The sequence below is a fragment of the Pseudazoarcus sp. NS36 genome (assembly GCF_059703705.1).
This window is the reverse complement of the sequence record NZ_BAAKJA010000005.1, coordinates 1-57,671: the sequence shown is the minus strand read 5'-3', so window position 1 is coordinate 57,671 and position 57,671 is coordinate 1. Positions and strand designations below refer to the sequence as shown.

At 64.4% G+C, this 57,671-nt stretch carries 51 protein-coding genes (1 of these 51 running past the window's edge); 24 read left to right on the top strand and 27 right to left on the bottom strand.

The genetic code is table 11. The features are described from left to right. Nucleotides 1-156 carry the 5' end (the start) of a trigger factor gene (gene tig / locus AC6H0R_RS08985; protein WP_497581029.1) on the bottom strand. The gene continues 1,152 nt to the left of window position 1, outside the view, so the window shows 156 of its 1,308 coding nt (coding positions 1-156); the start codon lies at nt 154-156; the stop codon falls past the left edge of the window. A 213-nt stretch (nt 157-369) separates the two neighbouring features. On the opposite strand from tig, the gene AC6H0R_RS08980 reads away from it, so the two are divergent. The 5 genes from AC6H0R_RS08980 to AC6H0R_RS08960 all read left to right on the top strand — a co-directional run bounded on the left by AC6H0R_RS08980 (nt 370) and on the right by AC6H0R_RS08960 (nt 5,256). Continuing rightward, a complete protein-coding gene (locus tag AC6H0R_RS08980; protein WP_497581028.1) occupies nt 370-1,887 on the top strand; it encodes an NAD(P)H-hydrate dehydratase in 1,518 nt (505 codons plus the stop codon). A gap of 26 nt (nt 1,888-1,913) precedes the next feature. Beyond that, nucleotides 1,914-2,762 (top strand): carboxylating nicotinate-nucleotide diphosphorylase, encoded by an 849-nt coding sequence (nadC, locus tag AC6H0R_RS08975; RefSeq protein ID WP_497581027.1) that lies wholly within the window; start codon nt 1,914-1,916, stop codon nt 2,760-2,762. 352 nt (nt 2,763-3,114) lie between these two features. Further along, nucleotides 3,115-3,417 (top strand): ArsR/SmtB family transcription factor, encoded by a 303-nt coding sequence (locus AC6H0R_RS08970; RefSeq protein ID WP_497581026.1) that lies wholly within the window; start codon nt 3,115-3,117, stop codon nt 3,415-3,417. 132 nt (nt 3,418-3,549) lie between these two features. After that, nucleotides 3,550-4,566, top strand: coding sequence for a zinc-dependent alcohol dehydrogenase family protein (locus AC6H0R_RS08965; RefSeq protein ID WP_497581025.1), 1,017 nt, complete (start codon nt 3,550-3,552; stop codon nt 4,564-4,566). Between the two features lie 345 nt (nt 4,567-4,911). Beyond that, nucleotides 4,912-5,256 carry a nuclear transport factor 2 family protein gene (locus AC6H0R_RS08960; RefSeq protein WP_497581024.1) on the top strand — a complete coding sequence of 115 codons (345 nt, stop codon included), beginning with the start codon at nt 4,912-4,914 and terminating at the stop codon, nt 5,254-5,256. A gap of 182 nt (nt 5,257-5,438) precedes the next feature. Here AC6H0R_RS08960 and thrC read toward each other — a convergent pair whose 3' ends face one another. The 6 genes from thrC to AC6H0R_RS08930 all read right to left on the bottom strand — a co-directional run bounded on the left by thrC (nt 5,439) and on the right by AC6H0R_RS08930 (nt 14,561). Then, nucleotides 5,439-6,872: a threonine synthase gene (gene thrC, locus AC6H0R_RS08955; protein WP_497581023.1), complete on the bottom strand. Its 1,434-nt coding sequence runs from the start codon at nt 6,870-6,872 to the stop codon at nt 5,439-5,441. An 83-nt stretch (nt 6,873-6,955) separates the two neighbouring features. Then, nucleotides 6,956-8,017: a DUF3080 domain-containing protein gene (locus AC6H0R_RS08950; protein ID WP_497581022.1), complete on the bottom strand. Its 1,062-nt coding sequence runs from the start codon at nt 8,015-8,017 to the stop codon at nt 6,956-6,958. A 74-nt stretch (nt 8,018-8,091) separates the two neighbouring features. Then, complete coding sequence (locus tag AC6H0R_RS08945) at nt 8,092-10,695, bottom strand: putative bifunctional diguanylate cyclase/phosphodiesterase (protein WP_497581021.1); 2,604 nt, start codon at nt 10,693-10,695, stop codon at nt 8,092-8,094. A 275-nt stretch (nt 10,696-10,970) separates the two neighbouring features. Continuing rightward, nucleotides 10,971-12,281, bottom strand: coding sequence for a homoserine dehydrogenase (locus AC6H0R_RS08940; RefSeq protein WP_497581020.1), 1,311 nt, complete (start codon nt 12,279-12,281; stop codon nt 10,971-10,973). 45 nt (nt 12,282-12,326) lie between these two features. After that, nucleotides 12,327-13,628 carry a pyridoxal phosphate-dependent aminotransferase gene (locus AC6H0R_RS08935; RefSeq protein ID WP_497581019.1) on the bottom strand — a complete coding sequence of 434 codons (1,302 nt, stop codon included), beginning with the start codon at nt 13,626-13,628 and terminating at the stop codon, nt 12,327-12,329. A 138-nt stretch (nt 13,629-13,766) separates the two neighbouring features. Beyond that, a complete protein-coding gene (locus AC6H0R_RS08930) occupies nt 13,767-14,561 on the bottom strand; it encodes an undecaprenyl-diphosphate phosphatase (protein WP_497581018.1) in 795 nt (264 codons plus the stop codon). 146 nt (nt 14,562-14,707) lie between these two features. Between AC6H0R_RS08930 and AC6H0R_RS08925 the strand changes: the two genes are divergently transcribed. The 5 genes from AC6H0R_RS08925 to AC6H0R_RS08905 all read left to right on the top strand — a co-directional run bounded on the left by AC6H0R_RS08925 (nt 14,708) and on the right by AC6H0R_RS08905 (nt 21,805). Then, nucleotides 14,708-15,166: a peroxiredoxin gene (locus AC6H0R_RS08925; RefSeq protein ID WP_497581017.1), complete on the top strand. Its 459-nt coding sequence runs from the start codon at nt 14,708-14,710 to the stop codon at nt 15,164-15,166. 38 nt (nt 15,167-15,204) lie between these two features. Continuing rightward, nucleotides 15,205-16,617 carry a PhoH family protein gene (locus AC6H0R_RS08920; RefSeq protein ID WP_497581016.1) on the top strand — a complete coding sequence of 471 codons (1,413 nt, stop codon included), beginning with the start codon at nt 15,205-15,207 and terminating at the stop codon, nt 16,615-16,617. Between the two features lie 27 nt (nt 16,618-16,644). Then, nucleotides 16,645-18,540 carry a DUF294 nucleotidyltransferase-like domain-containing protein gene (locus AC6H0R_RS08915; protein WP_497581015.1) on the top strand — a complete coding sequence of 632 codons (1,896 nt, stop codon included), beginning with the start codon at nt 16,645-16,647 and terminating at the stop codon, nt 18,538-18,540. Beyond that, entirely contained in the window at nt 18,537-19,178 is a 642-nt protein-coding gene (locus AC6H0R_RS08910; protein ID WP_497581014.1) for a 3'-5' exonuclease, read from the top strand. Before AC6H0R_RS08915 ends, AC6H0R_RS08910 begins: the two co-directional genes overlap by 4 nt. A gap of 98 nt (nt 19,179-19,276) precedes the next feature. Continuing rightward, a complete protein-coding gene (locus AC6H0R_RS08905; RefSeq protein ID WP_497581013.1) occupies nt 19,277-21,805 on the top strand; it encodes a DUF2339 domain-containing protein in 2,529 nt (842 codons plus the stop codon). 5 nt (nt 21,806-21,810) lie between these two features. On the opposite strand, the gene AC6H0R_RS08900 is transcribed toward AC6H0R_RS08905, so the two are convergent. Next, on the bottom strand, nt 21,811-22,143 hold the full coding sequence (locus AC6H0R_RS08900) for a DUF2325 domain-containing protein (RefSeq protein WP_497581012.1): 333 nt from the start codon (nt 22,141-22,143) through the stop codon (nt 21,811-21,813). Nucleotides 22,144-22,265: 122 nt separating this feature from the next. Here AC6H0R_RS08900 and AC6H0R_RS08895 point away from each other — a divergent pair, with 122 nt between their 5' ends. Further along, on the top strand, nt 22,266-23,285 hold the full coding sequence (locus AC6H0R_RS08895) for a Fe(3+) ABC transporter substrate-binding protein (RefSeq protein ID WP_497581011.1): 1,020 nt from the start codon (nt 22,266-22,268) through the stop codon (nt 23,283-23,285). 86 nt (nt 23,286-23,371) lie between these two features. Here AC6H0R_RS08895 and ylqF read toward each other — a convergent pair whose 3' ends face one another. Next, on the bottom strand, nt 23,372-24,274 hold the full coding sequence (gene ylqF, locus AC6H0R_RS08890) for a ribosome biogenesis GTPase YlqF (RefSeq protein WP_497581010.1): 903 nt from the start codon (nt 24,272-24,274) through the stop codon (nt 23,372-23,374). Nucleotides 24,275-24,360: 86 nt separating this feature from the next. Between ylqF and AC6H0R_RS08885 the strand changes: the two genes are divergently transcribed. Genes AC6H0R_RS08885 through AC6H0R_RS08870 form a run of 4 tightly spaced genes read left to right on the top strand, consistent with a single transcriptional unit; the run spans nt 24,361 to nt 27,719 of the window. Continuing rightward, a complete protein-coding gene (locus tag AC6H0R_RS08885; protein ID WP_497581009.1) occupies nt 24,361-24,930 on the top strand; it encodes a DUF1415 domain-containing protein in 570 nt (189 codons plus the stop codon). After that, nucleotides 24,927-25,778, top strand: a complete 852-nt coding sequence (locus tag AC6H0R_RS08880; RefSeq protein WP_497581008.1) for a class I SAM-dependent methyltransferase — start codon at nt 24,927-24,929, stop codon at nt 25,776-25,778. Before AC6H0R_RS08885 ends, AC6H0R_RS08880 begins: the two co-directional genes overlap by 4 nt. Before the next feature lie 7 nt (nt 25,779-25,785). Beyond that, nucleotides 25,786-26,382 carry a DUF938 domain-containing protein gene (locus tag AC6H0R_RS08875; protein ID WP_497581007.1) on the top strand — a complete coding sequence of 199 codons (597 nt, stop codon included), beginning with the start codon at nt 25,786-25,788 and terminating at the stop codon, nt 26,380-26,382. After that, nucleotides 26,379-27,719, top strand: a complete 1,341-nt coding sequence (locus AC6H0R_RS08870) for a cyclic 2,3-diphosphoglycerate synthase (protein ID WP_497581006.1) — start codon at nt 26,379-26,381, stop codon at nt 27,717-27,719. The genes AC6H0R_RS08875 and AC6H0R_RS08870 overlap by 4 nt, the downstream gene beginning before the upstream one ends. Here the strand turns inward: AC6H0R_RS08870 and paeA are convergent, their stop codons facing one another. From paeA to AC6H0R_RS08855, 3 genes are read right to left on the bottom strand one after another with little or no spacing between them, the layout of a single operon-like run. Next, nucleotides 27,720-29,003 carry a polyamine export protein PaeA gene (gene paeA, locus AC6H0R_RS08865; protein ID WP_497581269.1) on the bottom strand — a complete coding sequence of 428 codons (1,284 nt, stop codon included), beginning with the start codon at nt 29,001-29,003 and terminating at the stop codon, nt 27,720-27,722. It lies immediately after the preceding gene. Nucleotides 29,004-29,057: 54 nt separating this feature from the next. Then, entirely contained in the window at nt 29,058-29,603 is a 546-nt protein-coding gene (locus tag AC6H0R_RS08860) for a YaeQ family protein (RefSeq protein WP_497581005.1), read from the bottom strand. An 8-nt stretch (nt 29,604-29,611) separates the two neighbouring features. Next, nucleotides 29,612-30,379, bottom strand: a complete 768-nt coding sequence (locus tag AC6H0R_RS08855) for a hypothetical protein (protein WP_497581004.1) — start codon at nt 30,377-30,379, stop codon at nt 29,612-29,614. Nucleotides 30,380-30,522: 143 nt separating this feature from the next. Here AC6H0R_RS08855 and AC6H0R_RS08850 point away from each other — a divergent pair, with 143 nt between their 5' ends. Both AC6H0R_RS08850 and folE read left to right on the top strand, forming a co-directional pair. Next, entirely contained in the window at nt 30,523-31,524 is a 1,002-nt protein-coding gene (locus AC6H0R_RS08850) for a serine/threonine protein kinase (protein WP_497581003.1), read from the top strand. 31 nt (nt 31,525-31,555) lie between these two features. Then, on the top strand, nt 31,556-32,182 hold the full coding sequence (gene folE / locus AC6H0R_RS08845; RefSeq protein ID WP_497581002.1) for a GTP cyclohydrolase I FolE: 627 nt from the start codon (nt 31,556-31,558) through the stop codon (nt 32,180-32,182). Nucleotides 32,183-32,184: 2 nt separating this feature from the next. Here the strand turns inward: folE and AC6H0R_RS08840 are convergent, their stop codons facing one another. The 4 genes from AC6H0R_RS08840 to AC6H0R_RS08825 form a co-directional block, all read right to left on the bottom strand. Beyond that, nucleotides 32,185-32,514 carry a DUF3301 domain-containing protein gene (locus AC6H0R_RS08840; protein WP_497581001.1) on the bottom strand — a complete coding sequence of 110 codons (330 nt, stop codon included), beginning with the start codon at nt 32,512-32,514 and terminating at the stop codon, nt 32,185-32,187. A 36-nt stretch (nt 32,515-32,550) separates the two neighbouring features. Next, complete coding sequence (locus AC6H0R_RS08835; protein WP_497581000.1) at nt 32,551-34,131, bottom strand: inorganic phosphate transporter; 1,581 nt, start codon at nt 34,129-34,131, stop codon at nt 32,551-32,553. A gap of 73 nt (nt 34,132-34,204) precedes the next feature. Then, nucleotides 34,205-34,558, bottom strand: a complete 354-nt coding sequence (locus AC6H0R_RS08830; protein WP_497580999.1) for a nucleotide pyrophosphohydrolase — start codon at nt 34,556-34,558, stop codon at nt 34,205-34,207. After that, nucleotides 34,555-35,403: a 23S rRNA (adenine(2030)-N(6))-methyltransferase RlmJ gene (locus tag AC6H0R_RS08825; RefSeq protein WP_497580998.1), complete on the bottom strand. Its 849-nt coding sequence runs from the start codon at nt 35,401-35,403 to the stop codon at nt 34,555-34,557. Before AC6H0R_RS08825 ends, AC6H0R_RS08830 begins: the two co-directional genes overlap by 4 nt. A 145-nt stretch (nt 35,404-35,548) precedes the next feature. On the opposite strand from AC6H0R_RS08825, the gene AC6H0R_RS08820 reads away from it, so the two are divergent. The 4 genes from AC6H0R_RS08820 (at nt 35,549) to dtd (ending at nt 37,666) form a co-directional block, all read left to right on the top strand. Next, on the top strand, nt 35,549-36,091 hold the full coding sequence (locus AC6H0R_RS08820) for a gamma carbonic anhydrase family protein (RefSeq protein ID WP_497580997.1): 543 nt from the start codon (nt 35,549-35,551) through the stop codon (nt 36,089-36,091). Nucleotides 36,092-36,202: 111 nt separating this feature from the next. Next, nucleotides 36,203-36,895: an SIMPL domain-containing protein gene (locus AC6H0R_RS08815; protein ID WP_497580996.1), complete on the top strand. Its 693-nt coding sequence runs from the start codon at nt 36,203-36,205 to the stop codon at nt 36,893-36,895. A 13-nt stretch (nt 36,896-36,908) separates the two neighbouring features. After that, nucleotides 36,909-37,232 carry a hypothetical protein gene (locus tag AC6H0R_RS08810; RefSeq protein WP_497580995.1) on the top strand — a complete coding sequence of 108 codons (324 nt, stop codon included), beginning with the start codon at nt 36,909-36,911 and terminating at the stop codon, nt 37,230-37,232. Continuing rightward, a complete protein-coding gene (gene dtd, locus AC6H0R_RS08805) occupies nt 37,229-37,666 on the top strand; it encodes a D-aminoacyl-tRNA deacylase (protein ID WP_497580994.1) in 438 nt (145 codons plus the stop codon). The genes AC6H0R_RS08810 and dtd overlap by 4 nt, the downstream gene beginning before the upstream one ends. A gap of 13 nt (nt 37,667-37,679) precedes the next feature. Here dtd and ftsB read toward each other — a convergent pair whose 3' ends face one another. The 4 genes from ftsB to pyrG all read right to left on the bottom strand — a co-directional run bounded on the left by ftsB (nt 37,680) and on the right by pyrG (nt 41,899). Further along, nucleotides 37,680-37,955, bottom strand: a complete 276-nt coding sequence (gene ftsB / locus AC6H0R_RS08800) for a cell division protein FtsB (RefSeq protein WP_497581268.1) — start codon at nt 37,953-37,955, stop codon at nt 37,680-37,682. Nucleotides 37,956-38,042: 87 nt separating this feature from the next. After that, nucleotides 38,043-39,332, bottom strand: a complete 1,290-nt coding sequence (gene eno / locus AC6H0R_RS08795) for a phosphopyruvate hydratase (RefSeq protein WP_497580993.1) — start codon at nt 39,330-39,332, stop codon at nt 38,043-38,045. Nucleotides 39,333-39,419: 87 nt separating this feature from the next. Continuing rightward, nucleotides 39,420-40,262: a 3-deoxy-8-phosphooctulonate synthase gene (gene kdsA / locus AC6H0R_RS08790; protein ID WP_497580992.1), complete on the bottom strand. Its 843-nt coding sequence runs from the start codon at nt 40,260-40,262 to the stop codon at nt 39,420-39,422. Further along, nucleotides 40,262-41,899, bottom strand: a complete 1,638-nt coding sequence (pyrG, locus tag AC6H0R_RS08785) for a CTP synthase (RefSeq protein ID WP_497580991.1) — start codon at nt 41,897-41,899, stop codon at nt 40,262-40,264. Before pyrG ends, kdsA begins: the two co-directional genes overlap by 1 nt. Before the next feature lie 144 nt (nt 41,900-42,043). Here pyrG and AC6H0R_RS08780 point away from each other — a divergent pair, with 144 nt between their 5' ends. Continuing rightward, nucleotides 42,044-42,832 carry a hypothetical protein gene (locus AC6H0R_RS08780; RefSeq protein WP_497580990.1) on the top strand — a complete coding sequence of 263 codons (789 nt, stop codon included), beginning with the start codon at nt 42,044-42,046 and terminating at the stop codon, nt 42,830-42,832. On the opposite strand, the gene AC6H0R_RS08775 is transcribed toward AC6H0R_RS08780, so the two are convergent. Continuing rightward, nucleotides 42,829-43,386, bottom strand: coding sequence for an isochorismatase family protein (locus tag AC6H0R_RS08775; protein WP_497580989.1), 558 nt, complete (start codon nt 43,384-43,386; stop codon nt 42,829-42,831). The genes AC6H0R_RS08780 and AC6H0R_RS08775 overlap by 4 nt on opposite strands. 2 nt (nt 43,387-43,388) lie before the next feature. Next, on the bottom strand, nt 43,389-45,350 hold the full coding sequence (locus AC6H0R_RS08770) for an acetoacetate--CoA ligase (RefSeq protein WP_497580988.1): 1,962 nt from the start codon (nt 45,348-45,350) through the stop codon (nt 43,389-43,391). A 98-nt stretch (nt 45,351-45,448) separates the two neighbouring features. Between AC6H0R_RS08770 and AC6H0R_RS08765 the strand changes: the two genes are divergently transcribed. Then, nucleotides 45,449-47,083 (top strand): electron transfer flavoprotein-ubiquinone oxidoreductase, encoded by a 1,635-nt coding sequence (locus AC6H0R_RS08765; protein WP_497580987.1) that lies wholly within the window; start codon nt 45,449-45,451, stop codon nt 47,081-47,083. 35 nt (nt 47,084-47,118) lie between these two features. Continuing rightward, entirely contained in the window at nt 47,119-47,748 is a 630-nt protein-coding gene (locus tag AC6H0R_RS08760) for a YbhB/YbcL family Raf kinase inhibitor-like protein (RefSeq protein ID WP_497580986.1), read from the top strand. On the opposite strand, the gene ggt is transcribed toward AC6H0R_RS08760, so the two are convergent. From ggt to AC6H0R_RS08735, 5 genes are all read right to left on the bottom strand, one after another. Further along, on the bottom strand, nt 47,726-49,495 hold the full coding sequence (ggt, locus tag AC6H0R_RS08755) for a gamma-glutamyltransferase (protein ID WP_497580985.1): 1,770 nt from the start codon (nt 49,493-49,495) through the stop codon (nt 47,726-47,728). The genes AC6H0R_RS08760 and ggt overlap by 23 nt on opposite strands. Continuing rightward, the gene (locus AC6H0R_RS08750; RefSeq protein WP_497580984.1) at nt 49,473-53,294 is read right to left on the bottom strand and encodes an EAL domain-containing protein; all 3,822 of its coding nucleotides are present in this window, start codon (nt 53,292-53,294) and stop codon (nt 49,473-49,475) included. Before AC6H0R_RS08750 ends, ggt begins: the two co-directional genes overlap by 23 nt. 7 nt (nt 53,295-53,301) lie before the next feature. After that, on the bottom strand, nt 53,302-53,733 hold the full coding sequence (locus AC6H0R_RS08745) for a response regulator (protein WP_497580983.1): 432 nt from the start codon (nt 53,731-53,733) through the stop codon (nt 53,302-53,304). Next, nucleotides 53,730-54,710 (bottom strand): sensor histidine kinase, encoded by a 981-nt coding sequence (locus AC6H0R_RS08740; RefSeq protein WP_497580982.1) that lies wholly within the window; start codon nt 54,708-54,710, stop codon nt 53,730-53,732. Before AC6H0R_RS08740 ends, AC6H0R_RS08745 begins: the two co-directional genes overlap by 4 nt. A 196-nt stretch (nt 54,711-54,906) precedes the next feature. Further along, on the bottom strand, nt 54,907-56,541 hold the full coding sequence (locus AC6H0R_RS08735) for a methyl-accepting chemotaxis protein (RefSeq protein WP_497580981.1): 1,635 nt from the start codon (nt 56,539-56,541) through the stop codon (nt 54,907-54,909). Between the last annotated feature and the right edge of the window lie 1,130 nt (nt 56,542-57,671).

Sequence of the window (57,671 nt, the reverse complement as noted above, 5' to 3'; positions counted from 1 at the left end):
CTTCATCGGAACCTTGCCCGGGCGGAAGCCGGCCATCTTCACCGTGCGGGACATGCGCTTGAGGCGGGCCTCGACATCCTTCTCGATATCGGCAACCGCCACGGTCATGTCAATGCGGCGCTCCAGCGCGCTCGAAGTTTCCTGGTTGTTTTCCATCAATTGCTTCCCGACAAGGTCAAAGTTACAGGCGCCGGCCACCGCAACGCGGGGGAAAAAGCCACCCGATTCGGGCGCTTGGGCCGAGACACCCAGGTTTTCGCTAACCGCTGATTCTAGCACACCGCCACGGCCTTCCGGCTTGCGCAGACTTGACGCAGACGCCACCGGACACGCGCTTTACAATTCGCCAACCACAGCCCCGGAGACACCATGTTCGCCCCCCCCGAGCCGATCTATAACGTCGCCGGCATCCGCAACATCGAAGCCCGCGCAAAAGCCAGCGCAGAGCCCTCGCTGATGGAGCGCGCGGGCCGCATCGCCGCCGAGGAGGCGGTGCGCCTGACCATGGATCGCCCCGGCACCATCCTGATTGCCTGCGGCCCCGGCAACAACGGGGGCGACGGCTTCGTCATGGCGCGACGGCTGCTGCAGGCACGCCGCCCGGTGGTCGTGGCTTTTGCGGGGAAGGCCGAGCAGCTCCCGCAGGACGCCCACGCTGCCTATGTAGCCTGGCATGACGCAGGCGGTGAAACGCTTGGCGATCTTCCCGCACCTCCCGCCGAAGGCTGGGCGCTGGTGGTTGATGCACTGTTCGGCATCGGGCTCAAGCGTGCCGTCGACGGGCACTACGCCTACTGGATCGCCCGCCTCAACGCCCTGCCTGGACCGCGCCTGGCCATCGACATCCCGAGCGGCCTGGACGCCGATACCGGACGCGTGCATGGCTACGCCTTCCGCGCCACGCACACCTTGAGCTATCTCGCGCTGAAACCCGGCCTTCTGACGCTGGACGGACCCGACCATGCCGGCGCGGTCACGGTGAACCGGCTCGACATCGACCCCGAAGCCCATCTCCCTGCGGGCGGACTTCGCGTGCGCCCGTCGCTGTTTCGTGAGCACCTGATGCCGCGCCCGTTCAATACCCACAAGGGCAGCTTTGGAGATGCCGGCATCCTCGGTGGCGCTAGCGGCATGAACGGCGCCGCGCTGCTGGCCGGGCGCGCAGCGCTGAAGCTGGGCGCCGGACGCATCTTCGTCGGCATGATGGATCGCGACGCGCCCAGCGTAGACCCCATGCAGCCCGAACTGATGCTGCGCGCACCGGCCGTAGTGCTTGAGCAGGCCGGCGTCTGTGCCGTGGGTACCGGCCTGGGCATCTCCGACGAGGCGCGTCGCGTCGTCGACCGAGCCCTGCCCTTGCCGATCCCGCTGATTCTCGATGCCGACGCGCTCAATCTGATCGCCGAGGACTATCGCTTCGAACAGATCTGCGCCGGACGACACGCGCCGACCATCCTCACGCCCCACCCGGCCGAAGCCGGCCGTCTGCTCGGCAGTAGCTCCGCGACCGTCCAGAAGGATCGCATCGGCTCAGCACTGGAATTGGCCAAGCGATTCAACGCGCTGGTGGCCCTCAAAGGCTGCGGCACGATCATCGCCCTGCCCGACGGTCGCTGGCTGATCAACTGCACCGGCAACCCGGGCATGGCTACGGCCGGCATGGGAGACGTTCTGACCGGTATGATCACCGCACTGATCGCGCAGCATTGGCCGCCCGAAGCCGCCCTGATTGCCGCCGTGCACCTGCACGGCGCGGCTGCCGACAGGCTGGCCGCCGCCGGTGTCGGCCCCATCGGACTGACCGCCGGCGAAGCCATTGATGCAGCCCGCGCCACCTTCAACGCGTGGATCACCGAAGCCAACGCCCCTGCGCCCGAAGCGCTCTGATTCACGCCAACACGGACACCCACCCCATGCTCAACGCCCTTCAGCTCCGCATCGAGATCCAGCGCAGCGTGTCTGCCGCACTGGCCGAGGATGTCGGCACCGGCGACCTCACCGCACGCCTGATCCCGCTCGAAACCGACGCACGTGGCCGCGTCATCACGCGCGAAGCCGCAGTGATGTGCGGGGCTGCCTGGTTCGACGCAACCTTTGCCGCACTCGACCCCACCGCAACCGTGCTGTGGGACGCCAAGGACGGCGACATGCTGGAACCGGGCCAGGCACTGTGCGACATCGTCGCCAACGCGCGCGTGCTGCTCACCGCCGAACGTACCGCACTGAACTTCGTGCAGCTCTTGTCCGGCACGGCCACTGTCACGCGTCGCTATGTGGACGCCATTGCCGGCACCCGTGCAAAGATCGTCGACACCCGCAAGACCCTGCCCGGGCTGCGCCTGGCCCAGAAATATGCGGTTGCCACCGGCGGCGGCTGCAATCACCGTGTCGGCCTGTACGACGGCATCCTGATCAAGGAAAACCACATCATCGCGGCCGGCGGCATCGAAGCGGCCGTGGCGCGGGCGCGTGAACTGGCCGCGCCGGACGTGTTTATCGAGGTCGAGGTCGAGACCCTCGCCCAGCTCGAAACTGCACTTGCTGCAGGCGTGAAGATGATCCTGCTCGACAACATGGAGCTCGACACCATGCGCCGCGCCGTCGAGATCACCGACGACCGCGCAGAACTCGAAGCATCGGGCGGCGTGAATCTCGATCGCGTGCGCGCCATCGCCGACACCGGCGTACACCGCATCTCCATCGGCGGGCTGACCAAGGACGTGCGCGCCATTGATCTGTCGCTGCGGCACGTCGAAGAGTAAGTGCACCCGCCCGGCCGTCGGTCGCTTGAAAGGCGCACCGATTGCCGGTCGACACAGCATCTGCCTGGCCGGCGCTACGGCTCACGCTTGCACTCCCTCGCCAGCGCTACCTGCAACTGAAATCGCACGTGTCGTGCTTCAGCCTTGCGGGCGGAACATTCCGGGCGGTCACAGCACGCTGAGCAAAGTGAGCCCGACAGGCTGGGAGCATCGCCGCGCGAGCAACGGCCGATATATACCGCAGCAATGCATGTCCGCAGATGGGTGCGGCGTGCACCGAGAGAATCAGCGTCCGGTGCAGCCACTAAAAAACAGGTATTGACATATCGAAAAATATCGATATAGTTGCGCCATGGACCTGCTTACCGTCTTCAAAGCCCTATCGAACCGCACCCGTCTTGAAATCCTCAAGGGTTTGAAAGATCCGGTGAACAGCTTCCCGCCGCAGGACGAAGGGGACGTTTTCACCGTTGGGGTGTGCGTCAGCAGCATCCAGGAAGGCGTTGGACTGTCGCAGTCCACGGTGTCCGATTATCTCGCGACGCTTCATCGAGCGGGTTTGGTTGAAGTGAGGCGCATCGGTCAATGGACGTACTACAAGCGGAATGAAGCAACGATCCGAGCGATCGCCAAGGCCATAGGAGAAGATCTGTAGTTTTTTTTGTCTTTGTATATCGTTATTTCCCGATATCCCTTTTTTTAGAAACAAGAAAAGCATTCAAGAAACGGCGGTTCAAGCAGTTCGCCGCTCAAAGTCGTTCAAACGCCCTAACGAACGCAAAACAGGATGGAGCACCTGCTCGATCCCAACCATTTGATAAGAGGTAGTGAAATGAAAGCGATGATTCTCAAGAAGTTTGGCGGTCACGACAGCTTCGAGCTGCAAGATGTGGCCATTCCGGCAGTAGATAACGATGAGCTGTTGGTGCGTGTGATTGCCACTGCCATCAACCCCCTCGACTACCAGATTCGCCGAGGTGACTATCCCGAATATGTTCCCCTGCCCGCCATCACCGGCCATGACGTTTCCGGGGTGGTCGAGAAGGTCGGGCCCGGCGTGAGGGACTTCAAAGTGGGCGACGAGGTGTTTTACACGCCCAAGATCTTCGGCCCCAAAGGGGGCTCGTACGCGGAGTACAACGTCGTGCCGGAAGCATTGGTGACGCACAAGCCAGTGAATCTGTCGCACGAAGAAGCTGCTTCCATGACCCTCGTGGGAGGAACGGCGTGGGAAGCCCTTGTCACGCGGGCGAAGTTGAGTCCTGCTGAGTCAGTCCTGATTCATGGTGGCGCCGGGGGTGTCGGCTCCATCGCAATTCAACTGGCCAAAGCAATGAGCGCCATCGTCTATACAACGGCCCGAGGCAATGATCTGGAATTTGTTCGCCAACTGGGGGCAGATCACGCCATTGACTTCACCAGCACAAACTACATCGACGAGATTGCCCGCTTGACGGATGGCAAAGGAGTGAATGTGGTGCTGGACACGATCGGGGGCCTGACGCTGAGCCAGTCCCCTCACGTCCTCGGTGACGGCGGCCGAGTCGTTACTTTGGTCGATCTGGCGACGCCACAGAACCTTGTCGCGGCATGGGGCGTGAACGCCGAGTACCACTTCGTCTTCACGCGTCAGAACCGAGGCAAGTTGCAGGCTCTCAAGACGCTGCTTGAGACTGGCCGCATCCGCCCTGTGGTTGGTGCCCGGTTCACGCTGGCCCAGATCCCGGAGGCTCACGCCGCGTTGGAGAAAGGTGAGGTGGGTGGCAAGCGGCTGCGCGGGAAAGTGGTGATTTCGGTTGCTTGATCGAGAGGCACCCTGGCGGGACACCCCGCCAGGGTCATGGAGTCATACCGACTCCATCGCCAGGAACACTTTTCAAAGCGCGCCGCTTTCTTCCTTGCCTTCGAGAAAGATGACCTCACGCCGGTATGCAGGCAGCACCGGAGACGCCCCCAGGACGTGCGTTTGAACTGGAAGCTCCAAAGACAAACCGCTGAGAACCAGCGCCGTCGAGGACGTGACTCGGCTCCGGATTCGAGCGCCCACGCCTGCGGACATTTCTTGGTGGAACTTTGATTTCAACGCGGGTGGCGGACATTTCGCTCATCGGGCAACCTGCCGTCCGCCAAGCGATTACCGGAGACAATCATGCCTACTACTGAACAAGTCCTCGCCAGCCATGAAGCCGCTCTCGGCGAACAAGACGCTGACAAGGTTTCCACCCACTATGCGAGGGACGCCGTGCTCATCGTCAATGGCAGTACCTACGTCGGCCCGCAAGAAATCGCGTCGATGTACGCAGAGCTCTTCAAGGCGCTGCCCGATGCGACATGGAGTACGGACGCGGCGGTGATACACGAAGACTTGGCTTACGTGGAATGGGCATGCAAATCTGCCACATCAAAAGTCGAATTCGGAACCGATACATTTGTCGTATCCGATGGACTGGTCACGCGGCAAACCGCGAGCTTCACGATCATTGCTGAAGGGTGACGAAGTGCTGAGCGAGCGGGGTCGAACACCTTGTCCCTGATCGGCACGCTTGCGTGCGTGCGGCGCTCTCGATCCGACGTACGTTGAGGCGGATCGGCGGCGAGAAAGCCGGATGGGGTTTTGGAAATCATCGGCCCAGAATAAAAAAGAGCCACCTCGCGGTGGCTCTTTCTGCACTTCTGTCAGTTGAGGTGCTTCAAGATGAACGCTTTGACTGCGGCCACATCCGGCGCCATCACCTCGACGTGCTGCGGCAGGTCTTCCATGCCCTCGAAGCCATCCGGGCGGATCGGCTCCCGGCCCAGGGCCTCGCGAATGGTTTCGGCAAACTTCACCGGCTGGGCGGTTTCGAGCACCACCATCGGCATGTCGTCGGAGAGGTTCTCCAGCGCAACCTTTACGCCGTCGGCAGTGTGGGTGTCGATCATCACGCCGTATTCCTCCCACACCTTGCGGATGGTCGCGAGACGGTCGGCATGCGAACTGCTGCCCGACGTAAACGCAAAATCCGGCATGCGCTTGATGTAGGGCGTCTCGTTGAGGTCAAAGGCGCCACCGGCATCCACCTCGCGCCACAGCTCGGCCACCACTTTCGGGTCGCGCCCGACCAGATCGAACACGAAGCGCTCGAAGTTGGAAGCCTTGGAGATGTCCATCGACGGGCTCGACGTAACGTGTGTCTCGGCCGTTGCACGCGGGCGATAGACGCCGGTGCGGAAGAATTCGTCGAGCACGTTGTTCTCGTTGGTGGCGAGGATCAGGCGTCCGATCGGCAAGCCCATCTGGCGCGCGATGTGGCCTGCGCAGATGTTGCCGAAGTTGCCCGACGGCACGCAGAAGGCGACTTGTTCATCGTTGCTCTGCGTCGCCGCGAAATAGCCCTTGAAGTAGTACACCACCTGCGCCGCGACGCGCGCCCAGTTGATCGAGTTCACCGCGCCGATGCGGTTTTTCGCCTTGAACGCGGCATCGTTCGACACCGCTTTGACGATGTCCTGCGCGTCGTCGAACATGCCGGTGACAGCGATATTGAAGATATTGGGGTCCGTCAGCGAATACATCTGCGCCCGCTGGAAGGCACTCATGCGCCCGTGCGGCGACAGCATGAACACACGCACGCCGCGTTTGCCGCGCATCGCATACTCGGCTGCCGAGCCGGTGTCGCCAGAGGTCGCGCCGAGGATGTTGATCTCCTCGCCACGCTTGGCCAGCACGTATTCAAACAGGTTGCCAAGCAGCTGCATGGCCATATCCTTGAAAGCCAGCGTCGGGCCGTTGGACAGTTCCAGCAGGGCCAGACGACCAGGCTCCAGCCACGCGACCGGCGTGATGTCGCGCGCATCGGCGCCATCGCGCACATGGCGGTAAACGTCCGCGGTGTAGGTCTTGTCGCAGATGGCCTTCAGGTCAGCCGGCGGAATGTCGGTGATGAATTTCGACAGCACCGCAAAGGCCAGCTCCGCATACGAGAGCGTGCGCCAGGCGTCGAGCTCGGCACGCGTCACCTGCGAATAGGATTCGGGCAGGTACAGGCCGCCGTCCGGGGCAAGCCCGCCAAGCAGGATGTCGCAGAATTCGGGGCCGGCGGGCTGGCCGCGTGTCGAGAGGTATTTCACGGGAGTTTCCTGAAAAGCCGACGAAAAGACAGCCGCGGATTATCCCGCCCACTGCCGCCGCTGTCCAATGCACGGGCCAGCATTCATCCGGTTTCCTGGCCTGGCCGCATACCGCACTGCCCGAGCAGATCCTGCCAGGCGCGGGTATGGCGTGCCACGGCAAGATCGAAACGCCGCCACAGACTCTGCTCATCCTCGTCCCCAAGCGTCGTGCGAGCGTAGGCGACAACCGCCTCGCGACGCCCCCCGCCAATCGCCGCGAGCGCGCGCAGCGGCGGCATCAGCTCGCGCCGCACGCGCTGCAGATCGGCCAGATAGGGTTGTACGCGACCCACGTACACGCTCATGAACATGCCACGCATGTTCTCCGCCGCGCGCGGCTGTACGTCCGGCCTGGCGCACATCGGGCGATCCCCGAGCCGCGCCTCGATCAGGCGTGACGCATCATCCAGCCGCGTCGTCGCCAACACCGCGCCACGCAAGACCTGCCCGGCCATCGGCCGCGCGTGCCAGCGCTGGTAGACGCCGTCGAGCGCCTTCACATCCACCGTCACATCGCCCCCCTGCACGCGCCCGACCACATCGACCAGCGCACGCAGGTCTGCCGCCAGGGTGCTGGCCATGTCGCGGTCCGGTTCCACGGCCAGCGCGCCGCGCGAGCGCGTCAGAAAATCCTCGATTTCGCTCGTTCCCCACACGGCATTCCACGCCGCATCCGGAATCTGCGCGCGTTTGGCCTCGATGATCTCGCCAATGCGCGCCGCCAGCGCTTCGCTCTCGACCTGCTCCACACACTCCGCGGCTGCGCGCAGAAAGCGCACTTCGTAGTCGAGCACCGTGGCCGGATGCATGACCCGCCCCATGATCGAATTACGCTCACCGACGACATGCTGCAGCTCGCAGCCATACAAGCCGAGAAAGTCCAGCATGCTCACGTCAAGCGCCGGAATGTCACTCACGCGCTCACGTCTGCGCGGCAACTGGGCGACGGTAGGGACGGGACTGAGCTCGGCTTCGCCGTCGAGCACCCGTGCGCTGCGCTCGACGTACTCGTCGAACATGCCCTCGGGAGACGCAAACGGATCGCACCCGGCTAGCATCCAGGCCGCGAGGAACAGCACGAACAATCTGCGGGGAGCGGGCATGACGGTTGACAGGAAACGGGGCTCAGTCGGGTTGACCGCCGCCAACCGCTAGCGGTTCGGCGGACAACATCCGCTCACACCGGAAAGGGATTCGCAGACAGCGGCGAGCCATGAACGGTGCGCCGCAACTGCACGGCCATGTCGGCCACGAAGCGCACGTCGAGTGCCTGCAGATCGACCAGACAACGTCCTGCCCGTTCGGTCTCGCCCGCCAGCACGTGTGCTACCAGGGCGCCGGCCACGTCGTGCATCTGCCGGTGCAGCGCGGCCACCTCGCCGACTTCCCGGCCCGCGCCAGCCCCCCACAGCTCGACCCCCTCGCAACAGCGACAGTTCTGCAGCCCGGTTTCCGGCACCGCGCCCTCCCCGTGCTCGAACCAGCTTTGCAGGCGCGACAGCCAGGCACGCTGCTCGACCCCGGATCGCAACAAGGCAAGACCGTTGGCATCCAGCGCCCGTGCCTCGGTCCACGCCACATCGGGTCGCCAGTTCAGCCGCCACTGCGCGATCTCGCCTCCGGGCATCGGGCGTGCAATGCCGTAGCCCTGTGCCAGCTCACACCCCAGGTGCAGCAGCAGCAGACCGTGCTCCAGGGTTTCCACCCCTTCGGCAATGACTTCCCGGCGAAACGCGCGGGCCAGACCGAGAACGCCTTCGAGAATCGACAGATCATCCGGGTCGTGCAGCATGTCGCGCACAAAGCCCTGGTCGATCTTGAGCACATCGGCCGGCAGTCGCTTGAGATAGGCCAGCGAGGAGTAGCCGGTGCCGAAATCGTCGAGCGCCACCCGCACACCCAAGCGGGTGCACGCTTCGATGACCGACGAAGCGCGCGACACGTCCGACAGCGCACTGCTCTCCAGCACCTCCAGCTCCAGCCAGCCAGCCGGCAATGCGGGATGACGCGCAAGCGCGGCCTCCAGCCGCTGCATAAAGGCCGGGTGCTGCAGAAAGTGCGCAGACACGTTGACGCTGACCGGCAGGCCCATCCCCTCTGCCTGCCACTTCTCGCCCTGCTTGAGTGCGGCCTCGATCACCCATTCGCCAACGTCGATCTCCAGCTGGTGCTGTTCGATCACCGGCAGGAACTGTGCGGGTGACAACAGCCCCTCGCCGGGATGCTGCCAGCGCAGCAAGGCCTCCACGCCCACGACCTCGCCGCTGCGCATGTTTACTTTGGGCTGGTAATGCAGCACGAACTCCTCGCGCTTGAGCGCCAGGGCAATGCGCTTGAGCTGCTCGTGCTGACCACGCAGCAACTGATGCTGCTCCAGGTCGAACACGTGGAAACGATTGCGACCGGCCAGCTTGGCCTGATACATGGCCTGATCGGCCTGACGCAGCAACTGCTCGGCCTCGACCGGCTCGCGCTGCGGATAGAAGGTGATGCCGACACTGCTCGTCACATGCAGATTCAGCCCGCCGACCTCGGCTGGCCGGTCGATGGCTGCAATCAGCCGCCGCACCAGACTCATGCAGATTGCCGGCGTACGCACGTCGGAGAGCACCACGACAAACTCGTCGCCCCCGACGCGCGCCACCGTGTCGCCCTCGCGCAAGCACGTCTTCATGCGTCGCGAGACTTCCACCAGCAGCTTGTCGCCAACGCCGTGACCGTGCCGGTCGTTGATCTCCTTGAAACCGTCCAGATCGAGATAGGCCAGCGCGAGCTGTCGCTCACCGCGCTCTGCCCGATACATGGCCTGCCCGAGACGGTCTGCCAGCAGTACCCGGTTGGGGAGATTGGTCAGTGCATCAAAGTGGGCGATATGCAGCAATGCCCGGTCATCGCGCTTGAGCCGCACAATGGCGTAGCCGAAAGCGCCGAGCATGATCAAGGCCACCGCGCCGACTGCCCGCACTTCATTCCACCACGCAGCCAGATAATGCGACTCGGCGAACGCCACCTGCACGTAGAACGGATAGCGCTCCATGACCCGAAAGCTGCCGATGCGCTCCATGCCGTCGGTACTGGCCGTGTAGCGCAGCGTACCGGCGCGCTCCCCGGATTCGACACGCTGACGGATGGGATTTTCGGGTGGCAGTGGCTGATTGAAGTCGCTCTCGTTCAGCGGCGGCTGTCGCTGCAGCAAGGTCAGATCATCGCTTCGGCGCAGCAACACGACCCCGCCCTTGCCGACGTCAATGCTGCGGAACAGCTCGCCGATAGCGTCGATGTCCATCACGGCCCCGACAATCCCGCGAAAGCGTCCGTAGGCATCACGCATCGGGTAGGCCATCGCAATTGAGCGGCGTCCGGTGGTTCCCGCCACCCGTACTACGGAAAACGCCACGCGGGCTGCAGGGTCGTCACGCAGCCCGCGAAAATGGACCAGATCACCGATCTCGACCGCGCCCTCGACGGGCCGCGAAGAGGCCACCAGTCGGCCATCGGCATCAAAAACATTGAGCGCTGCGATCTTTTCGAAGCTGCCCTCAAGGCGCTGCAGCAAAAACTGGACATCACGGACTTCTTCACGCCCGGCGTCCCGCAGCTGGCGTTGCGAGGCAATTTCACGCTCGATAAAGGCCAGCAGCCCTTCGATACGCTCGAAGTCGTTGGAGAGGCTGGACTCAATGACCTGCACCAGATTGCTGGTCGTCAGCGTAGCGGTTTGAACCGCCTGACGATGCGCCGCCAACAGAAACGCCCCCAGCACCCCGAGCAGAAGCAACAAGGCGCCCGACAGCCATATGACTGCGGACGCCGGCCGTACAGAAACCGGCTTATCCGGCATTGTGGCGCGCACGCGGGTTCTGCTTCGGCTTGGGTTCATCAAACAGGCTGTTTGTGGGGAGGCAACGCGACGATACGACACCTGTCGGCAACGTGCACCAAAACCATTCTGCCAGTGTCGATATCCCGCAACGCAGCTGTGGTACTGGAACGACGCAGCAAAGAAAAAAGCCGCGGGCGTGGCCGCGGCTTTCCGGGGATGTACGCCGGAAGGGCTTACTGCAGGCTCTCCATGCGCAAACGGCGAATCTGGCCGCGCACCACGTTGAGTGCCTCGATCTGACGGATCGCGGCATTGGCGTTCCGCTCCACCGTGCGGTGCGTGAGCATGATGATGTCGGTGCGCGATTCGCCCTCTTCGGCCTGCTTCTGGATCATGGCCTCAATGGAGATCCCGCTGTCGGCCAGGATGCGCGTGATGTCGGCGAGCACGCCGGGCTTGTCGTCGACGCGCATGCGCAGGTAGTAGGACGTGATGACGTCCTCGATCGGCAGCACCTTGACGTCGTGCACCTGATCGGCCTGGAAAGCCAGGTGCGGCACGCGGTGCTCGGGGTCGGCGGTGTGGAGCCGCGTGACATCAACGAGGTCGGCAATAACCGCACTGGCGGTCGGTTCGGCACCGGCGCCCTTGCCGTAATACAGCGTGGGGCCGACGGCGTCGCCGTGCACCAGCACCGCGTTCATCGGGCCTTCGACATTGGCGATGAGGCGGTCTTTCGGCACCAGCGTGGGATGCACGCGCAATTCAACACCTTCCGGGCGCATCTTGGCGATGCCCAGCAGCTTGATGCGGTAGCCGAGCTGGCCGGCATAGGCGATATCGACGCTTTCCAGGTCGGAGATGCCTTCCACATGGGCGGCGCCGAACTGCATCGGCACGCCGAAGGCGATGGCGCTCATGATCGAGGCCTTATGCGCCGCGTCTACGCCCTCAATATCGAAGGTCGGATCCGCTTCGGCGTAACCCAGGGCTTGAGCTTCCTTCAGCACCTCATCAAAGGGCAGGCCCTTGTCGCGCATTTCCGACAGGATGAAATTGGTGGTGCCGTTGATGATGCCGGCGAACCATTCGATGCGGTTGGCCGACAGGCCTTCGCGCAGCGCCTTGATGATGGGGATGCCGCCGGCCACGGCCGCTTCGAACGCAATCATCACGCCCTTGCGCTGCGCGGCTTCGAAGATCTCGTTGCCGTGCATGGCCAGCAACGCCTTGTTGGCGGTGACCACATGCTTGCCGTTGGCAATCGCGTTCATGACCAGCTCGCGCGCGATGCCGTAGCCGCCGATCAGCTCGACGACGATATCCACTTCCGGATCGGCCACCACCGAGAAGGCGTCATCGGTGATGCGCACGCCCTCACCGGCCACACGACGGGCGTGTTCGAGGTTCTTGTCGGCAATCACGCTGATGCGGATCGGACGGCCGGCGCGGCGGGAGATTTCTTCCTCGTTGCGCTTGAGTACGTTGAAAGTGCCACCGCCGACGGTGCCGATGCCGAGAAGACCTACGTTGATTGGTTTCATGTTCTGCCGGAAAAGGATTGGAAATGCAGCGCCGCTCAAGCGCGCTCAGGTGCCGTGACGTTTGCGGTAGCTTTCGAGGAAACGGGCGATGCGGCCGATGGCGTCGTGCAGGTCGTCTTCATGCGGCAGGAACACGACCCGGAAGTGGTCCGGACTCGGCCAGTTGAAGCCGGTGCCCTGCACCAGCAGCACACGCTCTTCCTCGAGCAATTCGGCGATGAAGGCCTGATCGTCCTCGATCGGGTACACCTTGGGATCGAGCCGCGGAAACATGTACAACGTGGCCTTGGGCTTGACGCAAGTAACGCCGGGGATAGCCGTGATCAGTTCATAGGCCAGATCGCGCTGGCGCCGCATGCGTCCGCCTTCGGCCACCAGGTCGTCGATGCTCTGGTAACCGCCGAGCGCAGTCTGGATGGCGTACTGGCCCGGCACGTTGGCGCACAGGCGCATCGAGGCCAGCATGTTCAGGCCTTCGATGTAGTCACCCGCGCGACGCTTGTCGCCACACACCACCATCCAGCCGGCGCGGTAACCGCAGGAGCGGTAGTTCTTCGACAGGCCGTTGAAGACAATCGTCAGCACGTCCTCCGACAGCGCCGCCAGCGAGGTATGCACCGCGCCGTCGTACAGCACCTTGTCGTAGACCTCGTCGGCGTACAGGATCAGATCGAACTCTCGGGCCAGCGCGATGATGTCCTTGAGCACCGCGTCGGGGTACAGCGCGCCGGTCGGGTTGTTGGGGTTGATGACCACGATGGCGCGGGTGTTGGCGGTGATCTTCGCGCGCATGTCGGCGATGTCGGGCAGCCAGCCGTTGCCCTCGTCGCACAGGTAATGCACCGGGCGCCCGCCCGAGAGGCTCACCGCGGCGGTCCACAGCGGGTAATCCGGCGCCGGCACCAAGACTTCGTCCCCGGCGTTGAGCAGCGCGTTCATGGCCATCACGATCAGCTCGGACACGCCGTTGCCGAGATAGATGTCCTCGATGTCCACACCCTTGATGTTCTTCTGCTGGGTGTAGTGCATCACTGCCTTGCGCGCAGAGAAGATGCCCTTGGAGTCCGAATAGCCCGAGGAATTGGGCAGATTGCGGATCATGTCCATCTGGATTTCTTCGGGCGCGTCAAAACCGAACGAGGCCAGATTGCCGATGTTCAGCTTGATGATGCGATGCCCCTCGTCCTCCATCTGGCGGGCGCGTTCGAGCACCGGGCCACGGATGTCGTAACAGACATCGGCGAGCTTCAAAGACTTGCGGATCGCACGCCCCTCGGGGCCGGCGCCGACCAGCCCGGCCTCGGCGGGCGAAACCGGTGCAAGCGAAAGTTTGCTGGTCACAGTCATGGTGCCCGTCCTATGGGAATGAGGTCGCGCTAAAGGTCTGCTGGACTGCCCGGGCGCGAAAGGCCGGATCCGTCGTGCGGAAAAGGCTTCAATGGTACCGAAGCCGCGGGTTTCCGGCAATTTGCGGCTGTTCGGGCTTCACCAGAACAATGCCAGCAGTACCACACCCAGTACCACCCGATAGATCACATAGGGCAGCATCCCGGTGCGTGACAGGAGCCGGATGAAGAGACCGATGCAGAGATAGGCCGACACGCCCGCGACCAGCGCGCCAAGAGTCAGCGTACCCCACGCCACCGGCGCATCCGAGGCCAGCAGATCGCGCCCGACCAACACGTTGGAGGCAAGCAGGGTCGGCACCGACAGGAGGAAGGAGAAGCGCGCGGCGGCCTCGCGCGTGAGGCCCAGCATCAGCCCGGCGGTGATCGTGATGCCTGAACGTGAAGTACCCGGAATCAGCGCCAGCGCCTGCGCCAGACCGACAAAGACGGCCTCGCGCCAGCCGATGGTGAATTCGTCGCGCCGACGCTTGCCGGTCGCATCGGCCCACCACAGCACCAGGCCAAACAGGATTGCAGTGACACCGATGACCACCGGACCACGCAACGCCGTCTCGATGAAGGACTTGCCGACCAGCCCGAAGAACACGACCGGCAGCGTACCCAGCACGACCGCCCAGGCGAGCTTCGCGTCCGGCGTCCAGCGCCCGGCCAACGAGCCGAAGCCGGCAGTCGTCATGCGCACCAGCTCGTGGCGGAAATACACCACCACCGCCGCCAGTGTGCCCAGATGTACGGCCACGTCGAAAGCCAGCCCCTGATCAGGCCAGCCGGTAAGCACCGGCACCAGGATCAGATGCGCCGAGCTGGAAATCGGCAAAAACTCGGTGACCCCCTGGATCAGCGCAAGAATGACGGTCTGAAAGGTGTCCACCGGGGCTCCGCAAACAGGATCAGCCGAGCATGATAGCCCATGCTGCCGGCGCTCGCGGCAGCCGGCACAAGGCCAAATGCAACGATTGTCAATGTCGTGGAATGTCCGCTACGCTGGTGCCACACACAACAAGAAACGGAGCCGCAATGAGCGACACCAGCCCTGCCCCCGACTTCAGCCTCCCCGCCACCGGTGGACACAGCGTCAGCCTCTCGGCGCTGCGCGGCAGCAAGGTCGTGCTGTACTTCTACCCCAAGGACAGCACGCCCGGCTGCACCAACGAGAGCAAGGATTTCCGGGATCTCCATGGCGACTTCGCCGCAGCCGGCTGCAAGGTATTCGGCGTCAGCCGTGACAGCATCAAGTCGCACGAGAACTTCAAGGCCAAGCTGGAACTGTCCTTCGAGCTCATTTCCGATCCCGAGGAAGTCGCCTGCGAGGCCTTCGGCGTGATGAAGCTGAAGAACATGTACGGCAAGCAGGTGCGCGGCATCGAGCGCTCCACCTTCCTGATCGACGCACAGGGCAACATCGCGCAGGCGTGGCGCGGTGTGAAGGTCCCCGGCCATGCGGCCGAGGTTCTTGCTGCCGTGCAGGCCCTGTAACCCTTTCGCCCACAAGGCACTCCCGAGAGACCACTCGAATGACCAAGCGCGCCGCCCGCAAGTCTGCCTCCAAGTCCAAGCTGTTCGTCCTCGACACCAACGTGCTGATGCACGACCCGACCAGCCTCTTCCGCTTCGAGGAGCACGACATCTACGTGCCCATGATGACGCTCGAAGAGCTGGATTCGAACAAGAAGGGCATGTCCGAAGTTGCACGCAATGCCCGTCAGGCCAGTCGGACCATGGACGAGATCGTGTCGTCCTCGGAAGACGGCATCCGTGAGGGCATCGCACTCGAGGAACCCTCGCACGGTCTGGCCAGCGGCAAGCTGTTCCTGCAGGCCGAAGCCATCAACTTCCAGTTGCCCGAGGCTCTGCCGACGGTCAAGGGCGACAACCAGATCCTCGCGGTGGTGATGCATCTGGCCGAAACCCACCCGGGCCGGCCGGTGATCCTGGTGTCGAAAGACATCAACATGCGCATCAAGGCCCGCGCGCTGGGCATCGAAGCGCAGGACTACTTCAACGACAAGGTGCTCGAAGACAGCGACCTGCTGTACACCGGTTCGCGCGAGTTGCCCGCCGACTTCTGGGACGCCCACGCCAAAGGCATGGAGTCATGGAAGGAAGAGAGCCATACCCGCTACCGGCTGCGTGGTCCCCTGGCGGCTGACCTGCTGCTCAACGAGTTTCTCTATCAGGACGGCGACAGCCCGCTGCAGGCCTGGGTGCGCGAGAAGCGCGGGAACACGGTCGAGATCGAGTCTCTGACCGACTACAGCCACAGCAAGAACAGCGTGTGGGGCATCACCGCCCGCAACCGCGAGCAGAACTTCGCGCTGAACCTGCTGATGGACCCGGAGATCGATTTCGTCACCCTGCTCGGTCAGGCCGGCACCGGCAAGACCCTGCTCACGCTGGCCGCGGCCCTCACGCAGGTGCTGGAGACCAAGCGCTTCTCCGAAATCATCATGACCCGCGTCACCGTGCCGGTCGGCGAGGACATCGGCTTCCTGCCCGGCACCGAGGAAGAGAAGATGGCGCCGTGGATGGGCGCACTGGAGGACAACCTCGACGTGCTCAACGGGACCACCGGCGAGGGCGGCGAATGGGGCCGCGCGGCCACGCGCGACCTGATTCGCAGCCGCATCAAGATCAAGAGTCTGAACTTCATGCGCGGGCGCACCTTCATCAACAAGTTCCTGATCATCGACGAGGCGCAGAACCTCACGCCCAAGCAGATGAAGACGTTGATCACGCGCGCCGGCCCCGGCACCAAGGTGGTATGCCTGGGCAACATCGCGCAGATCGACACGCCCTACCTGACCGAAGGCAGCTCGGGTCTGACCTTCGTGGTCGACCGCTTCAAGGGCTGGACACACTCGGGCCACATCACGCTACAACGTGGTGAGCGCTCGCGACTGGCGGATCACGCGGCCGAGGTCTTGTAGCCGCAACCCGCACACCGGAGGAATCCGATGGAACAGACCGCTCCACAGATGCTGGCCAGTGCCAACCTCGAATTCCTCCGGCGCTATACGCCGTTCGACACCCTGCAGCCGGAAGCGCTGCAGTTTCTGGCAGAGCGCGTACAGCTCAGCCACCACCCCGCCGGCAGCGAGATCCTGACCCCCGAAATGGGTCCGCCGCGGCACTTCTTCATCATTGAACGCGGCAGCGTTCAGGCGCTACAACACGGTTCCTTGGCCGGCAGCGACTACGAGACCCTCACGCTGGGCGCCGGCGAATGCTTCCCGATCGGTGCCCTCTCGGCACAGCGCCCGACCACCAACACCTACACCGCCATCGAGGACAGCTACCTCTACGAGCTGCCCGCCGCCGACTTTCTGGCGCTGATGCAGATGAGCCCCGAGTTCCATCTGTTCTGCACACGCTTCATCGCCAGCCTGCTGGGCCAGTCACGTCAGCAGCTGCAGGTGACCTTCACGCAGCGCGCCGCCGAACAGCAGACCATGACGACCTCACTCGGACGCCTGCTCGCGCACGAACTGATCAGCGTCCCGCCCGATACGCCGACGCGTACCGTGCTTGAGCAGATGGCCGAGAAGCACATCGGCTGCATGGTGGTGGTCGACCCCGAGCGCCGCCCGGTAGGCATCCTGACGCAGAGCGACATCATCCCGCGCGTGGTGCTCGCCGAGGCCGATCTGGCCGCGCCGATCGAATCGCTGATGACCAAACAGCCATTCACGGTGCCGACTACCGCCACGGCTTACGACGCCGCGCTGGAGATGGCCACGCACGGCATCCAGCATCTGGTTGTGGTGGATAGCCAGGGGCACGCCGCCGGCGTGGTGTCCGAGCGAGACCTGTTCTCGCTGCAGCGCATCAGCCTGCGTCAGATCCGCGCCAGCATCGATGGCGCGTCCGACATCGATGCCCTAGAACGTGCCGCGCGCGACATCCGGCAGCTCGCGCTCAATCTGATTGCCCAGGGCATCGCCGCGGAACAGCTCACGCAGTTCATCTCTGCACTGAACGACGCGCTCACCCGCCGCATCATTGACATCGAACTCCAACGCCACGGTCTGCAGGACGTCGATTACGCCTGGTTTGCCTTCGGCTCCGAAGGTCGCCACGAGCAGACGCTATCGACCGACCAAGACAACGGCCTGCTGTTCAGCGCCCCTGACGCGCAGATCGATGCCTTGCGCAAGAAATTGTTGGCCTTTGCCGGGGACGTGAACCAGCATCTTGCCGCCTGCGGTTTTCCGCTGTGCAAGGGCAACATCATGGCCAGCAACCCCGAGCTGTGCCTGACCCTGGATGAATGGCAGACACGCTTCGCCAAGTGGATTCGCACGCCCGAGCCGCAGGCGCTGCTAAACGCCTCGATCTATTTCGACTTCCGCGTACTGGCCGGCAACGAACGCCACGGCGAGGCCTTGCGCGACTGGCTCGGTGAAGCTGCGCGCAAGAACCAGACCTTCCTGCGACTGATGGCCGAGAACGCGCTCAAGGTCACGCCGCCGCTGGGGCGCTTCCGTGACTTTGTGGTCGACGGAGACGGCCTGATCGACCTCAAGAAGTCCGGCGCCCGGCTGTTCGTCGATGCCGCACGCATTTTCGCCCTGCGTTCCGAGGTCGGCGCCAGCAGTACCGCCCAGCGCCTGCGCCAGGCCGGCGCCAAGATGGGCATTCGCAGCGAGGAGATCTCGGCCATCATTGATGGCTTCCACTTCATCCAGCTGCTGCGTCTGCGCTCCCAGCATCTGGACACCGAGCACGACGCCCCCGGTGACAACTGCGTGCGGCCTGAAGACCTCAACGAGCTGGACCGCCGCATCCTCAAGGAAGCCTTCCGGCAGGCTCGCAAGCTGCAACTGCAGCTCAAGCTCGATTACCAGCTATGAAATGGCTCAGCCGACTCCTGCCGGGCCGCCGCAAGGAATCCGCACTACCGGCAGATCTGCGCGAAGCGCTGGCGCACTGGAGCAGCCTGCCGCCGGCCAGTCTCGACCGCACCCACAGCGAAACCCGCTATGTCGTCCTCAACACCCGCGCCAGTGGCGTCAGCGCAGACCGCGACACCCTGCAGTCGGTCGCTGCAATCGCCATTGAGGGCGGGCGCATCGACCCCGCGCACAGCCTTCATGCCGTGCTTGATGACGCGGCCGAGACGCATCTCACCGAACTGATCAGCTTCGTCGGTTCCGGGCCGGTCGTGGTGTTCAACGCCGAACTCAACCGTGCCCTGCTTGAACGCGCCTTCCGGCAACATCTGGGCATCACACCAGAATGGCTGTGGCTTGATTTGTACTGGCTGCTGCCGGCGCTGTTTGGCGAAGCACACGCCAAGCCCGTGCGGCTGGCGCAATGGATGGACAGCCTGGGCTTGGGCACCTTCCAGCGCTACCACGCACTCGGTGACGCCTGGGTGCTCGCCCGCCTGTTGCTGGCGCTGCAGTCGCGTGCGCTGGCCGAAGGGCGCAGATCCCCGCATGCACTGGCCGACCTCGAAGCCTCGCTACGGGCCGTCGTCACCCGTTGAGAAAATAACGACATTCGCATGCATTGCGGCTTGGCCGTATCATCCCGACTGCGCAGCGAAAGCCGTCCATCGGACGGTATCCGTCGGGAGGGCGAGCGATGTGGGTGATGTGGCTGTTGTTCACCGTCGGATCGGTGCTCGGCATTCGGGCCTACCTGCGAGTGCGCAAACTCGAAGCGCAGCTCGAAGAACTCCGGCAGCAGCTCACACCCGCAGCGCCTGAAACCAGCACGGCTGCACCCTCGCCTGCCGTAACCCACCCCACCGAAGAACTCCTCGACCTGCCGATCGAACGTCTGTTCGGTGAAGCGCCCCCGCCTGCCCCACCCCCTGCGCCTGATCGCGTAAAGCCGAGGCGCAGCGCCCTGCCGCAGATCAACTGGATGATCTGGCTGGGCGGCGCCTGCGTGGCTCTCGGCGGTCTCTTCATGGTCCGCTACAGCATCGAGCACGGCCTGCTCGGGCCGACCGCGCGGGTTGCGCTCGGGCTGGCCACCGGCCTCGGTCTGCATGCGCTGGCCGAATGGCTGCTGCGGCGCGCCGGCCCGCACCCGGCGTTTGCGGCACTGGCAGGCGGCGCAACGATCACGCTGTTCGGCGCCGTGCTGGCCGCCCTGCATCTCTACAAACTGATTCCGCCCGGCCTGGCTTTCGGACTGCTGGCGCTGGTGTCGGTCGGCACCATGCTGCTGTCGCTGCGTCAGGGGCCGATGCTCGCCGCGCTGGGGTTGATCGGCAGCTTCTGCGTGCCGCTTCTGGTGTCGACCGGCAGCGGCAACATCGTTGCGGCCATGATCTACGCGTTGATCGTCGGCTTCGGTGGGCTCTTGTTGCTGCGTTATGTCTGGCGGCTGTGGCTGTGGTGGGGCGTGCTGGCCGGCCTGATAGGCTGGTGGATGCTGTCCATGCTCGCTACCGGTGCCGATGACTTTCGCGGCATCTACCTCGCCATTGCAGCCTACCTGCTGGCAGCCGTACCGGGCCGCGACTGGCTGATGCAGGCGCGTACCACAGAGAATGATGAAACGATTCCAGCCCGCCCCGACGCTCTGCAGATCGGCTTGATCGCGGTTTCGCTGGCCTGGGGCATGTCGATCTGGGAAGCCGGCCCCGACCACCTGCAGGCCTGGCAATGGGCGCCGCTGGTAGCCGTGCTGGCCTTGTCGGCGCGGCATCAGCCTTCACTGCGCCTGTTGCCGTGGGGCAGCCTGCTGGTCGTTTTTGCGGCCGTGCTCGGCATGCACATGGACATGCTGCTGCACGATTTCCGGCTCGTCCTCAGCTTCCCGCCCGAGGCGGTCCCGGCGCTGCAGCGTTTCGGCATGTGGATGGCCCTGGTGTATGTAGTTGCCGGCATGGCGATGCTGCGTCTGGCCGGCAGTGCTCACGCCTGGGCATCGCTTGCCGCACTGTCACCGGTTTTGTGGCTGGGCCTTGCCTATGTGGGCAGCGGGCCGCTGGCCGACGACGTGCAATGGAGCGTCGCAGCGCTCTCGCTCGGTGCCGTCACGGCGGTTCTTGCGGGTGTGTGCGCACGCCGCGCGCATCGTGCACTCGTGCCGTGGCTGATGCTGGCCAGTCACGCCGCCTACTCGCTGGCCGCAGCCATGGTGCTCGAGGAAGCCGGCCTCACGCTCGCCATCGCTGCGCAGCTGATCAGCCTGGTCTGGCTGATGCGCCGTTATCACGTCGATCTGCTGCACTGGGCGGTCAAGGGCGTGCTGACGGTGGTCGTGCTGCGGCTCACGCTCAACCCGTGGGTCGTGAGTTACGCGCCCGACGTGCACTGGACACTATGGACCTACGGCGGCGCCACGCTGTGCTGCTTCATCGCTGCGCGCATCGCGGGCGCAGAGCACCGGCTCCGCGAATGGCTCTCGGCCGCGACCATCCACCTGCTGGTGCTGACGCTGGGTGTGGAATTGCGCTACTGGCTGTACGACGGCAACGTGCTGGCCGCGCGCTACACGCTGACCGAAGCCGCCATCCACGTTTCCCTGTTTGCCGCACTGGGCTTGAGCTACCGCCACCGAGAGCGTTTTGCCGAGCAACTTGCTCCGCTGTACCGCATCGCCTCTCAACTGCTGCTGGCGCTGTCGCTGGCGAGTTTCCTGATGGTAGTCACGCTGCTGAACCCGCTTTTCGGTTCGGATGAGGTGTCCACGCGGCCGATCATCAACCTGCTGTTGCTGGCCTACGGGGCGCCGCTGCTACTGGCCTGGATCGTCGCCCGCATCGGTACACCGCGCGAGCGCAACTGCGCGCTATGGCTGCTCGGGCTGGGCAGCGTGTTATTCGTGAGTATGGAGATCCGCCATCTGTGGCAAGGCGATGTCACGCTGGGCCGTGCCACCGGAAACGGCGAGATCTACACCTACTCGGCCGTCTGGCTGTTGATGGCGGCTGGTGCGATTGTCGCGGGCACCTTGCGTGCCTCACGACGCATGTTGCACGGCGGCTTCGCGCTGTTGGCGATCGTGATCCTGAAGATCTTCCTGATCGATCTGTCGGGGCTCGACGGCCTGCTGCGCGTGGCGTCCTTCATGGGCCTCGGGCTGGCCCTGCTGGCTCTGGCCTGGCTACGCAGCCGGCTCGGAGCACCGCTCACCGCACAGCCCGAGCGCTGAGCGGCTTACTTGCCGCTCTTGCAGTTCACACTGCAGCTGTCACAGCGCGACTGGGGGATGCTGCGCCCCAGTGCCTGCTCCAGCGCACACACCGAACGCCGGCAACACACCACCATGACGCCTTCCCGGCTACCCAGTTCGCGGAAACGCTTCATGACGTTGTGGCCGAGAAAATCGGTAAACAGGATGACGATCTCGATACCCGACGGCAGCGGTGCGCTGCGCCGTTGATGACTGCTGTCGCGCCCGCTGACGTGTTGAGCGATACGGATGCCGAAGCGATCCAGCACCGTCGGAATATTGCCAAGACGATCAGCCCCGACCAGTAGTGCATTCATGATATTTGCCTTGTTGCGAATGATTCGCACTAACATTAAATCAAAGATCTCCAGATTGCAATTAGGAATTCTTCTCGTTACCATTCGCACACCCGTTACAACTCTCAACAAGGCCAAAAACGATGAAAAAACGTGCACTTCTGGTCACGCTCCTCGCCGCCATCGGCATCCCCGCCACCTCCATGGCGGCCGACAAGGAGCTGAATATCTACTCCGCGCGCCACTATCAGACGGACGAGGCCCTGTACGGCGAGTTCACGCGCCAGACGGGCATCAAGATCAATCGCATCGAAGCCAAGGAAGACGAGCTGATCGAGCGCATCAAGAATGAAGGCGCCAACAGCCCGGCCGACATCTTCATCACCGTCGATGCCTCGCGTCTGGGCAACGCCGACAGCATGGGCATGTTCCAGAAGTTCTCGTCCGACGAACTGAACGCCCGCGTGCCGGCCCACTTCCGCACCGACACCTGGATTGCCTTCTCGACCCGTGCCCGCGTCATCATCTACAACCCGGAGCTGGTCAAGGCTGAAGACGTGCAGACCTATGAGTCGCTGGCCGACCCGAAACTCAAGGGCAAGGTGTGCACGCGTACCGGCGCCCACCCGTACAACCTGTCGCTGGGCGCAGCCCTGATCCATCACATCGGCGCCGAGAAGACCGAAGAGTGGGCCAAAGGCATCGTTGCCAACTTCGCACGCGCTCCGAAAGGCGGCGATACCGACCAGATCCGCGCTGTCGCAGCCGGTGAGTGCGGCGTGGCGATCGCCAACAGCTACTACTTCGCGCGCCTGATGAACTCGCCGAAGGCCGAAGACAAGAAAGTGGTCGAGTCGGTCAAGTTCGTGTGGCCGAACCAGCAGAGCTGGGGCACGCACGTGAACGTCTCCGGCGCTGGGGTGCTCAAGAACGCGCCGAACAAGGAAGCGGCCGGCAAGTTCCTCGAGTACCTCGCCTCGGATGATGCACAGCGCTACTTCGCCAACGGCAACAACGAGTGGCCGACGGTGCCGGGCGTGAAGGTCGACAACGCCGCGCTCGACAAGCTCGGCAGCTTCAAGGCCGACAACATGCCGGTGTCCGAACTGGCCAAGAACGTGCCGGAAGCCCAGAAGATCTACGACCGCGCCGGCTACCGCTGATCCGCGTCGCTACGAAGTAAAAACGCCAGCCCGAGGGCTGGCGTTTTTTTTGGTGCTGGGCGCTTTGAACGCCAGTGCCGGAGGACTCAAGGCTGCTCGTCTGCCGCCGTACTCTCGGCCTTGGCGCTGAGCGCCAGCGCCACCATCGCGGCACGCGATTCCGGTGTTTCCAGGCTGATGCGCCCGAGCGGCCCCGCCCGAAAGTCGTTGAGCAGGATCTGCGCCGCCTTCTCGACGTCCATGCCACCGCCTTTGACCAGACAGCCGCGACGGCGGCCGACTTCCTCGACCACGCCCCAGGCATCGACCTTGGCCGGATCGAGCTTGTAGCGCTCGCCCAGGCTCTGCGGATAGCGCGCCAGCAGTACGCCGGCGAGGAATTCGGCCACCTCTTCGTCGATCACCGCATTGCGACCGATCGCGTGGCAGGCGGCGAGCATGAAGCCGTCGGAGTCGTAGTCGATCTTCGGCCACATCATGCCCGGCGTGTCGGTCAGCGTCATGTGGTCGCCGAAGTCCAGCGTCTGCTGCGACTTGGTCACCGCCGGCTCGTCGCCGACCTTGGCCACCTTGCGTTTGAGCAAGGCGTTCATCAGCGTGGATTTGCCGACGTTGGGGATGCCCATGATCATGATGCGCAGCAAGCGCGTGCCGTCGCTGCGGTGCGGCGCGAGCTTCTGGCACATCGCCGGCACACGCGCGACGTCGCTCGGGTTCTTGCACGACAGCGCCACCGCGCTGACACCCGGCTGCGCGTTGAAGTAGGCCAGCCAGGCCTTGGTCGCCACCGGATCGGCCAGATCGGCCTTGTTCAGGATCTTCAGGCACGGGCGCTGACGGAAGCGGCGCAACTCGCCGATCATCGGGTTGCAGCTCGCCTCGGGAATGCGCGCATCGACCACCTCGATGACCACGTCGGTGCGTGCCATCGTCTCGGAAGCTTTCTTGCGCGCCGAGGTCATGTGACCGGGAAACCACTGGATCGGCATCGGAAACCGCTTTTTCTGTAAAGGCTGGATTATCCCTGATCGCAGCGCCGACCGCGAATCGCTGCAACGCAGCTTAAAATGCGCGCATGAACTCACCGAACCCCGACGCGGTCATTGCCGCAATGCGCCACTGGCTGGAACAGGCCGTCATCGGCCTGAACCTCTGCCCGTTTGCCAAATCCGTGTATGTCGCCAATCGCGTGCGCTTTGTCGTCAGCGATGCACGCCACCTCGACGCTTTCCTTGAGCAGCTCGACGAGGAAATCGGCTTTCTCGCCGCCGCCGATCCGAAGGAGGTGGATACCACCCTGCTGATCCACCCGACGATGTTCGACGATTTCGAGACCTTCAATGACATCGTCGGCATCGCCGAAGAAGCCGTTGAAGAGCACGAGCTCGACGGTGTGCTGCAGGTTGCGAGCTTCCACCCGCAGTTCCAGTTTGCCGACACGGAAGCCGATGAGCTGGGCAACTACACCAATCGCGCGCCCTACCCCACGCTGCACCTGCTGCGCGAGGCCAGTATCGAAGGCGCACTGGCGCACTACCCGGACGATCCGGATTCGATCTTCGAGCGCAACATCGAAACCATGGAAAAGCTTGGCCAGGCAGGTTGGGACGCGCTGGGCATCAAAGCGGCGAAGGACAAGGCATGAGCCGCAAGCCCCGGCCCGCCGCAAGCACGGAGCTGCCGCCCGAAGTCCGGCCCGGCCAGTCCGTCGAACTGCTTCAGCAACTGCACATCCTCACGCGCGACGGCAAGCTCAACCAGGACTCGCGACGCAAGCTCAAGCAGGTCTATCACCTCTATCAGTTCATCGAGCCGCTGATGAACGAGGTGTTCGAGGCGCGCGGCGATCTGTCGCTGGTCGACCACGGCGCCGGCAAGTCCTACCTCGGCTTCATCCTGTATGACCTGTTCCTGAAGTCGCGCGAGGCCGGCCACATCTACGGTATCGAGAGCCGTCCGGAACTGGTTGCCAGCTCGCGCGAGCTGGCCGAACGCCTGGGCTTCGGCCGCATGTCGTTCCTGGACCTGACGGTCGAGCAGTCCATCGCGTCACCCGAACTGCCCGCGCAGATCGACATCGTCACCGCGCTGCACGCCTGCAATACCGCCACGGATGACGCCATCCGCTTTGCGCTGGCCAAGCAGGCGCGTTTCATCGTGCTGGTGCCGTGCTGCCAGGCCGAAGTCGCGTCTGTGATGCGTCAGCACAAGAACGAGAGCTTCGGCCGCACGCCGCTGTCGGAGATCTGGCGCCACCCCATCCACACCCGCGAATTCGGCAGCCAGATCACCAACGTGCTGCGCTGCCTGCTGCTCGAAGCGCACGGCTATTCGCTGTCGGTGACCGAGCTGATCGGCTGGGAGCATTCGATGAAGAACGAACTGATCGTCGCCCGCGCCACCGGCAAGCCGCGCGGCAACGCACGTGAACGGGCCCAGGCCATTCTCGACGAGCTGAATCTGGCCGATCTGCACGAACGCTTCATCTACTGAGAACGTCATGACCGAACGCCCCTTCTCCACCGCCTGCGAACGCAACAAGGAGCCGATTCTGGCCGTGCTGCGCGAGCATTTCGCCGACCGCACGCGCGTGCTCGAAGTCGGCAGCGGAACCGGGCAGCACGCCGTGCACTTCGCGGCAAACCTGCCGCATCTGGTGTGGCAAACCTCGGACCGCGCCGAGAACCTGCCCGGCATCCGCGCCTGGCTGGCCAGCGCTCGCCTGCCCAACACGCCGGACACGCTGACGCTCGACGTCACCGGTACGTGGCCGGATGCGCGCTTTGACGCGGTGTTCTCGGCCAACACCTTGCACATCATGAGCTGGGCCGAGGTCGAGCGATTTTTCGCAGGCCTGGCCAGCGTACTCGCGCCGGACGCCGTACTGGCGATCTATGGCCCCTTCCGCTACGACGGGCGTCACACCAGCACCAGCAACGCCGCCTTCGAAGCCTCGTTGCAGGCGGCCGTACCGCACCGCGCCATCCGCGACTTCGAGGCCGTGGACGCACTCGCGCAAGGCATCGGGCTGAAGCTGGCACGGGACCACGCCATGCCGGCCAACAACCGCTGTCTGGTCTGGAGAAGATCAGCGTGAGCGAATCGCGCCGCGTCGTCATACTGGGCGCCGCCGGGCGCGACTTTCACGACTTCAATCTGCTCTATCGCGACAACCCGGCCTTCCAGGTGGTCGCCTTCACCGCCGCGCAGATTCCCGACATCGCCGGGCGACGCTATCCGCCCGAACTGGCAGGCGCGCTCTACCCCGAAGGCATCCCGATCCACGACGAGGCCGAGTTGCCTCGCCTGATCCGCGAACTCGACGTCGATCTGTGCCTGTTCGCCTATTCCGACATGCCCTATACGCGGGTGATGTCACTCTCGGCCATTGCCAACGCCGCCGGCGCCGACTTTCTGCTGGCCGGGCCGAAACACACTCAGCTCCAGAGCCGCAAGCCGGTCATTGCGGTGGTCGCCACCCGCACCGGTGCCGGCAAGAGCCCGGCCTGCCGGCGCATCGTCGACTTGCTCAGCGCACGTGGCTTGCGCGTGGTCACGGTGCGTCATCCGATGCCCTATGGCGATCTGGCAGCGCAGGCCGTGCAGCGTTTCGCCAGCCTGGACGACCTTACTCACCACCATTGCACCATCGAAGAGCGTGAGGAGTACGAGCCGCACATCGCAAGCGGCGGCGTGGTGTATGCCGGCGTCGATTACGCGGCCATCCTGCGCGCGGCCGAGAACGACCCGGCCGGCTGCGATGTCATCCTGTGGGACGGCGGCAACAACGATTTTCCGTTCTACCGTTCCGACCTCACCATCACGATTGCCGACCCTCACCGTGCCGGCGATGAGCTGATGTACTACCCGGGCGAGGTGAATCTGCGCATGGCCGATGTGGTGATCGTGAACAAGGTCGATTCCGCTGCGCGCGACCAGGTCGAGCAGGTGCGGCACAACATCGCGGCTGTGAACCCGGCCGCACGCGTCATCGAGGCACGTTCGCGCGTCACCACCGACGACCCGGCGGTAATCGCCGGCAAGCGCGTACTGGTCATTGAGGACGGGCCGACGCTGACCCACGGCGGCATGAGCATCGGCGCCGGCAGCATCGCGGCGCATGTCTGCGGCGCAGCCGAGATCGTTGATCCGCGGCCCTACGCTGTCGGCACCTTGAAAGAGACGTTTGCGAAATACCCGCATCTGCAGCGCACGCTGCCGGCCATGGGCTATGGCGCGGCGCAACTGCGGGATCTGGCGGCCACCATCGCCGCCTGCCCATGCGACGCCGTGGTGATCGGCACGCCGGTGGATCTGGCGCAGCTCATCGAACTGGGCCACCCCGCGACACGTGTGCGCTACGAACTGGAAGAAGCCGGACCGGAAGTGCTGCCCGAGGTGCTGGACGCGTTCGCCGCCGGGTACCTCGCTTGATCAATCGCCGGTGCGCGTCACCAGCAACTGGTCGATGCGGTAGTTGTCGATGTCCACCACCTCGAAACGATAGCCGGCGAAGTCCACCTTGTCGGTGCGCTTGGGCACCTTGCGCAGGCGGTACATCATGAAGCCGGCGATGGTCTCGTAGTTCTCGGCGTCGCCGAATTCGTCAATGCCGAGTGCGGTCATCACGTCTTCCACCGGCGTCACCCCGTCGATCAGCCACGACACTTCGTCGCGCTTGACGATCAGTTCCTCGCCGGCCGTGCCGCCCAGATCACCCATCACGGTGTTCATGACGTCCTGCAGCGTCAGCAGACCGACGATCAGTGCGTATTCATTGACGATCAGCGCGAAGTCTTCACGCGCGCTGCGGAAACGCTCCAGCGCCTCGAACAACGTCAGCGTATCGGGCAGCACCAGCGCCTCGTGCATCTGCGGGTCGGCAATCAAGGAGAGCTTCTTGCCGGCCAGCACGCGGGCAAACAACTCCTTGGATTCGACGTAGCCGACCACACTGTCGATGCCGCTCTCGCACACCGGAAACTTGCCATGCGGCGACTGCACGAGCTTCTCGCGGATGTTCTCTTCGTTCTCGTCGAGCCGGAAAAACACCACGCTGTCGCGCGAGGTCATCGCCGAGGTGACGGTGCGCTCGTCGAGTTCGAAGACGTTGGCAATCAGTTGATGTTCCTGCCGCAGCAAGGCGCCGGCTTGCGCGCCGGCATCCGCCATGGCGACGATTTCTTCGGACGTGATGTCTTCCGGGCGCACGCTGGGCAGGCCCAGCAGCTTGAACAACCAGTTGGCGAAACCGTCGAACAGCCACACCGCCGGCATGAACAGCTTGACCATGAAGCGCATCGGCCCGACCACGATCACCGCCACGCGCTCGGGGGCGTTCATCGCCAGGCGCTTCGGAATCAGGTCGGCAAACAGCACAAACGCGGACGTGATCAACACGAAGGCGATCACCGAACTCACCGCGGTCTGGTACTCGCCCGTGTAGATCACGCCAATCAGGCCCGCGAAGGCGGGAGACAGGACGGACTCGCCGAGGATGCCGCCCAGAATCGCCACGGCATTGAGCCCGATCTGTACCACCGTGAAGAAATGGCCGGGGTTCTCCTGCAGGCGCAGTACATCCTCGGCCGCAGTGCTACCCTGCTGGGCCAGCATGCGCAGCCGGATCTTGCGCGAGGCGGCCAGCGCAATCTCGGATATGGACAGCCAGGCACTCACGACAATGAGCACCCCGATCAGCAACAACTGACTCGCGATCTCCACCAGAAACACTCCACTACACCGGCGGCATGCGCCGGCAACCCGGCCATTCTAGCTGCGCGGGGCCATCAGCGTCTGCGGCACGATGTGCACGGTGTGCTCGCCGTTGGTGATCCACAGCTCACCATCCTGGATGGTGCATTGCAGCCGCATGCCGCGCTCGCACATCGCGACCAGCGCCGGAGCGATCTCGGCTTCGAGGTTGATGACCGTCAGCTTGTCCTGTCGTCCCAGCTTGCTGGCAATGCCGTTCCACCAGACATCGGCGGCCCGCCCGTAGCTCAGCAGCACCACTGCGTCGGCACGGCCGCAGGCCTTGCGCACCCACTTTTCGTCGGGCTGGCCGATGTCGATCCAGCGCAGCACGGCCCCGGTCAGGTCGCGCAACCAGAGGTCCGGCTCGTCATCCACCCACAGGCCCTTGCCGAACTCCAGCCGCTCTTCGGCGAACAGCGCAAAAGCCACCAGACGCACCATCATGCGGTCTTCGGTTTCGGATGGATGGCGCGCCAGCGCCAGCGCGTGGGTGGCGTAATAGCCGCGATCCATGTCGGAGATGGTCAGTTCGACTTTGTAGATGGTGGCTTTGAGCGCCATTGTGGTTCCTAGTGAATGTTGCCGCGGCCCGACTGCAGCCAGGTGCGCACGGCCTCTGCCGAATGCGCGAACACCAGATCGCGTGTGGTCTCCGGCAGCTCGCGGGCCAGCGCCGCGAACAAGGCCTCATTGGTTTCGCGCGCCAGCCCATCGGCGGCAAGGCTGTTGGCGAGACACTGGATCTGGATGTTGGACAGCGCGTCGGCCACCAGTCGCCAGCCCAGCGCCGGCATCGACGTCGCCAGGCCGAGCAGCATGCCGCCCAGCGCCTGCGCGATGACCTCGGCTTCGTCCTTGTCCTCGCAGGCGATCATGGCGTGCCACAGTGCCAGATGCACGCTGCGCCGCAGATCGATCTTGAAGTCGATGACATTGCCCTCGCCTGCTGCGATGGCTGCGAACTGGCGACCGAAGCGGGCATCGGCCTCGGCGTCGAGCCCGGTGCGCAGACCGCCCAGCAGCGCCGACAACGCGGGAATGGCCTGCAGGCCGAAGGCGCGACTATACGCCACGCCCCATTGATCCAGACCGGTCACCAACATGGCCAGGCGCAAGGCCCGGGCTTCGTCGTGTTCACCCGCCTTCGCCCAGTTCGACAGGGCTTCGATCAGCATTGATACGCCCTCACCGGCCGCGGCCTCGTCGCCCTCGACGCTCAGGCGGAACACCTGCGCAAAGGCATCCTGCGCCATGCGCGCAGCACGCAGCTGCACGTCGCGCGATGCGAGAGCCGCAAGTTCGTCGGGCGGAATGGCGTGTTCGGCGGGCGTACTCATGCGCTTTCCTGCGAAAAGGCGCGATTGTGCCGGTCGCCGCCGATGCGGGCAAACCCAGGTTTTCGCAAGGCCACTGCAGGCACGCGGTTTTTGTACGCCTCCCGACCTGCCACAATGAAAGACCGCAGCCACCGAGCCTCCCCTTGACCGATCAAGCCGCCCCCTTCTCAGAGCTCACGCCAGACCACATGCTGAGTGCCCTGGAGTCCGTCGGCCTCGCGCCGGACGGCCGCCTGCTGGCGCTCAACAGCTTCGAGAACCGCGTCTACCAGATCGGCATCGAGGACGGACCGATGCGCGTCGTCAAGTTCTATCGCCCGGGGCGCTGGAGCGACGAGGCCATCCTTGAGGAGCATGCCTTCAGTACAGAGTTGTCCGAACGCGAACTGCCGGTCATTCCGCCGCTGGTCATCAACGGGCACACCCTGCACCACTTCGAGAACCTGCGCTTTGCGCTGTTTGAACGCGTCGGCGGCCGCGCGCCGGAGCTGGGCGACCCCGACACGCGCGAATGGATGGGGCGCTTTCTCGGCCGCATTCATGCCATTGGCGCCATCACGCCGTTCGCCCACCGGCCCAGTATCGACATCTCCACCTTCGGAACCGAACCGCGCGACTGGTTGCTCGCAAGCGATTTCCTCCCGCCCGATCTACGCGAAGCCTGGGAATCGATCAGCGCCATGGCGCTCGACGGTGTGCGTCGCTGCTTCGAACGCGCTGGCGACTACACCAGCCTGCGTCTGCACGGCGACTGCCACGTCGGCAACGTGCTGTGGAACGAGTATGCCGACCCGCCGGGGCCACAGTTCGTCGACTTCGACGACAGCCGCATGGGCCCGGCGGTGCAGGATCTGTGGATGCTCCTGTCCGGCTCGCGCGAGGAGATGAGCGTGCAGCTCGCCGACGTGCTGGCCGGCTATGAGGATTTTCACGACTTCTCGCCGCGCGAACTGCATCTGGTCGAGGCCCTGCGCACGCTGCGCCTGCTGCACTACTCGGGCTGGATCGCCCGGCGCTGGCAGGATCCGGCCTTTCCGGCGGCCTTCTCGTGGTTCGGCACGCAACGCTACTGGCAGGACCGCGTGCTGGAACTGCGCGAGCAGATCGCGCTGATGGACGAGCCGCCCTTGTGGGCGCTGCCATAATGCAGGCGACAGCAACCCGGACGAGACACCCATGAGCCACGACTGCGACCACGACCACCCGCCGCACACCCACGCAGAGCCGGGCATTCCGCGCCACGGGAAATTCGATCCGCAGGCATTTGAAAAGGCGGTCATCGCCCTGCTCGAAGCATGCGGTGTTTCAGCCGATGGGGCGCACACCGGCCGCACCGCCACGCGCGTGCGCGAGCTGTGGCAGAAGCGACTGCTTGGCGGCTACGAACTGGACCCGGCCGAAGCGCTGGGCGACGGCTTCGAGGATGCACGGCGCGACATGGTGGTGATCCGCGGCATTTCGGTGCACGGCGTGTGCCCGCATCACCTTGTGCCATTTCGCGGGGTTGCACATGTGGCCTATCTTCCGGGCGGACGCCTGCACGGCTTCGGCCGCATCGCCCGCATGGTCGACGCGCTGGGCCACCGTTTCACCTACCAGGAATGGCTCACGCGCGACATTGCCGACGCACTCATGCGTCACGGCCACGCACGCGGCGCGGCGTGCATCATCGAGGCCGAACAATTATGTCTGTTGATGGGCGAAGACCGGCGCGGTGACGAACGCGTCATCACGCAGGCCTTCAGCGGGGAATTCGAGACTTCGGACCAGTACCGCAACGAGTTCCTGCACGCGCTGCGCTGAGTTCAGTTGACGACGACGTGCAGCGTACGTTTCTGTGCGCCGACGTCGACCAACACCACCTCACGTCCCAACAATACGACGCTGCCACGCTGGCGATCATCACCCGAGCCGGAATACTCGAAGTCATACACGCGCCGCAGCGTGACATGGCCATGCTCATTGCGCACCGAGCGCAGCGAGCTGACTGAAACCGTGTCGTCGAGCAACTGCAAGCCGTCGCGTTCACAGGCACGACGCGCTGCCGCGACGCCAAGCTCACGCACCTTCACGCTGTCCAGCCAGAACCAGGCCACCAGACACAGCACGAGCAGCGAAACGGTTTCGAACAGCATCCTGATATCCACGGGCAGACGCCCGCGGAGCGGGCCTCACAGCAGCATACCGCGGATCGTGAAGAACAGGATTGCGGCCATCAGACCGGACGCCGGAACCGTGATGACCCAGGCCGAGACGATACGCACGATCTGCGAACGCTTGACCAACTCGTGGCGATAGACCTTGCGCAGGCCCTTGCGCTCGGTTTTCGAGAAGTTGGCCGGATCGACGCGCTTCTTCTGCGCCTTCTTCAGCTCGCGCAGCATCGCCCCCTTCTCCTCGATCGAGGCGACATCGAAGCGGCGCAAGAAGGCTTCGATGGCTTCCTGATCCCCTTCAGGGTGGTGCTGCTTGATCTCGTCGACCATGCGCGCGTAGTTGCTCTTGAGGTATTCGCGCAGGAAACCCACACCAAACACGCCACCAACCGCAATATGCGTGGTCGACACCGGGATGCCCAGCTGGCTGGCGATGATGACGGTGATGGTTGCCGCCATGGCGATGCAGTAGGCCCGCATCTGATCGAGTTCGGTGATTTCCGAGCCCACGGTGCGGATCACCTTGGGCCCGAACAACCACAGGCCGATCGACAGGCCGATGCCACCGACGACCATGACCCACAGCGGAATCGGCGCGCTGGTTGCGATCTCCGATGCGCCAGTGGACACAACTTCGACAATCGCCGCGAGCGGGCCCACGGCGTTCGCAACGTCGTTGGAGCCATGCGCGAAGGACAGCAGCGCGGCCGCACAGATCAGCGGCACCGTAAACAGCCGGTTGACGCCGTCCTTGGAGTTGTCGATGTCGGCCATTCTCGCCGTGACGCGCGCCCGAACGAGAAAGAACACCACCACGGCAACTGCGGCGCCAATAAGCAGCGAGGTCGTGAAGCTGACCTTGATGAGTTTGGAGAAGCCCTTCTCCATCAGATAGGAACCGAAGGCGAACGCCATCGCCGCGATCAGCCACGGCACCATGTTGCGGGCTGCCGTCACGAGGTCGGACTTGTAGGTGATGGAGCGCTTGACCAGATACAGGAAGCCGGCTGCGATGAGACCACCCATCAGCGGCGAAACGACCCAGCTGGCAACGATCTGCGCGACCGTGTTCCAGTTGGCAATATCCATGCCGCTGGACGCGATGCCGGCACCCAGTACGGCGCCGACGATGGAATGCGTGGTCGACACCGGCGCACCAAGCACGGTGGCGATGTTGAGCCAGATGGCCGCAGCCAGCAGCGCAGCCATCATGACCCACAGGAAGGTGTCGGCGTTGGCGATCTGGCTCGGGTCGATGATGCCGTTGCGGATGGTGCCAACCACCTCACCCCCGGCGATGATCGCGCCGGCGGCCTCGAAAATGGCAGCGATCGCCAGTGCCCCGCCGAGCGTCAGCGCCTTGGAGCCGACCGCCGGACCGACGTTGTTGGCGACGTCGTTGGCGCCGATGTTCATCGCCATGTAGCCGCCGATCATGGCCGCCACAACCACAAACATGCTGCTGCCGACGTCTCCGCGCATCATCGCGAACAGCATCACCCCGACCATGAACAACACGGCGATGCCGATCCGGAAAAGCTCTACCCGGCCTTTCTTCGTCGCCTTTTCCAGCTCGTCGATATGCTTGAGTTCCACGCGTCGTCCGCCCGTTCACTAAAGGCCGTATTGTTGCAGAAATGCTTTTGCAACGAAAACGTAACAGACCGGCTCAGAGCCGATCGTACTTGGTGGCCGTGCCACGCGCACGCTCGGCCGGATAGCGCTCGGCGTTGATCGCGAGCTTGCGTTCAGCCGCCACAGCCAGGTCGACCTCGAGCACATCAGCCAGACGTACCAGATACATCAGCACGTCGGCCATTTCGAGCGCGACCGCTTCGCGCTGCGGCTCGCTCAGTGCGGCCGACTGCTCGGCCGTGAGCCACTGGAAGTGCTCGATCAGCTCGCCGGCCTCGCCCGACAGCGCCATCGCCAGATTCTTGGGCGTGTGGAACTGCGCCCAGTCACGTTCTGCGGCGAAGGCGCGCAAGGCGTCGCGTAGGCGGATGAGGCTGTCTTCACTCACGGGATGTGGTGCTCCACATCAAAGCCGGCGCCGTCATCTTCAGCGAGTGTCTTCACCAGCCAGGGCATGCACTCCTCCAGCAGCTGAGGCAGCACCCACGGCGGATTGATGATGAACAGTCCGCTACCGAACATGCCCCCGAGTCCTGCCTTGCCGGGCGAGCGCACGGCCATGCGCACGTCGAGCCAGCTGTCGGCGCCCAGATCACGCAGGGCCTCGGGCAGCGCCCGCGCCTCCGGGCGCGCCAGCAGCGGATACCACAGCACATAGGTGCCTTCAGCAAAACGGCGCATGGCGTCACCGAGTACCTGCACGACCTGCTTGTAGTCCTGCTTGACCTCGTAGGACGGATCGATCAGTACGACTGCACGCCGGGTCGGCGGAGGCAACAATCCACGCAGACAGGCCAGGCCATCGGCCTTGCGCACGACAACACGGTCGGCATCGCGCGCGAAGGTCTGCGCCAGCAACTCGGCGTCCGCCGGGTGCAGCTCGAACAGGCGCATACGATCCTGCTCACGCAGTTCAGTCATGGCCAGTGCCGGTGAGCCGGGGTAGAAATTCAGACTGCCGTGCGGGTTGAACTGCCGCACCGCAGCAAGATAGGGCGCAAATGCCTCCGGCACCTCGTCACGCTCGCCCAGGCGCCCGATGCCCAGGCGGTGCTCGCCGGTCTTCTCCGCGTGCTCGCCGGTCAGTGCGTAGCAACCCGCGCCGGCATGCGTATCGATGTACCACCAGGGCTTTTCCTTGCGCGAGAAATAGCGCAGCACTTCGAGCAGCACGAAATGCTTGAGTACGTCGGCGTGATTGCCGGCGTGAAAGGCGTGGCGGTAGCTGAGCATGTCGAACTGCGGCGGAGAAAGGGTTCCAATGCTAACACTGGCGCGAAGTCGCCGCGCCACAAGGCACGGTGCGCTTGTTATCATTGCGCCCTGCACAAAAAATGACCTGCGGCACGACTCGCGGGGGACGACAGGGAGTAAGGCAATGCCCATCTACGCGCTCGGCGACAAGACACCGCAATTCGGCGAAGGCTGCTGGATGGCCGAAAACGCCACGGTCATCGGCCAGGTCCGCGCAGGCCGCAACGTGAGCTTCTGGTACAACGTGGTGGTCCGCAGCGACAACGACATCATCACCATCGGCGACGACACCAACATCCAGGATGGCTCCATCCTGCACTGCGATTTCGGCGTACCGCTGACCATCGGCCAACGCGTCTCGCTCGGCCACAAGGTGATGCTGCACGGCTGCACCATCGGCGACTCGACGCTGATCGGCATCAACGCCGTGATCCTGAACAACGCCGTGATCGGCAAGGGCTGCATCATCGGTGCCAATGCACTGATCCCGGAAGGCAAGGTGATTCCCGACCGCTCGCTGGTGGTCGGCTCGCCGGGGCGCATCATCCGCGAAGTCACCGACGAGGAACTCGCGCGGATCGAACACAACGCCGACCACTACATCGAGAACGTGCGCCTGTACTCGGCCGGCCTCACCCGCGTCGGCGATTCTGCCCAGTCGCTGTAAGCCCTGTACCGGGTTTGTAACAGGGCTTACATCGCTTTACAGCCAAGCACCAGCATGACGCGAGGCACGCGTTACACTCCGGCTCCATCCGGACCTTATGCGGAGTTACCAATGAAACGCAACGTCGTCCCCGCCCTGCTCGCCGCCGCCCTGATCGCACTCTCGGCCCCGGCCTTTGCCAAGCCGCCGGCACCCACCACCATCGACCTTTCGGCTGACGCCGGCAGCAAGGCCGAAAACGACCTCGGCCGCGCCCAGCTCTACTTCGAAGCCAGTGACAAGAGCGCTCCGGCGCTTGCCGCCAAGGTCAATCGCGCCATCGCGGACGCCCTCGAAACAGCCAAACCCTTTACCTCGGTGATGACCTCCACCGCCGGCAGCTCCACCTATCCGGTGCATGACCGCGAAGGCAATCGCATCGAAGCCTGGCGCATGCGTTCCACCATCGAGCTCGAAAGCCGCGACATGGGCGCCTTGTCGGCACTCATCGGGCAACTGCAGCAGACCCTGTTGATTGCCAGCCTGAACATGCAGCCCGCCCCGGAAACCCGTGCCAAGGCAGCAAACGTAGCTGCGGTTGACGCCATCCGGGCCTTCGAAGAGCGCGCCGAAGTGCTCTCCAACGCACTGGGCAAGCGCTATCGCATCCGTCATCTGTCGGTGCAGCACGCCGGCTCGGTGCCGGTATATCCGATGATGCGCGCCAGCGCCATGTCGTTTGCCAAGGACGAGGCCGCTCCGCTGCAGGGTGGGCAGAGCGAGATCACCGTCAACGTCAGCGGCACCATCGAACTGATCGACTGAAGCGGAACACCAGATGAAACTGCCCCATTCCCGCCTGCGTCTGTCCGCCATCGCTCTCGTTCTCGCGGCCAGCGTCCTTGTCGCCGGCACGGCCTGGACCAGCGGTAAAACCGAGACACGCGGGTTCGTGTGCGACAGCGGCGACCGTTTTGTCGTCGAATTCCTGACCGACCACGTGCGTCTGCGCCATGGCAGCGGCGTGTTCTCTCTCGCCGAGGTCAAACCCGGTCGGGTCTGGAGTGACGGCCAGCGCATCCTGCAGGCTGGCGTTTCGGCGGCAGTGCTGGAACTGCCCGGCAACGAACAGGCGCACACCTGCGTCGCTGCGCCGGCGTGATTGCGCTGATTCAGCGCGTTTCCCGCGCGGAAGTGACCGTGGCCGGCCAGGTGGTTGGCCGCATCGGTCACGGCATGCTGGCGCTGATCGGCGTTGAACGCGGTGACACCATCGCCAACGCCGAGCGGCTGCTCGAACGGCTGCTCGACTACCGCATCTTTTCCGACGAAAACGGCCGCATGAACCGATCGCTGCAAGACAGCGGCGGCAGCCTGTTGCTGGTGCCGCAATTCACGCTCGCGGCCGACACACGCAAAGGCAACCGCCCGAGCTTTTCCAGCGCTGCCGAACCTGCCCACGCGCAGGAGCTGTTCGAACATCTGGTCAGCGAGGCACGTGCAAGCACTACGGATATCGCCAGCGGACGCTTCGGCGCCGACATGTCGGTTTCGCTGGTGAATGAAGGGCCGGTAACTTTCCGGCTCGAGGCCTGACTCCGGCCGCGCTTCAGCGCGGCGCCGGTACCTGCACGAAAATCTCTTCCTTGCGGGTCAGCCCCAGATCGAAGCGGGCTCGCTCCTCAATGGCCTCATTGCCCGACTTCAGGTCTTCTACCTCCGCCGCCAGTGCAGCATTGCGCTGCTCCAGCGTGCGATTGACCTCGCGCTGCTCCGCCAGCCGGGCATCGACTTCCCAGGCGCGAAACCAGCCCCCCTTGCCGACCCACAGCGGGTACTGCAGTGCCACAGCCAGTGCAGCGAGGAGAATCAGCGGCCAGCGCATCGTCAGGAAGTCCGTCTGTGCAAAGGCCGGCATCGCAGGATGCCGGCCGTGTCGTACGAAACCGCCGTCTTCAGACAGCGGATCCGGTCAGCGCAAACGCAGGTTGTAGAAGGCATTGCGACCCGGATAGGCCACCAGATCACCCAGATCTTCCTCGATGCGCAGCAGCTGGTTGTACTTCGAGATGCGGTCCGAGCGGCTCAGCGAACCGGTCTTGATCTGCATGGCCGACAGGCCGACCGCGATGTCCGCGATGGTCGAGTCTTCGGTTTCACCCGAGCGGTGCGAGATCACGGCGGTATAGCCCGCGCGCTTGGCCATTTCGACAGCGGCAAAGGTCTCGGTCAGCGTGCCGATCTGGTTGATCTTGATGAGGATCGAGTTGGCGATGCCCTGCTCGATACCCTGCGACAGGATCGCGGTGTTGGTCACGAACAGGTCGTCACCGACCAGCTGCACCTTCTTGCCCAGGCGCTCGGTCAGCGTCTTCCAGCCGGCCCAGTCGTTCTCGGCCATGCCGTCCTCGATCGACACGATCGGGAAACGGTTGCACAGATCTTCCAGATAGTCGGTGAAGCCGGCGGCATCGAGCGTCTTGCCTTCGCCAGCCAGCACGTACTTGCCATCCTTGTAGAACTCGGAGGCGGCGCAATCCAGCGCCAGCAACACGTCCTTGCCCGGCACGTAGCCGGCCGCAGAAATAGCTTCCTGGATCAGGTTCAGCGCTTCTTCGGTGCCCGACACGTTGGGGGCGAAGCCGCCTTCGTCGCCGACCGTGGTCGGATAGCCCTTCTTGTCGGTGATCTTCTTGAGGTGGTGGAAGATCTCGGCGCCGCAGCGCAGGGCCTCGCGGAAGCTGCCCATGCTCACCGGCATGATCATGCATTCCTGAATGTCGAGGCTGTTGTTGGCGTGCTCGCCACCGTTGATGACGTTCATCATCGGCACCGGCATGGACATCGGGCCCGAACCGCCGAAGTAGCGGAACAGCGGCAGACCGGCTTCCTCGGCGGCGGCCTTGGCCACCGCCATCGAAACGGCCAGCGTGGCGTTGGCGCCCAGGCGGGACTTGTTGTCGGTGCCGTCGAGCTCGATCAGGGTGCGATCGATGAAGGTCTGCTCTTCGGCGTCCAGCCCGATCAGCGCTTCGGAGATTTCGGTGTTCACGTTCTCGACGGCGCGCAGCACGCCCTTGCCGAGATAGCGCGCGGCATCGCCGTCGCGCAGTTCGATGGCTTCACGCGAGCCGGTGGACGCGCCGGACGGCACGGCCGCACGGCCCATGACGCCGGATTCGAGCAGCACGTCGGCTTCGACCGTGGGATTGCCGCGCGAATCAAGAATCTCGCGGGCGATGACGTCGATGATTGCACTCATTCAGTTTTCCTCAGACAGTTTCGATTCTTGGATGGGGACGTCGCGGCGCGATGATCGCAGCCAGGCGTGACGCCCGCGTTGCATGCTTCAGGCGCCGACGGCCTCGATGAAGCCGTGCTTCTTGACCAGCGCATCAATCTCGACGAGCTGCGACAGCAGCGCCTTCATCTGCCCCATCGGCCATGCGTTGGGGCCATCGGACAAGGCTTTTTCCGGGTTGGGGTGCGACTCCATGAACAGGCCGGCCACCCCCACCGCAACTGCCGCACGCGCCAGCACCGGCACGAACTCGCGCTGACCGCCGGAACTGGTGCCCTGCCCGCCGGGCAACTGCACGGAGTGCGTGGCGTCGAACACCACCGGACAACCGGTCTCGCGCATGATCGCCAGACCACGCATGTCGGTGACGAGGTTGTTGTAGCCGAAGGAGACGCCGCGCTCGCAAACCATGATGTTGTCATTGCCACCGCTGGCTTCACGCGCCTTGTCGACGACGTTCTTCATGTCGCCGGGCGCGAGGAACTGGCCCTTCTTGATGTTCACCGGCTTGCCGCAGGTAGCGACCGCGCGGATGAAATCGGTCTGGCGGCACAGAAAGGCCGGCGTCTGCAGCACGTCAACCGCGGCCGCAACCGCAGGAACTTCCTCGACGGTATGCACATCGGTCAGCACCGGAACGCCCAGCGTCTCGCGCACCTCGACGAGAATATCCAGCCCCTGCTGCATGCCCAGCCCGCGGAACGAACTGCCCGAGCTGCGGTTGGCCTTGTCGTAGGACGACTTGTAGATGAAGGGAATACCCAGCTCGTCGGTGATTTCCTTGAGCTCAGCGGCGGTTTCGAGCGCCATCTGGCGCGACTCGATCACGCACGGGCCGGAAATCAGGAACAGCGGCCGGTCAATGCCGACCTCGAATCCGCACAGTTTCATCACTTGCCTGCCTTGCTCTCTTTCGAGGCGATTGCGGCCTTCAGATAGGCCGTGAACAACGGGTGCCCAGTTCGCGGGTTGGACGTGAATTCCGGGTGGAACTGGCAACCGACGAACCACGGGTGATCCGGCAGTTCGACCATCTCGCACAGTTCCGTTCCACCGGCACGACCGGCCACGCGCAAACCCTTGGCTTCCAGCGCCGGCAACAGACGGTTGTTGACCTCGTAGCGGTGGCGATGGCGTTCGATGATCTCAGGCGCACCGTACACCTCACGCGCCAGCGACCCCTCAGCAAGGTGGCAAAGCTGGCCACCCAGACGCATGGTGCCGCCCAGATCGGAATCCTCGCTGCGCTTCTCGCGCTTGCCGCTGCGATCTTCCCATTCGGTGATCAGACCGATCACCGGAGACGGCGACGCGGCATCGAACTCGGTGGAGTGCGCGCCTTCCAGACCGGCCACGTTGCGCGCGAACTCGACCACCGCCAGCTGCATACCCAGGCAGATACCCAGATACGGCACCTTGTTCTCACGGGCGTAGCGGATCGCGGCGATCTTGCCTTCGGTGCCACGCTTGCCGAAGCCGCCCGGCACGAGGATGGCATCCATGTCCTTGAGCACGCCACATCCCTGGCGCTCGATGTCTTCCGAGTCGATGTAGTGAATCTTCACTTTCGATTCGGTGTGCATGCCGGCGTGGTTGAGCGCCTCGATCAGCGACTTGTAGGACTCGGTCAGATCGACGTACTTGCCGACAAACGCGATGTCGACGCTCTGCTTGGGGTTCTCGAGCGCATGCACGAGCTTGTCCCACACCGACAGATCGGCCGACCGTGCCAGGAGGTCGAGCTTGTGACACACGATCTGGTCGAGCATCTGGCCATGCAGCATGCTCGGAATCTTGTAGATCGAATCGGCGTCGAGGCACTCGATGACGGCTTCCGGCATGACGTTGCAGAACAGCGCGATCTTGCGCCGCTCGTCGACCGGAATCGAACGGTCCGCGCGGCACAGCAGGATGTCGGGCTGAATGCCGATCTCGCGCAGCTCCTTCACCGAGTGCTGCGTCGGCTTGGTCTTGAGCTCGCCGGCGGTCGGGATATAGGGCAGCAGCGTGAGGTGGATGAAGCAGGTGCGATTGCGCCCTTCCTCGAAACCCATCTGGCGGATGGCTTCCAGAAACGGCAGCGATTCGATGTCACCCACCGTGCCGCCCACCTCGACGATGGCCACGTCGGCGCCCTCGGCGCCGCGCTTGACGTACTGCTTGATCTCGTCGGTGATGTGCGGAATGACCTGCACGGTCTTGCCCAGATACTCGCCGCGCCGCTCCTTCTTGATGACCGACTCGTAGATCTGGCCCGTCGTGAAGTTGTTGCGCTTGCTCATCTTGGCGCTGGTGAAGCGCTCGTAGTGGCCCAGATCAAGGTCGGTCTCGGCGCCGTCTTCGGTCACGAAGACCTCGCCGTGCTGAAACGGGCTCATGGTGCCCGGATCGACGTTGATGTAGGGGTCCAGCTTGAGATGGGTGACGCGGATGCCGCGCGACTCGAGGATCGCGCCAAGCGAAGCGGCGGAAATGCCCTTGCCCAGCGAGGACACGACACCACCGGTAACGAATACGTATTTGGTCATGGGAACAGAGCTGCGGGAAAGCAGAATCATAACCGATGTGCCTGTGGCTGAGAAAGAATGCACGCTTCAGACTCGCCTGTTCGCTTCTCCTCGCATCGCTCCGCTGCTACCTTGCAAGGCGATGACGAAGGAGTATCGCCACACGTGCAGACCCCCTTGCTCGCACGCCTTGCCCCGTGGTTGTTGATGCCGCTGTATCTTGCGGCACTCCTGGTCGTAGACCGCCTGAGCACACCGCTTGCCCAGGCTCCGACCTACCACGCCTTTGCCGATTCGCGCGCGCTGCTCGGCATTGCCAACTTCGCAGATGTCGTCAGCAACCTGGCCATTCTGCTTCCGGCCCTGGCCGGTCTCATCCAGGTCCAGGCGCGCGACGCACAGGCCTGCTTCGGCTCGATCTTCGAGCGCGCTTTCGCCACGCTGTTCTTTCTGGCGCTGGTCACCATCGGCCTCGGTTCGAGCTGGTATCACCTTGCACCCGACAACGACCGCCTGCTGCTCGACCGTGTGCCCATTGCACTGGCTTTTACCAGCACCATTGCCTGGCTGATTGCCGAACGCAGCTGGCTGCGCAAATCCGCTGCGCTGGCGTTGTTGCCATGGATTGCCCTCGGGCCTGCCAGCGTGCTGTGGTGGTACGCCGGAGAGTTGTCGGGCCAGGGCGACCTGCGGCCCTATCTCGTGCTGTATGCCTTCGCCTTTGTCGTGCCGCCACTGCTGATGCGCATGCCCTCACAGTACAACCGTCGCAGCGCCTACTGGACTGCTTACTTCGCGTTCGTGCTGGGCATGGTGTGCGATCGGCTCGATCACCAGATCTACGCCCTGCTCGGCGGCCTGATCAGCGGCCACACCCTCAAGCACCTGCTGATGGGCTATGCCATCGCGGTGCTGGCACGCATGCTGCACCTGCGACGACTGAGATTCCGCTAGCGCAGGAACTCCCGGTTGATCTCGCCGAACAGCGGATCGTCCCCACTCTCCAGCCATTCGAAGGCCACCATCTCGCGCGTCACCACATCGATGCCGTGCGCGCGCATGCGCTCGATGGCCAGTTCGCGGTCCAGCGGCCGGCGCGAACCCACTGCATCCGCCACCAGAAACACGCGCTTGCCGGCCTGCGCCAGATCGAGCGCGGTCTGCTGCACGCAGACATGCGTCTCGGTACCGCACACGATCACGTCCTCGCGCTCATGCACGGCCGTACCGGCCAGACAGCCGTCGGCCATCGCCGAAAACCGGCGCTTGGCCACCACCTGCACGCCGGAGGCCGCTTGCAGGATGGCCTCGACGCTGTGACCGATCTTGTCCGGGCAATGCTCGGTCACCACCGTCGGCACTCCCAGCCGCTCGGCGACCTGCATCAGCCATACGCAATGCGCGAGCACGTTGCGTCCGTCGTCGATGGCCGGCGCCAGCCGCTGCTGCACGTCCACCACCAGCAATACCGAATACGCCCGGCGCATGCGAAACCCGGCTGCCTTCATGTTCAGCTCCTCAGTTCGGGACGGTCGCGAAAATGCGCAAGCGCCTCGGGGTTGGCCAGTGCCTCGATATTGTCCACCGCCTCGCCATGCACGATCTTGCGCACGGCCAGTTCGACCAGCTTGCCGCTCTTGGTGCGCGGAAGCTCGGCCACCTGCACGATACGCGTCGGCACATGGCGCGGCGTGGTGTGGGCGCGGATGGTTTCGCGGATACGCGCCGTCAGTGCCTCATCGAGCATCACAGCGTCGCGCAGACGCACGAACAACACCACACGCTGGTCGGTGGGCTTGTCCGGCGGCCAGTCCTGACCGATGGCGATCGATTCGAGCACCTCGTCGAGCCGCTCGACCTGGCGATAGATCTCGGCCGTGCCGATACGCACTCCGCCCGGATTGAGGGTGGCATCCGAGCGGCCGTGGATGACGAACCCGCCATGCGCAGTGCGTTCGCAGTAATCCCCGTGACACCACACGCCGGCAAAGCGCTCGAAGTAGGCCTTGCGGTAACGGCTGCCATCCGCGTCGTTCCAGAAACCAACCGGCATGGCCGGAAACGGGTGAGTGCAGACCAGCTCACCCTTCTGCCCCGCCACCGGACGGCCCTCGGCGTCGAACACCGCCACCGCCATGCCCAGGCCGGCACACTGGATCTCGCCACGCCACACCGGCAGAGTCGGGTTGCCGAGCACGAAGCAGGACACGATGTCCGTTCCGCCGGAAATCGAGGCCAGACACAGCTCCGGCTTGATGTCGCGATAGACGTAGTCAAAACCTTCGGCCACCAGCGGGCTGCCGGTGGACAGCAGCATGCGCAGCGCGCCCAGATCATGCGTGCGGCGCGGCGCCAGACCGGCCTTGGCGATGGCGTCGATGAATCTTGCCGAGGTACCGAAATGCGTTACGCCCTCCGCCGCGGCATAGTCGAACAGCAAGGCACCGTCGTCGAGCGTGGGCGCGCCGTCGTAGAGCAACAGCGTCGCCCCCGAAGCCAGGCAGCTGACCAGCCAGTTCCACATCATCCAGCCGCAGGTCGTGAAGTAGAACAAGCGGTCGCCGGCCCGCAGATCGCAGTGCAGACGCTGTTCCTTGAGATGCTGCAGCAGCACCCCGCCGGCGCCGTGCACGATGCACTTCGGCACACCGGTCGTGCCCGAGGAATACAGGATGTAGAGCGGGTGATCAAAGGGCATCCGGGCGAAGTCGATGTCGCACACCCCGTCGTGCGGAGCGAGAAAATCCGCCCACGACTGCGCGCCACGAAGTTCACCCGGCAGCTCGGCCGCCCCGGCATACGGCACGATGACGACGCGCTCCACGCTGGGCAATTGCGCCACGGCCTCGGCCACGCGCGGCAGGGTGTCCACACGCTTTCGGTTGTAGAAGTAGCCGTCGGCCACCACCAGCAGTCCGGGCCGCGTCTGACCGAAACGGTCAAGCACGCCCTGCACCCCGAAGTCCGGCGAGGCCGATGTGAACACCGCGCCAAGGCTGGCTGTGGCCAGCATCAACACCACCGTTTCGGGCAGGTTGGGCAACCACGCGGCAACGCGGTCTCCCGGCACAATGCCGGCCGCGCGCAAGGCCGCCGCGCATCGGGCAACCTCGGCATGCAGCGCGGCAAAGCTGATGCGGCGTTCCACGCGATCCTCACCGCGGAAGACGATGGCATCCGCGTCATCGCGCCGGCGCAGCAGATTCTCGGCGAAGTTCAGCCGTGCCTCGGGAAACCAGCGCGCGCCGGGCATGGCCGCACGCTGCTCGCACACGACTGCACCGGGCTCGCCAACGACCTCGCAGAAATCCCAGACGCTGCGCCAGAAATCCTCGCGCCGCTCGACCGACCAGCGATGCAGCGCGGCGTAGTCATCCTCCGCGAAGCCGTGGCCGCGCGCAAAACGCGCCATCGCACTGGCTGCCACCGCCGCCTGCGTGGGCCGCCACATCGGCTGCTCATGATCGTCCATGGCCCTCCCCCTGTCTGATGCGAAGCTACCCTGAGGTTTGCACGCTGTACACCCGGGCGCAGCCCACATTAAACTCCCCGGCAATCACGGAGGGCTCGATGGAACGCGAGAGCATGCAATTCGATGTGCTGATCGTCGGCGCAGGTCCGGCCGGGCTGGCGGCGGCCATCCGGCTGGCACAGCGCGCGCGCGAAGCAGGGCACGAGCGGTCGGTGTGCGTGCTGGAAAAGGCGCCGGAGCCGGGCGTGCACACGCTGTCCGGCGCGGTCATGGATCCGCGCGGCCTCGACACGCTGCTGCCGGGCTGGCGCGAACGCGCACCGGCCGTCACCCGCGCCACCGAAGACGAATTCCTGTTCCTCGGCGAGAGCCGCGCACACCGCGTACCGCACGCGCTGCTACCCGACTGCTTCCGCAACCAGGGCAATGTCATCGTGCGTCTGGGCCACATCGTGAAGTGGCTGGCCGAAGAGGCCGAGGCGCTGGGCGTGGAGATCTACCCCGGGTTCGCCGCATCCGATGTCGTGTACGGCGAGGACGGCGCGGTGCGCGGCGTGCTCACCGGCGACATGGGGCTCGCGCGCGACGGCACACCGGGGCCGCAACACGTGCCGGGCATGGAACTGCTTGCCCGCTACACACTGTTCGCCGAGGGCTGTCGTGGCCATCTGGGCAAACGTCTGGAGGCGCGTTTCAAACTGCGCGAGGGCGTGGCCCCGCAGACCTACGGCATCGGCCTCAAGGAGTTGTGGGAGGTGCGTCCCGAACACCATCGTCCGGGCCGCGTCACGCACACCGCCGGCTGGCCGCTGGCCAATGACACCTACGGCGGCGGCTTCCTCTATCACCTCGACGACGGGCTGGTCGCCACCGGCTTCGTGGTCGGGCTGGATTACGCCAATCCGTGGCTGTCACCGTTCCAGGAATTCCAGCGCTTCAAGACGCATCCCGCGCTACGCGCGATCTTCGCGGGTGGCAAGCGCATTGCCTACGGCGCGCGCGCCATCACGGCCGGTGGGCTGCAGTCGCTGCCGAAAACCGTGTTTCCCGGTGGCGCGCTGATCGGCGATGACGCAGGCTATCTCAACGCCGCACGCATCAAGGGCATCCACGCCGCCATCGAGTCCGGCATGCTGGCCGCCGACGCGGCTTTCGATGCAGTGAGTGCAGAACGCAGCAGCGACGAACTCACTGCCTACCCGGAAGCCTTCGCCACCAGCCCGCTGCACGCCGAGCTGCACCGCACGCGCAACTTCAAGCCACTGATGAAGCACGGCCTCATCGCCGGCGCCCTGGCCTTTGGCATCGATCAACTGGTGCTGCGCGGGCGCGCCCCGTGGACGCTGGCCAACCGCGCCGATCACACAAGCCTGCAAGAAGCGGCGACCTCTCCGCGCATCGACTATCCTGCGCCGGACGGCGAAGTGAGCTTCGATCTGCTCTCGTCGGTGTTTCTGTCCAACACCAACCACGCCGAAGAACAGCCCTGTCACCTGCGCCTGCGCGACAAGGCCGTGCCGGTGGACTACAACCTTGCCCGTTTCGCCGCGCCCGAGCAGCGCTACTGCCCGGCCGGGGTGTATGAGATCGTCGACGAGGACAGCGGGCCGCGCCTGCAGATCAACGCGCAGAACTGCGTGCACTGCAAGACCTGCGACATCAAGGATCCGACGCAGAACATCGAATGGGTGCCGCCTCAGGGCGGCGAAGGCCCGATCTATTCCGGGATGTGACAGCCCCCGCGCCACCACGATCACATGGAGAAAGCATGAAACTGACCAGCCAGAGCATCACCGACGGCGCCGCCATCGCCGGCGAATTTTCCTTCTGCATTCCGGCCGAGCAAGGTCACGTCTGCCTGGGCGCCAACCGCAACCCGCAACTGGCATGGAGTGACGTGCCGGCCGGCACGCAGTCCTTCGCGCTGATCTGCCACGACCCCGATGTGCCCAGCCGTGGCGACGACGTCAATCAGGAAGGGCGCACCGTACCGGCCAGCCTGCCGCGCGTGGATTTCTTCCACTGGGTGCTGGTCGACCTGCCCGCCGATGTGCGCGAGATTGCCGCCGGCCGCTTTTCGTCGGAAGTCACGCCCGGCGGCAAGAACGGCCCGGCCGGCCCGAACGGCACGCGCCAGGGCATCAACGACTACACCAACTGGTTTGCCGGCGACGCGGACATGAGCGGCGACTACCACGGCTACGACGGCCCCTGCCCGCCGTGGAACGACGAGATCGTGCACCACTACGTGTTCACGCTGTATGCACTGGACGTGCCGCGCTGCGCGGTAGAAGGAAGCTTCACCGGCGCCGACGTGCGCGCCGCGATTGCCGGCCACGTTCTGGCCGAAGCGCAGATCACCGGTACCTACACACTCAATCCGACGCTGCGTGGCTGACGCCCAGCGCCACGCCCTCGCGACGCGGATCGGCGGCGCCCCGCCAGCCTTGCGCGTCGCGCACGATCAGCGCGGTGCCGCTGGTCATCGGACGCGCCACGACCTCATGACCGAAAACACGCAGGCGCTCGCCCAACGCGCGGCCGGCCGGCGTGTCCTCGACCTCGGTGGGACCATTGCGACTGCCGGCATGCGGGCGTGACAGCAGCGCCTCCGGCGAGAGCCCGAAATCCAGCAGCCCCACCAGCGTCGCCGCCACGTAGTTGATGATGCGGCTGCCGCCGGGCGAACCGAGCACCGCGAACAGCCGGCCTTCGGCGTCGAACACCATGGTCGGCGCCATCGAACTCAACGGCCGCCGCCCCGCCACCACGCGGTTGGGATGTGGCACGCCGTCGGCGCGCACCGGGCGGAAGGCAAAGTCCGTGAGCTGGTTGTTGAGCAGAAAGCCATGCACCATGCGGCGCGAGCCAAAGGCGTTCTCGATCGAGGCGGTCAGCGCCACGGCATTGCCCTCCCCGTCGACGATGGAGACATGCGTGGTGGCCGGCCGCTCGGAGGCCTTCTGCTGCGGCGCCTCGCGCTGATCGGGCCGTCCGGCCGACGCCTGCCCCATGCTCGCCGACAGGGCGATGTGCGCGGCGCGACGCTGCAGATAGTCGGGTGCCAGCAGGGCATTCACGCCCAGTGGCATGCTGTGCGGATCGCCGTACCACGCGTCGCGGTCGGCATAGGCCAGCCGGCCGGCCTCGGCGAACAGATGCGCCACGAAGGCCGAATCCGGATCGAGCCCGGACAGCTCGAAACGCTCTAGCACGCCGAGCAGCCCCAACACCGTACCGCCGCCGGCACTGGGCGGCGGCATGCCGCACACGCGATGTCTGCGATAGGTGCCGCACAGGGCCTCGCGCCGCAGCGGTTGCCAGTCGGCCAGATCCGCCTCCGTGAGCACGCCCGGTGACGGCTCGCGGCGCACCGCCTCAACAATGTCACGTGCAATCCTGCCGCGGTACAGCACCTCCGCGCCTTCGGCCGCAACATGCCGCAAGAGGTCCGCCAGCTCGGGGTTACGCAGACGATGGCCGACCGGCACAGCGCGGCCGTTGGGCAGGTAGAACAGCGCACGGGCAGCCGGATCGTCGCGCAGAAAGCGGTCTGCGTCGAGCAAGGCATGCAGGCGCGGCGACACCGCGAAACCGTTCTCGGCGAGTTCGATGGCCGGTTTGATCAGGCGCGCCCATGGCAAGCGCCCGGATTCATCGTGGGCAGCCTCCAGCATGCGCAACAGCCCCGGCGGACCAACGGCGCGGCCACCGATCACGGCTTCGAAGAACGGTATCGGCATGCCATCGCGCAGGAACAGCGTCTCGTCCGCCGCAGCCGGTGCCGTTTCGCGACCATCCCAGGCGAGGAGGCGCGCGTCTGCCGCGGAAAAATGCAGCATGAAGGCACCGCCACCGATACCGGCCGATTGCGGCTCGACGACGTTGAGCACCAGCGCCGCGGCAATCGCCGCATCCACCGCGCTGCCACCCTCCTGCAATACGGCAGCGGCTGCCTGCGTGGCATGCGCATTGGCCGTGACAACCATGGCCTGCGGAGAGTGCGCCAGCGAAACCGCACCGAGTCCACTGGCCGCTTCGGGCGCAGCGCGGTCGGCCAGCGCCGGTACGGCACAGACGACGGACAGGATGAATGCAGCAAAGAGACGCGGCAGAAGGCCTTCAGCTGCCTGCGGTTTCGGCATCGAGCAATTCGGCAAAAGCATCCGCCGCCACCGGCGGACTGAACAAGTAGCCCTGATACAGATCGCAGGCATGGGTGCGCAGGAAGGCCAGCTGCTCGCCGGTCTCGACGCCTTCGGCAACCACCCGCATGCGCAGGGTGCGAGCCATTGCGACGATTGCCGCGGCAATCTCCATGTCGCCCGGATCATGCGGGAGATCGCGCACGAACTCCCGGTCGATCTTGAGTACATCGATCGGAAAACGCTTGAGATAGGCCAGCGATGAGTAACCCGTACCGAAATCGTCGATGGCCAGCGTCACCCCGAGATCCTTCAAGGCGCGCAGGCGCTCGCCCGCCATGACTTCGTGACCCATGATGGTGCTCTCAGTCAGCTCAAGCTCAAGGCGCCGCGCCGGCAGGCCGGACTCACGGATGATGGCTGCAACGCGGGTGGGCAGATCGGTCTGCCACAGCTGACGACCGGAAAGGTTCACCGCCATCGTCAGCGGCGGCAAACCCATTGCGTCCCAGCGCCGCGCCTGTTCGCAGGCATTGCGCAGCACCCACTCGCCCAGCGGCACGATCAGGCCGTTCTCTTCGGCGATCGGAATGAACTCGGCGGGAGGAATCAGTCCGCGCTCCGGATCGTTCCAGCGCAGCAAGGCTTCGCACCCGACGATGCGGCCGCTGAGCAGGTCGATCTGCGGCTGGTAATACAGCTTGAACTCGCCTCGGTCGAGCGCGCGGCGCATGCGCGTTTCCAGCTCGACTCGCTGCTGCGCCGCCGCGCTCAGTTCGGCCGTGAAGAATCGGTAGGTACTGCGCCCCTCGGCCTTCGCGCTGTACAGCGCTGCGTCGGCATGCTGGATGAGCTCGGTGGTGGTCTCGCCGTCCTGCGGGAAGCAACTGATGCCGACGCTCAAACCGACGTACACCTCTTGCCCGCCGGACAGCAGGAACGGATCTTCCAGCAGCCGGATCAGCGCGCGCGCAACGAAGGCGGCCTCCTCGGGAGCGCTGATCGACTCCATGACCATCAGGAACTCGTCGCCGCCGACACGCGCCAACGTGTCTTCGCCGCGCACGCGCGCGCGCAAGCGCGCAGCAATCATGACCAGCAGTTCGTCGCCCACAGGGTGACCAAAGCTGTCATTGACGTCCTTGAAACGGTCCAGATCGATGAACAGCACCGCAATGCCGTGTCCCTTGCGGCGCGCATGATCGATGGCGTGTTCGAGCCGCAGATTGACCAGTACGCGGTTGGGCAGCGCGGTCAGCGGATCGTAATGCGCCAGACGCTGCAGCTCCGCTTCGGAATGCTTGAGCTGGCTGATGTCGGTCATCACGCCGACGTACTGGACTGGGCGTCCGTGTTCGTCGGACACCGAGCTGATGCTGACCCAGTGTGGTGCGGTCTCGCCGCTCTTGAGGCGGTTCCAGATCTCCCCTTGCCAATAGCCGTGCTCACGCAGCGCCGTCCACATCGCGGCATAGAATTCGCGCGGGTGGCGGTCGGAGCGCACGATCGACGTACTGAGGCCCAGCACGTCGGCTTCGTCATAGCCGGTAATGGCGGAATAGGCACGATTGACGGCAAGGATGCCGCCGTCGAGATCGGTAATAACGACCCCGTCCCGCGTGCTCTCGAACACAGCGGCCGCTCGGCGCAGGCTGTCGAGCGCGACCTTGCGTTCAAGCGCGGCCGAGACGCCGGCCGCAACGATACGCAGAACACTCTCTTCGGAGGCGCTCCAGCGCTTGGTGTGCTGTTCGGTCTCGATGCCGATGCACCCCCACAGCGTCCCGCGGCAGAAAAGCGGAAGCACCATGATGCTGGCCACCGTCTTGCCCTCGAAGAACAGTCTCTCTTCTTCCGGGAGCTGCTCGATGTCACAGGCGACGATCTGACCTTGCTGCAGTTGTTCGAGCCAGCGGCCAAGATGCGCTTCCTCGACGCTCACGTTCGTCACGTCAGCGTCGGCAACGTGGTGCACCAGCGTCTCGGCCTCCCAACGGCAGCGGATGCTGGCAGCCGGGCAGCCGGATTCGGGATGCGGGTGAATCTCGAAAATGTAGGTCGAATCCCCACCGATATGGCGTCCAACACGTTCCAGCACGTGCTCCAGCGCACGATCGAGATCGTGCTCGCGCAACAGCTCGAGCGTTGCCCGGGCCGACATCTCGAGTGAGGCCTCGCGCTGGCGCACCGCATCGGCGATGCGGCGCTTCTGTACCGCCAGACTGGCCAGGCTGGCGAACTCGGCCATGACTTCGCCGCGTTCGGCCTCATCGCCGCACTCTTCCGGGCAGCGCACCACCAGCACCCCGATGACCTTGCCGGCCTCCTCGCGCAACGACGCCGCGAACACCTGCCCACGCCCGGAAATCTCGTCCTGCACGGCGAAACTGACCGGCCCGGCCTCGCGGGCACAGCGTTCAGCCAGCAAGCGCGGCATCGGTTCGACCCCGTCGCGGTGCACGTCGGCCAGCAGGCTGCCGTCGTCATCGAGGAACAGGATGTCGGCACGCCGGCCTTTGCCGAGCAACATTTCGACCTTGCACACCACGGCACCGAGCACGGCATCCAGCGCATCATCGGCGGCAATGCGATTCAGCACCTCGCCACGCGCCTGCTGCAGCCGGCGTTTTCCGGCCCGCTCGCTCACATCGATGTCGATGCAATAGACCTCCTTGTCACCGTTCGCAGCGGTCTGCATGACGAGGCTGGAAAAGACATGCAGCGTGCGCCCTTCACGAGTCATCAGCAGCAATTCTGCGGCTGGCACCGGCTCCCCGCGGTCTGCCCAGTCACGAACCGCCACGCGGAAGTGCTCCCGATCACTCTCCGGCACGATCAGTTCAGCAATATCACGCCCCACGGCCTCGTCTGCGGAATAGCCGTAGAGGCTTTCACTCGCGCGGTTCCAGAACAGCACGCGGCAATCACGATCGAAGACCTGCACGGCAACCGCCGGAGTGTGTTCGAACAAATTGCGGAAGCGTTGTTCGCTGGCCGCCAGCTCGGCCCGCTCACGGCGCAGTTCGACCTGGGTCTGCAGCTTTTCGAGCGTCGCCACCAGTTCGAACAGATAACCATCGCGTTTGGGCAGATAGTCATCCACCCCCATGCGCAGGGCCTTGGCCGCAATTTCGCCACTGCCGTGACCGGTAATGAGCACGATGGGCAGGTCCATGCGGTGCTGCCCGCGCAGGATGCGGACAAGCTCAAGCCCGTCAATGCCCGGCAGGCGGTAGTCAAGCACCACGGCGTCGTAGCGACGGTCGGGTGACGCCACTGCCGCCAGCACCTCGTCCGCGACGGAGACCGTATCGATACGGATGTGCGGCGCGTGGCGAGCGAAGTGTCGGCGCGCCAGATCGATATCGAAAGCATTTGGTTCGGCATACAGCACGCGCATGCGGCGGCTGCGGCGCACCACGTGTTCGCGATGGCGTTCCACGGCGGCCTGCAGCGCGGCGGGGAGGTCCAGCAGATAGTCGTCACGCTTGGTGACGTAGTCATCAGCGCCGGCCTTGAGCGCAGCCAGCGCCGCATCCTGTTCGCCCGAGCCGGTCAGGACGATGATGGCCGGCGAATCCTCGCGCTCACGAACTTCGGCGAGAAAGTCGATGCCGACGCCGTCGGGCAGGTCCAGGTCAAGCAACACGGCGTCGAAAGGCGGGCCTGCCGCCATGTGCTGCCGAGCAAGCGCCAGCGTCGGAGCAATGCTGAGCGCGACATCGGGCGCATGGCGCGCAAACATGCGCTGCGCCAGATCTGCATCACTGTGGGAATCCTCGACGTAGAGGACACGCATGGCAGGCCTACCTCGGCGCCTTGTTGAGCACACACCAGAACAGTTCGATCTGTTCTGCGACTTCCATGAACTTGCCGAAATCCACCGGTTTGACGATGTAGGAATTGGCACCCAGTTCGTACGCGGTGCGCAAATCAACGTTCTCGCCCGACGAAGTCAGCATGACAACCGGAATCAGGCGAAACCGCTCGTGCGCCTTGATGCGACGCAATACTTCCAGACCGTTCACCTTCGGAAGCTTGATGTCGAGCAGGATCACAGCAGGCAGGGGATCGCCCGCCTCCCAGCGCTCGATGTACGCCAGCGCCTCCTCGCCATCACGCGCAACCTGCACCGGATTGCCGAAACGACGGCGCGCGAAGGCACGTTGGGTGAGGTCGAGATCCACCGGATTGTCCTCGACCAGCAGAATGGGCTGCGGCAACGATTCAGTCGTCACTTCGGAAGCTCCATGTAAAAGGTCGCGCCCTCGCCCGGCGCGCTCTCGGCCCATACGCGGCCGCCCATGCGACTGACGGCCTTCTTGACGAGCGCGAGGCCCACTCCGGTACCGGGGTAATCCTCCGCACGGTGCAACCGTTGGAAGATGTCAAAGATGCGGTCATGGTACTGCATGTCGAATCCGATGCCGTTGTCACGCACGAACAGGCGTACACGTTCGCCTTGCTGCTCTGCGCCGATGTCGATACGGGGATCCTGCTGACCACGACTGAACTTGACGGCGTTCTCGAGCAGATTGCGCAGCGCCAGCGCGAAGCCGTCACGGTCGACACGCGCAACCACGCCTTCGAGCGCGCACGAGATGACCACCGAGTGGGCGCCCGGGTCGACATCGCGCTGCTCGATCAGCTGGGCGGCAATGCTGTCGAGGGCCACTTCGCGCACTTCCAGTGCGCGCCGCTCGATGCGCGAATAGGCCAGCATGTCCTCGATCAGCGCATGCATCTGCGCCACGCCGTTACGGATGTTGCCGAGCAGCAGCCGGCCCTCTTCGTCGAAGCGGTCGGAGTAATCGAGGAGCAGGATCTGGCTGTAACCGTCGACACCGCGCAGCGGCGCTTTCAGGTCATGAGAGACGGAATAGGAAAACGCTTCGAGTTCGCGGTTGGCCGACTCAAGCTGGGCGGTGCGCTCGGTGACACGGTTCTCGAGATCAACGTTGAGCGCACTCAGCGCAGCTTCCGACGCGCTCTGACGCTCAAGCATGCGACGGATGATGACGTACAGGACAATGGACACCACCAGCAGGTAGATGGCGCCCTTCCACGACTGCAGGATCAACAGCAGCTCAGTATCCGAACCGGCAAGCCCGAGGATCAGCCGGTCGGATACGAAGATCCACAGCAGGCTGAATCCAGCATAACCCCCGACGATACGCGCGGCCTCGCGACCGGATCTGCTGCGCTGCTCGCTCACGCCATGCACCCTCCGTGCTGTTGCAAACACGTGTCCGGAAAGGCCGCCCGGCCCTTCCGTTGCTTTGTCGTCGCGCTTGATGCTACCGATCGGCAATGCGCCCGCAATGGCCGATTGTCACGACCTGCGTTACCGGTCACGCATGATCGCAGAAAATTCCCACCATGCACTTGCCGCATGCCCCAGCTTGCGGCGCCTACAGGCGGAAGCGGGAGGACACTTCCTGAAGCTGTGCAGCGTAATCAAACACCTGCTCCGCTACCTCGGCAGACACCCGTGCTTCATTGACTCCGGTCTGTGCCATGTCCGAAACGTGTTCCACGTTGCGCGCCAGCTCGCGCGCGGCATTGCCCTGTTCCAGCAAGGCGTCCCTGATCTGCGCAATGGCACCGTCCGCCTTTGCGGCAAGCTCGCTGATGCGCCCCACCACATCACCCGCCTGATGTGCCTGACCTGCCCCGTCACGCACCTTCTCGCTGTTGGCACCGACGTCGCGCGCCACGGATGCCGCGATTTGCTGAATACCCTTGATGCTCGACGAGATTTCCTCGGTCGATTGCGCGGTGCGCTCGGCCAGTTTGCGGACCTCATCCGCCACCACCGCAAAGCCTCGTCCCTGCTCACCGGCCCGCGCTGCCTCGATGGCGGCGTTGAGCGCCAGCAGATTGGTCTGCTCGGCGATCTCGCGGATCAGGTTGATGATGCGCGAAATTTCGGTCGTCTTGGTTGCCAGCTCGTTCATGCTGGCTTCGGTCTCGGACACGGCCGCTGCGGCCTGATCGATACTCGACGCAGCGCGATGCACGGCCCGCTCACTCTCTCCGGCGGCCTGACTGGACTCTCGCCCCGCCTCGACGGCCACGCCGGCATTCTCGCCAACATGGTCCACCGATACGCTCAACTCCTCGATTGCCGCGGCCATCGAAGCCACCGCCTCGGACTGGCTTTCCGATGCGGACACCGTGCGGCGACTGGCTCCCGACAGATCGCCACTGGCGGCGTTGAGCCGCGCGGCGCTCTGGTGAATCAAGGCGATAGCTTCGTGCAGCATGTTGCGCAGCATCGCGCCGGCAGTAAGGCAATCGCCGATTTCATCATGCGCACCCGTCGGCACGCGGGCTTTGAGCTCGCCGGAAGCAATGCCGCGCAGGATGACCAGCGTTTCCTCGGCGCGGCGGCGTGTGCGGCTGGCAATCAAGGTCGTGACCACCAGCGCCACGAACAACCCCGCCACCGACAGCGAAACCGCCTGCATCCGCGACGCACCACCCAACAGCGCCCAGGCCAGCGCGCCCAACTGCGGCGCGCCGGTGACGAACAGCACCATCATCAACTTGCCGGCCAAGCGCAAATTGTCGAGGCTGCGCAGGCCGCGCCCCACCAAACCGCGGAGCCCGCCGTGCATCACATGCCCTTCGTACAAACGGATCGAACGGTTGCGCGCCATGTCGCGATACAGCGCATCGCAGACACTGATCTCCGCTCGCGTAGTCTTCACCCGCACCGAGGTGTAACCACCCTCTGCACGCGGCGTCACCGTTGCGCGAATCCAGTAGTGATCCCCGTTCTTGCAGCGGTTCTTGACCACACCCATCCACGGGCGCCCGGTCCTGACCGTATCCCACAGGTCGCGAAAAGCCTCCGACGGCATGTCGGGGTGGCGCAGGATGTTGTGCGGCTGCCCGATCAGCTCGTCCCGGGTGTACCCGCTCGCTTCGAGAAAGTCGTCGTTGCAGAACTCGATCATGCCGCGCTCGTCGGTATGCGAAATGATCGCAATGTCATCACGCAATACATTCTCACGTCCGGTCACGGGCTGATTGCTTCGCACGGTTTGTCCTGTAGCGGTCAGTTGGAAGTTGCGGATTGTTCCCGCAGGCCATACCCGTTAACGAATGCCAGGCGCCGACCTTTAGCGCACAGCACTGCATCGCACAGGCAAAAAAAACGCGCCGTAGGCGCGTTTCGGTATCCGTGGCGGAGAGGGCTGGATTTTCTCAACTCCCGTCACCACCACTACAAATCAATACCTTACGGAGAAGCGCCTCCAGAATGTTCCCAAGAGTGTCTCCGGGCTGATGCAGTGTATCGACTGCTTTCGTAACCCACAAGACGACAACCTGAGCGCCAAAGCTCAGGCAGTTACGGGGGCCAACAGAATGAGAAGTTCAACCGCTAACGCAACCAATACCGCCAGCACAAATGCCGACCACAACAGCGGGCCACTAGCAGATCGCGCCAGCCGATCTCCAACCGCAAACCACGCCACTAAGAACGAGACCAAGTGCAGCCATCCAAGATGCGCCCACGAGAAGTAGAAGATCGCTGATAAGGTAGCCACGAGGGCACCCATTGCAAGGGGCCACATCAGCAGCGGAGCTTTACGCGTCAGGCGGGAGACTTCTCCTACGCTCTGCAAGCGGGAACCTGTTGGCGCACTGATGGCAAGTGAAACAGTGAGGATGTGACCTAGGAACTCGACGGAAAGCATTGTTGAAAGCACCTCTACGCAAACAACATGGGGCGCGGAGTGTAGCGGAAAACCTCTCATAGCCGCATGTTGGGCGATGCTGCGACCCCTGAATTTTCCGCCACAGATTTACGAGAGGGTTCTTACGAGAGGCTTCACGGCGGCGTTCCCCCGGTGCCGGGTGGGCGGAGTTGAGGCGAACCGACACGCCCCCTACACATCATTGAGAGCTTCCTCGCCTCCAGCGCTTGTGAACAGGTGCGAGAGGTGGTACAAACTGGCCTACCGTCCGTTACGCCGTTATGTACTTCGAGAGGGAAGCAATGAAGATCGTCGCCTATCACCGTGTCTCAACGGTCAAGCAAGGACTGAGCGGGCTTTGACCTGCCCCCAGTTTTAGTACCGCTGCCTACTTAGTAGGCCCTGGGGTTGAGATGAGTGTTTCTTCCTTTTGTTGCTGCTTCCCGGCGCGCCAGTTGGCGGCAAACTCC

Excerpts from the sequence above, each read along its gene's own strand:
- AC6H0R_RS08980 (WP_497581028.1), top strand. The coding sequence starts at position 370 with ATGTTCGCCCCCCCCGAGCCGATCTATAACGTCGCCGGCATCCGCAAC.
- nadC (WP_497581027.1), top strand. The coding sequence starts at position 1,914 with ATGCTCAACGCCCTTCAGCTCCGCATCGAGATCCAGCGCAGCGTGTCT.
- AC6H0R_RS08970 (WP_497581026.1), top strand. The coding sequence starts at position 3,115 with ATGGACCTGCTTACCGTCTTCAAAGCCCTATCGAACCGCACCCGTCTT.
- AC6H0R_RS08965 (WP_497581025.1), top strand. The coding sequence starts at position 3,550 with ATGGAGCACCTGCTCGATCCCAACCATTTGATAAGAGGTAGTGAAATG.
- AC6H0R_RS08960 (WP_497581024.1), top strand. The coding sequence starts at position 4,912 with ATGCCTACTACTGAACAAGTCCTCGCCAGCCATGAAGCCGCTCTCGGC.
- AC6H0R_RS08950 (WP_497581022.1), bottom strand. The coding sequence starts at position 8,017 with ATGCCCGCTCCCCGCAGATTGTTCGTGCTGTTCCTCGCGGCCTGGATG.
- AC6H0R_RS08940 (WP_497581020.1), bottom strand. The coding sequence starts at position 12,281 with ATGAAACCAATCAACGTAGGTCTTCTCGGCATCGGCACCGTCGGCGGT.
- AC6H0R_RS08935 (WP_497581019.1), bottom strand. The coding sequence starts at position 13,628 with ATGACTGTGACCAGCAAACTTTCGCTTGCACCGGTTTCGCCCGCCGAG.
- AC6H0R_RS08925 (WP_497581017.1), top strand. The coding sequence starts at position 14,708 with ATGAGCGACACCAGCCCTGCCCCCGACTTCAGCCTCCCCGCCACCGGT.
- AC6H0R_RS08920 (WP_497581016.1), top strand. The coding sequence starts at position 15,205 with ATGACCAAGCGCGCCGCCCGCAAGTCTGCCTCCAAGTCCAAGCTGTTC.
- AC6H0R_RS08915 (WP_497581015.1), top strand. The coding sequence starts at position 16,645 with ATGGAACAGACCGCTCCACAGATGCTGGCCAGTGCCAACCTCGAATTC.
- AC6H0R_RS08910 (WP_497581014.1), top strand. The coding sequence starts at position 18,537 with ATGAAATGGCTCAGCCGACTCCTGCCGGGCCGCCGCAAGGAATCCGCA.
- AC6H0R_RS08905 (WP_497581013.1), top strand. The coding sequence starts at position 19,277 with ATGTGGGTGATGTGGCTGTTGTTCACCGTCGGATCGGTGCTCGGCATT.
- AC6H0R_RS08900 (WP_497581012.1), bottom strand. The coding sequence starts at position 22,143 with ATGAATGCACTACTGGTCGGGGCTGATCGTCTTGGCAATATTCCGACG.
- AC6H0R_RS08895 (WP_497581011.1), top strand. The coding sequence starts at position 22,266 with ATGAAAAAACGTGCACTTCTGGTCACGCTCCTCGCCGCCATCGGCATC.
- ylqF (WP_497581010.1), bottom strand. The coding sequence starts at position 24,274 with ATGCCGATCCAGTGGTTTCCCGGTCACATGACCTCGGCGCGCAAGAAA.
- AC6H0R_RS08885 (WP_497581009.1), top strand. The coding sequence starts at position 24,361 with ATGAACTCACCGAACCCCGACGCGGTCATTGCCGCAATGCGCCACTGG.
- AC6H0R_RS08880 (WP_497581008.1), top strand. The coding sequence starts at position 24,927 with ATGAGCCGCAAGCCCCGGCCCGCCGCAAGCACGGAGCTGCCGCCCGAA.
- AC6H0R_RS08875 (WP_497581007.1), top strand. The coding sequence starts at position 25,786 with ATGACCGAACGCCCCTTCTCCACCGCCTGCGAACGCAACAAGGAGCCG.
- AC6H0R_RS08860 (WP_497581005.1), bottom strand. The coding sequence starts at position 29,603 with ATGGCGCTCAAAGCCACCATCTACAAAGTCGAACTGACCATCTCCGAC.
- AC6H0R_RS08855 (WP_497581004.1), bottom strand. The coding sequence starts at position 30,379 with ATGAGTACGCCCGCCGAACACGCCATTCCGCCCGACGAACTTGCGGCT.
- folE (WP_497581002.1), top strand. The coding sequence starts at position 31,556 with ATGAGCCACGACTGCGACCACGACCACCCGCCGCACACCCACGCAGAG.
- AC6H0R_RS08840 (WP_497581001.1), bottom strand. The coding sequence starts at position 32,514 with ATGCTGTTCGAAACCGTTTCGCTGCTCGTGCTGTGTCTGGTGGCCTGG.
- AC6H0R_RS08825 (WP_497580998.1), bottom strand. The coding sequence starts at position 35,403 with ATGCTCAGCTACCGCCACGCCTTTCACGCCGGCAATCACGCCGACGTA.
- AC6H0R_RS08820 (WP_497580997.1), top strand. The coding sequence starts at position 35,549 with ATGCCCATCTACGCGCTCGGCGACAAGACACCGCAATTCGGCGAAGGC.
- AC6H0R_RS08815 (WP_497580996.1), top strand. The coding sequence starts at position 36,203 with ATGAAACGCAACGTCGTCCCCGCCCTGCTCGCCGCCGCCCTGATCGCA.
- AC6H0R_RS08810 (WP_497580995.1), top strand. The coding sequence starts at position 36,909 with ATGAAACTGCCCCATTCCCGCCTGCGTCTGTCCGCCATCGCTCTCGTT.
- ftsB (WP_497581268.1), bottom strand. The coding sequence starts at position 37,955 with ATGCGCTGGCCGCTGATTCTCCTCGCTGCACTGGCTGTGGCACTGCAG.
- eno (WP_497580993.1), bottom strand. The coding sequence starts at position 39,332 with ATGAGTGCAATCATCGACGTCATCGCCCGCGAGATTCTTGATTCGCGC.
- kdsA (WP_497580992.1), bottom strand. The coding sequence starts at position 40,262 with ATGAAACTGTGCGGATTCGAGGTCGGCATTGACCGGCCGCTGTTCCTG.
- pyrG (WP_497580991.1), bottom strand. The coding sequence starts at position 41,899 with ATGACCAAATACGTATTCGTTACCGGTGGTGTCGTGTCCTCGCTGGGC.
- AC6H0R_RS08775 (WP_497580989.1), bottom strand. The coding sequence starts at position 43,386 with ATGAAGGCAGCCGGGTTTCGCATGCGCCGGGCGTATTCGGTATTGCTG.
- AC6H0R_RS08770 (WP_497580988.1), bottom strand. The coding sequence starts at position 45,350 with ATGGACGATCATGAGCAGCCGATGTGGCGGCCCACGCAGGCGGCGGTG.
- AC6H0R_RS08765 (WP_497580987.1), top strand. The coding sequence starts at position 45,449 with ATGGAACGCGAGAGCATGCAATTCGATGTGCTGATCGTCGGCGCAGGT.
- AC6H0R_RS08760 (WP_497580986.1), top strand. The coding sequence starts at position 47,119 with ATGAAACTGACCAGCCAGAGCATCACCGACGGCGCCGCCATCGCCGGC.
- ggt (WP_497580985.1), bottom strand. The coding sequence starts at position 49,495 with ATGCCGAAACCGCAGGCAGCTGAAGGCCTTCTGCCGCGTCTCTTTGCT.
- AC6H0R_RS08750 (WP_497580984.1), bottom strand. The coding sequence starts at position 53,294 with ATGCGTGTCCTCTACGTCGAGGATTCCCACAGTGATGCAGATCTGGCG.